Annotated in this window: 51 protein-coding genes, 4 tRNA genes and 1 rRNA gene (1 of these 56 running past the window's edge); 18 read left to right on the forward strand and 38 right to left on the reverse strand. The window is 72.7% G+C overall.

All coding sequences use genetic code 11. The features are described 5' to 3' along the window. The 7 genes from ACIPN7_RS00005 to ACIPN7_RS00035 all read right to left on the reverse strand — a co-directional run. Positions 1–255: ribosomal RNA gene (locus tag ACIPN7_RS00005) — 16S ribosomal RNA — on the reverse strand; the annotation flags it as partial. Between the two features lie 941 nt (positions 256–1,196). Further along, positions 1,197–1,877 (reverse strand): 3-oxoacid CoA-transferase subunit B, encoded by a 681-nt coding sequence (locus ACIPN7_RS00010; RefSeq protein ID WP_400536714.1) that lies wholly within the window; start codon positions 1,875–1,877, stop codon positions 1,197–1,199. After that, the gene (locus tag ACIPN7_RS00015) at positions 1,874–2,587 is read right to left on the reverse strand and encodes a 3-oxoacid CoA-transferase subunit A (RefSeq protein WP_400536716.1); all 714 of its coding nucleotides are present in this window, start codon (positions 2,585–2,587) and stop codon (positions 1,874–1,876) included. The genes ACIPN7_RS00010 and ACIPN7_RS00015 overlap by 4 nt, the downstream gene beginning before the upstream one ends. After that, positions 2,584–3,777, reverse strand: coding sequence for a thiolase family protein (locus ACIPN7_RS00020; protein WP_400536718.1), 1,194 nt, complete (start codon positions 3,775–3,777; stop codon positions 2,584–2,586). The genes ACIPN7_RS00015 and ACIPN7_RS00020 overlap by 4 nt, the downstream gene beginning before the upstream one ends. Positions 3,778–3,847: 70 nt before the next feature. Further along, positions 3,848–4,642 (reverse strand): IclR family transcriptional regulator C-terminal domain-containing protein, encoded by a 795-nt coding sequence (locus ACIPN7_RS00025; RefSeq protein ID WP_400536720.1) that lies wholly within the window; start codon positions 4,640–4,642, stop codon positions 3,848–3,850. Between the two features lie 331 nt (positions 4,643–4,973). Then, a tRNA-Arg gene (locus ACIPN7_RS00030) sits at positions 4,974–5,046 on the reverse strand. Between the two features lie 186 nt (positions 5,047–5,232). Continuing rightward, positions 5,233–5,324 (reverse strand) — tRNA-Ser (locus ACIPN7_RS00035). 239 nt (positions 5,325–5,563) lie between these two features. On the opposite strand from ACIPN7_RS00035, the gene ACIPN7_RS00040 reads away from it, so the two are divergent. Then, on the forward strand, positions 5,564–7,285 hold the full coding sequence (locus ACIPN7_RS00040) for a GMC oxidoreductase (protein WP_400536722.1): 1,722 nt from the start codon (positions 5,564–5,566) through the stop codon (positions 7,283–7,285). A gap of 67 nt (positions 7,286–7,352) precedes the next feature. On the opposite strand, the gene ACIPN7_RS00045 is transcribed toward ACIPN7_RS00040, so the two are convergent. From ACIPN7_RS00045 to ACIPN7_RS00065, 5 genes are all read right to left on the reverse strand, one after another. Beyond that, positions 7,353–7,437: transfer RNA gene (locus ACIPN7_RS00045), tRNA-Ser, on the reverse strand. Positions 7,438–7,555: 118 nt separating this feature from the next. Beyond that, positions 7,556–8,275, reverse strand: coding sequence for a GTP-binding protein (locus ACIPN7_RS00050; protein WP_400539122.1), 720 nt, complete (start codon positions 8,273–8,275; stop codon positions 7,556–7,558). A gap of 91 nt (positions 8,276–8,366) precedes the next feature. After that, positions 8,367–8,777, reverse strand: a complete 411-nt coding sequence (locus ACIPN7_RS00055) for a DUF742 domain-containing protein (protein ID WP_020017526.1) — start codon at positions 8,775–8,777, stop codon at positions 8,367–8,369. Positions 8,778–8,787: 10 nt separating this feature from the next. Further along, the gene (locus ACIPN7_RS00060; RefSeq protein WP_020017525.1) at positions 8,788–9,237 is read right to left on the reverse strand and encodes a roadblock/LC7 domain-containing protein; all 450 of its coding nucleotides are present in this window, start codon (positions 9,235–9,237) and stop codon (positions 8,788–8,790) included. A 36-nt stretch (positions 9,238–9,273) separates the two neighbouring features. Next, the gene (locus ACIPN7_RS00065; protein ID WP_400536725.1) at positions 9,274–13,425 is read right to left on the reverse strand and encodes an ATP-binding protein; all 4,152 of its coding nucleotides are present in this window, start codon (positions 13,423–13,425) and stop codon (positions 9,274–9,276) included. Between the two features lie 142 nt (positions 13,426–13,567). Between ACIPN7_RS00065 and ACIPN7_RS00070 the strand changes: the two genes are divergently transcribed. Next, a complete protein-coding gene (locus ACIPN7_RS00070) occupies positions 13,568–14,545 on the forward strand; it encodes an NAD(P)H-quinone oxidoreductase (RefSeq protein WP_400536727.1) in 978 nt (325 codons plus the stop codon). A 94-nt stretch (positions 14,546–14,639) separates the two neighbouring features. After that, entirely contained in the window at positions 14,640–15,272 is a 633-nt protein-coding gene (locus tag ACIPN7_RS00075) for a bacterial proteasome activator family protein (RefSeq protein WP_400536729.1), read from the forward strand. A 63-nt stretch (positions 15,273–15,335) separates the two neighbouring features. Here the strand turns inward: ACIPN7_RS00075 and ACIPN7_RS00080 are convergent, their stop codons facing one another. The 3 genes from ACIPN7_RS00080 to ACIPN7_RS00090 form a co-directional block, all read right to left on the reverse strand. Then, positions 15,336–16,457, reverse strand: a complete 1,122-nt coding sequence (locus tag ACIPN7_RS00080) for a hypothetical protein (protein ID WP_400536731.1) — start codon at positions 16,455–16,457, stop codon at positions 15,336–15,338. A 120-nt stretch (positions 16,458–16,577) separates the two neighbouring features. Then, positions 16,578–17,153 carry a dCTP deaminase gene (gene dcd, locus ACIPN7_RS00085; protein ID WP_400536733.1) on the reverse strand — a complete coding sequence of 192 codons (576 nt, stop codon included), beginning with the start codon at positions 17,151–17,153 and terminating at the stop codon, positions 16,578–16,580. A gap of 96 nt (positions 17,154–17,249) precedes the next feature. Further along, positions 17,250–17,699: a TM2 domain-containing protein gene (locus ACIPN7_RS00090; protein ID WP_400536735.1), complete on the reverse strand. Its 450-nt coding sequence runs from the start codon at positions 17,697–17,699 to the stop codon at positions 17,250–17,252. Between the two features lie 154 nt (positions 17,700–17,853). Here ACIPN7_RS00090 and ACIPN7_RS00095 point away from each other — a divergent pair. Continuing rightward, positions 17,854–17,927, forward strand: a tRNA-Gly gene (locus ACIPN7_RS00095). Positions 17,928–18,026: 99 nt separating this feature from the next. Here the strand turns inward: ACIPN7_RS00095 and ACIPN7_RS00100 are convergent. The 5 genes from ACIPN7_RS00100 to ACIPN7_RS00120 form a co-directional block, all read right to left on the reverse strand. Further along, positions 18,027–18,206 carry a hypothetical protein gene (locus ACIPN7_RS00100; protein ID WP_400536737.1) on the reverse strand — a complete coding sequence of 60 codons (180 nt, stop codon included), beginning with the start codon at positions 18,204–18,206 and terminating at the stop codon, positions 18,027–18,029. 84 nt (positions 18,207–18,290) lie between these two features. Then, entirely contained in the window at positions 18,291–19,103 is an 813-nt protein-coding gene (locus tag ACIPN7_RS00105; protein ID WP_400536739.1) for a DUF1206 domain-containing protein, read from the reverse strand. 73 nt (positions 19,104–19,176) lie between these two features. Next, entirely contained in the window at positions 19,177–19,698 is a 522-nt protein-coding gene (locus ACIPN7_RS00110; protein WP_400536741.1) for a hypothetical protein, read from the reverse strand. Positions 19,699–19,801: 103 nt separating this feature from the next. Continuing rightward, a complete protein-coding gene (locus ACIPN7_RS00115) occupies positions 19,802–20,176 on the reverse strand; it encodes a hypothetical protein (protein WP_400536743.1) in 375 nt (124 codons plus the stop codon). After that, entirely contained in the window at positions 20,173–20,472 is a 300-nt protein-coding gene (locus tag ACIPN7_RS00120; protein ID WP_400536745.1) for a hypothetical protein, read from the reverse strand. The genes ACIPN7_RS00115 and ACIPN7_RS00120 overlap by 4 nt, the downstream gene beginning before the upstream one ends. A gap of 140 nt (positions 20,473–20,612) precedes the next feature. Here ACIPN7_RS00120 and ACIPN7_RS00125 point away from each other — a divergent pair, with 140 nt between their 5' ends. After that, positions 20,613–21,332, forward strand: a complete 720-nt coding sequence (locus tag ACIPN7_RS00125; RefSeq protein ID WP_400536747.1) for a GntR family transcriptional regulator — start codon at positions 20,613–20,615, stop codon at positions 21,330–21,332. Here the strand turns inward: ACIPN7_RS00125 and ACIPN7_RS00130 are convergent. Both ACIPN7_RS00130 and ACIPN7_RS00135 read right to left on the reverse strand, forming a co-directional pair. Then, positions 21,329–22,243 (reverse strand): hypothetical protein, encoded by a 915-nt coding sequence (locus tag ACIPN7_RS00130; RefSeq protein WP_400536749.1) that lies wholly within the window; start codon positions 22,241–22,243, stop codon positions 21,329–21,331. The two genes, ACIPN7_RS00125 and ACIPN7_RS00130, sit on opposite strands and share 4 nt — an antisense overlap. Before the next feature lies 1 nt (position 22,244). After that, positions 22,245–23,300, reverse strand: coding sequence for an SPFH domain-containing protein (locus tag ACIPN7_RS00135; protein WP_400536751.1), 1,056 nt, complete (start codon positions 23,298–23,300; stop codon positions 22,245–22,247). Between the two features lie 90 nt (positions 23,301–23,390). Between ACIPN7_RS00135 and ACIPN7_RS00140 the strand changes: the two genes are divergently transcribed. Further along, entirely contained in the window at positions 23,391–24,179 is a 789-nt protein-coding gene (locus tag ACIPN7_RS00140; RefSeq protein WP_400536753.1) for an NUDIX hydrolase, read from the forward strand. Here the strand turns inward: ACIPN7_RS00140 and ACIPN7_RS00145 are convergent. Next, entirely contained in the window at positions 24,148–25,188 is a 1,041-nt protein-coding gene (locus tag ACIPN7_RS00145) for a pirin family protein (RefSeq protein ID WP_400536755.1), read from the reverse strand. The two genes, ACIPN7_RS00140 and ACIPN7_RS00145, sit on opposite strands and share 32 nt — an antisense overlap. Positions 25,189–25,696: 508 nt before the next feature. Next, positions 25,697–26,629, reverse strand: a complete 933-nt coding sequence (locus ACIPN7_RS00150; protein ID WP_400536757.1) for a hypothetical protein — start codon at positions 26,627–26,629, stop codon at positions 25,697–25,699. 388 nt (positions 26,630–27,017) lie between these two features. Between ACIPN7_RS00150 and ACIPN7_RS00155 the strand changes: the two genes are divergently transcribed. Then, positions 27,018–27,629 (forward strand): TetR/AcrR family transcriptional regulator, encoded by a 612-nt coding sequence (locus ACIPN7_RS00155; protein ID WP_285106540.1) that lies wholly within the window; start codon positions 27,018–27,020, stop codon positions 27,627–27,629. A 226-nt stretch (positions 27,630–27,855) separates the two neighbouring features. Continuing rightward, positions 27,856–29,190 (forward strand): MFS transporter, encoded by a 1,335-nt coding sequence (locus ACIPN7_RS00160; protein WP_400536759.1) that lies wholly within the window; start codon positions 27,856–27,858, stop codon positions 29,188–29,190. A 58-nt stretch (positions 29,191–29,248) separates the two neighbouring features. Here the strand turns inward: ACIPN7_RS00160 and ACIPN7_RS00165 are convergent, their stop codons facing one another. The 3 genes from ACIPN7_RS00165 to ptsP all read right to left on the reverse strand — a co-directional run bounded on the left by ACIPN7_RS00165 (position 29,249) and on the right by ptsP (position 33,285). Next, a complete protein-coding gene (locus ACIPN7_RS00165; RefSeq protein ID WP_400536761.1) occupies positions 29,249–30,382 on the reverse strand; it encodes a magnesium and cobalt transport protein CorA in 1,134 nt (377 codons plus the stop codon). Between the two features lie 316 nt (positions 30,383–30,698). Continuing rightward, positions 30,699–31,577, reverse strand: a complete 879-nt coding sequence (locus ACIPN7_RS00170; RefSeq protein ID WP_400536763.1) for a sugar phosphate isomerase/epimerase family protein — start codon at positions 31,575–31,577, stop codon at positions 30,699–30,701. Positions 31,578–31,635: 58 nt separating this feature from the next. Continuing rightward, complete coding sequence (ptsP, locus tag ACIPN7_RS00175) at positions 31,636–33,285, reverse strand: phosphoenolpyruvate--protein phosphotransferase (RefSeq protein WP_400536765.1); 1,650 nt, start codon at positions 33,283–33,285, stop codon at positions 31,636–31,638. A gap of 108 nt (positions 33,286–33,393) precedes the next feature. Between ptsP and ACIPN7_RS00180 the strand changes: the two genes are divergently transcribed. Next, entirely contained in the window at positions 33,394–33,879 is a 486-nt protein-coding gene (locus ACIPN7_RS00180; protein ID WP_400536767.1) for a PTS glucose transporter subunit IIA, read from the forward strand. A gap of 39 nt (positions 33,880–33,918) precedes the next feature. Then, positions 33,919–34,563, forward strand: a complete 645-nt coding sequence (locus ACIPN7_RS00185) for an HAD family hydrolase (RefSeq protein ID WP_400536769.1) — start codon at positions 33,919–33,921, stop codon at positions 34,561–34,563. Between the two features lie 7 nt (positions 34,564–34,570). Here the strand turns inward: ACIPN7_RS00185 and ACIPN7_RS00190 are convergent, their stop codons facing one another. Further along, positions 34,571–36,505 (reverse strand): NHL domain-containing thioredoxin family protein, encoded by a 1,935-nt coding sequence (locus ACIPN7_RS00190; protein WP_400536771.1) that lies wholly within the window; start codon positions 36,503–36,505, stop codon positions 34,571–34,573. A gap of 10 nt (positions 36,506–36,515) precedes the next feature. Beyond that, a complete protein-coding gene (locus tag ACIPN7_RS00195; RefSeq protein ID WP_400536773.1) occupies positions 36,516–36,731 on the reverse strand; it encodes a hypothetical protein in 216 nt (71 codons plus the stop codon). Positions 36,732–36,989: 258 nt separating this feature from the next. Here ACIPN7_RS00195 and ACIPN7_RS00200 point away from each other — a divergent pair, with 258 nt between their 5' ends. Then, the gene (locus ACIPN7_RS00200) at positions 36,990–38,042 is read left to right on the forward strand and encodes a hypothetical protein (protein ID WP_400536775.1); all 1,053 of its coding nucleotides are present in this window, start codon (positions 36,990–36,992) and stop codon (positions 38,040–38,042) included. A 313-nt stretch (positions 38,043–38,355) separates the two neighbouring features. Continuing rightward, positions 38,356–38,646, forward strand: a complete 291-nt coding sequence (locus ACIPN7_RS00205) for a hypothetical protein (RefSeq protein WP_400536777.1) — start codon at positions 38,356–38,358, stop codon at positions 38,644–38,646. A 55-nt stretch (positions 38,647–38,701) separates the two neighbouring features. Here the strand turns inward: ACIPN7_RS00205 and ACIPN7_RS00210 are convergent, their stop codons facing one another. Next, the gene (locus ACIPN7_RS00210) at positions 38,702–40,879 is read right to left on the reverse strand and encodes a prolyl oligopeptidase family serine peptidase (protein WP_400536779.1); all 2,178 of its coding nucleotides are present in this window, start codon (positions 40,877–40,879) and stop codon (positions 38,702–38,704) included. Positions 40,880–41,093: 214 nt separating this feature from the next. Between ACIPN7_RS00210 and ACIPN7_RS00215 the strand changes: the two genes are divergently transcribed. Continuing rightward, positions 41,094–41,639 carry a hypothetical protein gene (locus tag ACIPN7_RS00215; protein WP_400536781.1) on the forward strand — a complete coding sequence of 182 codons (546 nt, stop codon included), beginning with the start codon at positions 41,094–41,096 and terminating at the stop codon, positions 41,637–41,639. A 139-nt stretch (positions 41,640–41,778) separates the two neighbouring features. On the opposite strand, the gene ACIPN7_RS00220 is transcribed toward ACIPN7_RS00215, so the two are convergent. After that, positions 41,779–43,824, reverse strand: a complete 2,046-nt coding sequence (locus ACIPN7_RS00220) for a cytochrome c oxidase assembly protein (protein WP_400536783.1) — start codon at positions 43,822–43,824, stop codon at positions 41,779–41,781. A gap of 167 nt (positions 43,825–43,991) precedes the next feature. On the opposite strand from ACIPN7_RS00220, the gene ACIPN7_RS00225 reads away from it, so the two are divergent. Beyond that, on the forward strand, positions 43,992–44,264 hold the full coding sequence (locus ACIPN7_RS00225; protein ID WP_182620063.1) for a WhiB family transcriptional regulator: 273 nt from the start codon (positions 43,992–43,994) through the stop codon (positions 44,262–44,264). A gap of 231 nt (positions 44,265–44,495) precedes the next feature. Here the strand turns inward: ACIPN7_RS00225 and ACIPN7_RS00230 are convergent, their stop codons facing one another. Genes ACIPN7_RS00230 through pdhA form a run of 3 tightly spaced genes read right to left on the reverse strand, consistent with a single transcriptional unit; the run spans position 44,496 to position 48,205 of the window. Then, positions 44,496–45,974, reverse strand: coding sequence for a dihydrolipoamide acetyltransferase family protein (locus ACIPN7_RS00230; RefSeq protein WP_400536785.1), 1,479 nt, complete (start codon positions 45,972–45,974; stop codon positions 44,496–44,498). Between the two features lie 24 nt (positions 45,975–45,998). Next, on the reverse strand, positions 45,999–47,030 hold the full coding sequence (locus tag ACIPN7_RS00235; protein WP_400536787.1) for an alpha-ketoacid dehydrogenase subunit beta: 1,032 nt from the start codon (positions 47,028–47,030) through the stop codon (positions 45,999–46,001). A gap of 5 nt (positions 47,031–47,035) precedes the next feature. Then, entirely contained in the window at positions 47,036–48,205 is a 1,170-nt protein-coding gene (gene pdhA / locus ACIPN7_RS00240) for a pyruvate dehydrogenase (acetyl-transferring) E1 component subunit alpha (RefSeq protein ID WP_400536789.1), read from the reverse strand. 304 nt (positions 48,206–48,509) lie between these two features. Between pdhA and ACIPN7_RS00245 the strand changes: the two genes are divergently transcribed. Continuing rightward, positions 48,510–49,520, forward strand: coding sequence for an acetylxylan esterase (locus tag ACIPN7_RS00245; protein WP_400536791.1), 1,011 nt, complete (start codon positions 48,510–48,512; stop codon positions 49,518–49,520). 42 nt (positions 49,521–49,562) lie between these two features. On the opposite strand, the gene ACIPN7_RS00250 is transcribed toward ACIPN7_RS00245, so the two are convergent. Beyond that, positions 49,563–51,080 carry an MFS transporter gene (locus ACIPN7_RS00250; protein ID WP_400536793.1) on the reverse strand — a complete coding sequence of 506 codons (1,518 nt, stop codon included), beginning with the start codon at positions 51,078–51,080 and terminating at the stop codon, positions 49,563–49,565. Between the two features lie 102 nt (positions 51,081–51,182). On the opposite strand from ACIPN7_RS00250, the gene ACIPN7_RS00255 reads away from it, so the two are divergent. Then, complete coding sequence (locus ACIPN7_RS00255; protein ID WP_400536795.1) at positions 51,183–52,082, forward strand: helix-turn-helix transcriptional regulator; 900 nt, start codon at positions 51,183–51,185, stop codon at positions 52,080–52,082. A 28-nt stretch (positions 52,083–52,110) separates the two neighbouring features. Here ACIPN7_RS00255 and hisC read toward each other — a convergent pair whose 3' ends face one another. Then, a complete protein-coding gene (gene hisC, locus ACIPN7_RS00260; RefSeq protein ID WP_400536797.1) occupies positions 52,111–53,199 on the reverse strand; it encodes a histidinol-phosphate transaminase in 1,089 nt (362 codons plus the stop codon). 14 nt (positions 53,200–53,213) lie between these two features. Between hisC and ACIPN7_RS00265 the strand changes: the two genes are divergently transcribed. After that, the gene (locus ACIPN7_RS00265; RefSeq protein WP_400536799.1) at positions 53,214–53,621 is read left to right on the forward strand and encodes a phage holin family protein; all 408 of its coding nucleotides are present in this window, start codon (positions 53,214–53,216) and stop codon (positions 53,619–53,621) included. 32 nt (positions 53,622–53,653) lie between these two features. Here the strand turns inward: ACIPN7_RS00265 and ACIPN7_RS00270 are convergent, their stop codons facing one another. Continuing rightward, positions 53,654–55,249, reverse strand: a complete 1,596-nt coding sequence (locus tag ACIPN7_RS00270) for a hypothetical protein (RefSeq protein ID WP_400536802.1) — start codon at positions 55,247–55,249, stop codon at positions 53,654–53,656. Then, positions 55,246–55,491: a hypothetical protein gene (locus ACIPN7_RS00275; RefSeq protein WP_400536804.1), complete on the reverse strand. Its 246-nt coding sequence runs from the start codon at positions 55,489–55,491 to the stop codon at positions 55,246–55,248. The genes ACIPN7_RS00270 and ACIPN7_RS00275 overlap by 4 nt, the downstream gene beginning before the upstream one ends. A 271-nt stretch (positions 55,492–55,762) precedes the next feature. Here ACIPN7_RS00275 and purB point away from each other — a divergent pair, with 271 nt between their 5' ends. Next, positions 55,763–55,859, forward strand: the beginning of a protein-coding gene (purB, locus tag ACIPN7_RS00280) for an adenylosuccinate lyase (protein WP_400536805.1). 1,400 nt of this gene lie beyond the right edge of the window; only the first 97 of its 1,497 coding nucleotides appear in the window; it begins with the start codon at positions 55,763–55,765; its stop codon lies beyond the right edge, outside the window.

A 55,859-nucleotide genomic window follows, 5' to 3' on the forward strand; every position in this document is an offset into this window, starting at 1 on the left:
CCCCACCAACAAGCTGATAGGCCGCGAGCCCATCCCCCACCGAAAAACTTTCCAACACCCACCATGCGGTAAGTGCTCATATCCGGTATTAGACCTCGTTTCCAAGGCTTATCCCGAAGTGAGGGGCAGGTTGCTCACGTGTTACTCACCCGTTCGCCACTGATCCACCCAGCAAGCTGGGCATCACCGTTCGACTTGCATGTGTTAAGCACGCCACCAGCGTTCGTCCTGAGCCAGGATCAAACTCTCCGTAAAAGAGAAACATCCACACCCACCAGAAGCAGGTGCGAACAATGATACTGGCCAGACCAAAACCAAACTGGTTAATTGATCCGATCCAAAAAAGACCCCCATCGATCCCGTCCACACCACCATGCTGGCGATGCGACCTGAAACGTGAGAGTCAAATAATTGGCATTGACTATCAAGCACACTGTTGAGTTCTCAAACAACCGACGCACACCGTCAGAGTCGCGATCTTTTCGTTCGCTTCCCTGTCCGGGGCAGTGACTTCAACTTACCAGGCCCTTTCGGACTTTTCCAAATCCCCGCCGGCCGACTGGCCGGGAGAATTCTTCGAGTACCCGAAGGAATTCTGACCCCATTTTTCGCCGACCATTCAAAGCATGAAACCTTGATGATCTGCAGAGGAAGGGGAACCACCCGCCGTGGATCGCGACGCTAGCCGCGTCATCCCCGTTCGGAGGCAACCTCTGTAACTTACCCTACCACGCTCCCCAGCGCAAGCATCCTGTTCAGGATCCATGCATCGGGGCGCCTGTCCGGCAAGCCCACCCCCGTTCCAGAGCGCACGAGGCCCCCTGAGATCTTGAGGTGGTTTCCGCCCCGGGACCGGCCAGTCACGCTCTACGCGCTTCCTGTCCGTACCTCCCTGCCGGGCGAACAACGAGAACATTACGTCAGCCCGCAGGACCCGTCAAAGCCAGGGCGCGTGATGGCCGACACAGAAGCGCTGTTCACCGCGTGTTTTTCCAAGAGGGCATCTGGTCCGCACGCGCCGGAGCCATGTCAGACCGGCTTATCGGCCCCGACCGCGGCCCCTAGCCCGGGCGTAGACCAAGAACTCTCCCGGTCGGCCATGTCTGCGTAATCTTTGGTTCAGATTTCGCCATCCGCCCTGAAGGGGGTGCACGGCCGCGCCACGCCACGCGACAGGAGAACTGCGGGTACCGGCCCTAGCCCAGGCGCAGCCCGAGCAGCTCCTCGAGCTCACCGTGCGTGACCCCGTACGTCTCGACGACGCGTGCGCCGCCGCCACCCGGGACTCCCGGCCCGACGTCGATCACCGCGATGTCGCTGTAGATCCGGGACACGCAGCCCACCCCGGTGAGCGGCAGCGTGCACTCCTCCACCAGCTTGGGCTGACCGTCCTTGGTCAGCAGGGTCATCATGACGACGCTCCGCCGGGCGCCCACCGCGAGGTCCATCGCCCCGCCCACCGCGGGCACTGCCCCCGGCCGGCCCGTGGACCAGTTCGCGAGGTCCCCCGACGTCGACACCTGGAACGCCCCCAGCACGCAGACGTCGATGTGGCCGCCGCGCATCATGGCGAACGAGTCGGCCTGGTGGAAGTACGAGGCGCCGGGAAGCTCGGTCACGGGGACCTTGCCCGCGTTGATGAGCTCGGGGTCCGCGGCGTCCGGTTCCGGCGCCGGGCCCATCCCGAGCAAACCGTTCTCCGTGTGCAGCGTGATGCCCGACCCGGCGGGGAGGTGGTCGGCCACGAGCGTCGGCAGGCCGATGCCCAGGTTCACGTAGGAGCCCGGCGCGATGTCGGCGGCCACACGCGCCGCCAGCTGCGCCCTGGACAGAGGAGACCCGCTCCGCGAGCCCGCCGCGACCGTCTCGGCACTCATGAGGCCGAACCCTGTGCTCCGGCCTGCGCACCCGCCAGCGTCGTCACGCTGTCGATCGCCACGACGGCGTCGACGTAGATGCCGGGCGTCACCACGGTCTCGGGGTCGATCGACCCGACCGGCACCACCTCCCGCACCTGCGCCACGGTCCGCCGGGCGGCCGTGGCCATGACGGGCCCGAAGTTCCGGGCCGTCCTGCGGTAGACGAGGTTGCCGACGCCGTCGGCCCGGAAGGCCTTGACCAGCGCGACGTCGGCGGGGAGCGGCGACTCGAGGACCATCGGGACGCCGTCGACCACGCGCGTCTCCTTGCCCTCGGCGAGGGGTGTGCCGAAGCCGGTGGGCGTGAAGAAGCCGCCCAGGCCGGCGCCGGCCGCGCGGATCCGCTCGGCCAGGTTGCCCTGCGGCACCAGCTCCAGCTCGATCTCGCCCGCACGGTACGCGGCGTCGAAGTGCCACGAGTCCACCTGGCGCGGGAACGAGCACACGATCTTGCGCACCCGGCGCTCCAGGATCAGCCGGGCCAGCGCGTCCTCGCCGTTGCCCGCGTTGTTGGAGACGACGACGAGGTCGGCGGCGCCCTGCTCCAGGAGCGCCTCGATCAGCTCCACCGGCTGCCCCGCCGGTCCGAAGCCGCCGATCATCACGGTCGAGCCGTCGGCGACGTCGCCCACCGCCGCCAGGGCGGTCGGTGCGACCTGGACGATCATGCGGCAGCCCGCGCGTTCTCGAGGACCACGGCCACACCCTGGCCGACGCCGATGCAGATCGCGGCCACTCCCCAGCGCTGCCGCTCGACGATCAGCCGGCGGGCGAGCGTGCCGAGGATCCGGGTACCCGAGGCGCCGAGCGGGTGCCCGAGCGCCGTCGCGCCGCCCCACGCGTTCACGATCTCCGGGTCGACGCCCCACGCGTCGACACAGACGAGCGACTGCGCGGCGAACGCCTCGTTGAGCTCGACGGCGCCGACGTCGGCCCAGCCGATGCCGCTCTTCGCGAGCGCGCGCTCGGCGGCCGCCACGGGGGCGTAGCCGAAGTACTGCGGCTCGTTCGCGACCGCGGCGCGGCCCGCGATCCGGGCCAGCGGTTCCAGACCGGTCAGGCCCGCCGCTGCCTCGGAGCCGATCAGGGCGGCGCTCGCGCCGTCCGTCAGCGGGGAGGCGTTGCCCGCCGTGATGGTGCCACCGTCCGACCGGAAGGAGGGCTTGAGGGCAGCCAGCTTCTCCAGGGTGCCGTCCGGGCGGACGGGCTCGTCGCGGTGCAGGTCCGTCCCGGGCACGGCGGTGACCAGGTCGTCGTAGCGGCCGGCCTCCCAGGCCTCGTGCGCCAGGCGGTGGCTGCGCAGGGCGAACTCGTCCTGCCGCTCCCGCGTGACGCCGTACTTCTCGCGCAGCCGCTCGGTCGCCTCCCCGAGGGAGACCGTCCAGTCCGGCTGCATCCTCGCGTTGACCAGGCGCCAGCCCAGCGTGGTCGACACCAGCTCGGCACCCCCCGCGGGGTAGGCCCGCTCCGGCTTGGGCAGCACCCACGGCGCGCGGCTCATGGACTCGACCCCGCCGGCCACGACGACGTCGGCGTCGCCCGTCTCGACTGCGCGGGCAGCCTGCACGGCGGCGTCGAGCGACGAGCCGCACAGCCGGTTGACCGTCACCCCGGGCACCGACAGCGGCAGCCCGGCCAGCAGCACCGCCATCCGCGCCACGTCCCGGTTCTCCTCGCCGGCGCCGTTCGCGTTGCCGAGGACCACGTCGTCGATCCTTGCCGGGTCCAGCCCGGGCGCCCGGCGCACCTGCTCGCCGACGACGAAGGCCGCCAGGTCGTCCGGTCGCACTCCCGCGAGCGCTCCGCCGTAGCGGCCGAACGGCGTACGCACGGCGTCGTAGACGAATGCCTGCCTCATCGATTCGCACCTCTGCTGTTCGCAGTGCGCACACAAGTTCCGTATGCGTACGACCACCGTAACAGCCGGCTCAGGCGCGGGTACGGGCCAGATCCGCCTCGATCTCGCCGGCCGCCCGCAGCAGCGCCGGCAGGAACTCGGCCACCAGCTCGTCGACCGCGCCACGGCGCACGGGGGCAGACACGTTCACCGCGCCCACCACCCGGCCGGCCCGGTCCCGCAGGGGTGCGGCCAGCGACCGGAGCCCCTCCTCCAGCTCCTGGTCGACGAGCGCCCAGCCCTGCCCCCGCACCCGGTCCAGCTCCGCGCGCAACAGCTCCGGATCGACGATCGTGTGCGGGGTGAGCGGCTCCAGGGCGACGGCGCCCAGGAAGTCGTCGCGGTCCCCGTGGGGCAGGTGGGCGAGGACCGCACGGCCCATCGAGGTGGCGGACGCCGGGAACCGCGTGCCCACCTGGATCGCCGCCGACATGATCCGGTGCGTGGCGACCCGGGCCACGTAGACGATCTCCGCGCCGTCGAGCACCGCGACCGACGACGACTCCCCGACATCCTCCGCGAGACGCTCCAGGTGCGGCTGGGCCACCTCCGGCAGGGTCAGGCTCGACAGGTAGGCGTACCCGAGCTCGAGCACCTGGGGACGCAGGGCGAACACGCGCCCGTCCGTGACGACGTAGCCGAGCTCCACCAGGGTGTGCAGGAAGCGTCGTGCCGACGCGCGGCTGAGGGCGGCCTCGCGGGCCACCTCGCTCAGGGTCATCCGCGCCCGGTCCGCGCCGAACGCGCGGATCACGGCCAGTCCGCGCTCCAGGGACTGCACGAACTCACCCGACCGGGTTCCGGCGTCCTGCACGGTCTCGCTCATCTCGGGTTCCTCCATGCCGTCAGCGCGTCCGCTTCGCATCCTGGCTGAGCATCCGGCACTTCGCACCAGGTCGCCCGCGGGCGACCAGGAGCCGCGCCTTTGGCAGCACGCCCGCCCGGGCCTCCCCTGGTCCGACGACGGAACGCACCGTTGAGCTCCGACGCCCGCGACCCTGGTCGTTCTCCGAACGGGTGTGCCGCAGGTGAAGGTAGCGATCAGCCGGAGGCCGGGTCAATGGTTCGGCGGCCCCGGTCGCAACCGTGACCGGATCGCGACGTGGGCATGAGAAGAGCCCCCCACCGGCTGGTGCCGGCGAGGGGCTCTGTCACTGTGCGCCCGAAGGGATTCGAACCCCCAACCTTCTGATCCGTAGTCAGATGCTCTATCCGTTGAGCTACGGGCGCTGGTCGTACAACTTGCTGTCTGCCTGCCGTTCACACGGCCGACCGACGAGAACATTACCGCCTGTTCGGCGCGGGCCCAAACTCAAATCCGCGCTTCCCGAGGAGAACTCCGTCACAGCCCTGAACCTGCGTGCCGAAGCCTCTCACAGAAAAGGCCCCGGGCGTCACGCGCGGCCGGGACCTTCCTGGCGGAGACGGAGGGATTTGAACCCTCGAACGGGTTGCCCCGTTACCACCTTAGCAGGGTGGCGCACTAGACCTGACTATGCGACGTCTCCTCGCGACAGCCTCTACCCAGGCAGGGCGGTGCCGCGCGGCCCAGGCTACCTGCCGCACGGCGACCTGAGCAAAGCGGGACGGTCGGCGGCACGCGCGACGGTGCGACATCCGCGAGATCCTGCCGATTTTCCGTCCGAGCCGAGGTGGTCCGCGACGCGCGCGGGACGCCCCCGCACGGAGCCGGACGGCGTCCGGCAGCGTATTTCATACAGCGTCAATAACGGGTACATTCGCGGTCATGGACTACGACGTCTTGGTGATCGGCTCGGGTTTCGGTGGCAGTGTGGCTGCCCTCCGCCTCACGGAGAAGGGCTACAGGGTGGGCGTGCTCGAGGCGGGACGCCGGTTCGAGGACGGCGAGTTCGCCAAGAACTCCTGGCACCTCAAGCAGTTCCTGTGGGCGCCCGCCCTGGGGTGCTACGGGATCCAGCGGGTGCGCCTGCTGCGCAACGTGCTGTGCCTGACGGGCGCGGGCGTGGGCGGCGGGTCGCTGGTGTACGCCAACACCCTCTACCGCCCGCTGGACCCGTTCTACGCCGACCCCGCCTGGTCCCACATCGCCGACTGGAAGTCCGAGCTCGCGCCGTACTACGACCAGGCGGAGCGCATGCTCGGCGTCGTCCGGTACCACGGCCGCTCCCCTGCGGACGACGTCATCCGGTCCGTCGCGGACGACATGGGCGTGGGCGAGACGTTCCGACCCACCCGGGTGGGCGTGTACTTCGGGCCGGGCGGCGCGGAGGCGCCGTCGCCGGGCCGCCGGGCCGCCGACCCGTTCTTCGGCGGGGCGGGGCCGGAGCGGACGGGCTGCATCGAGTGCGGCGAGTGCATGACCGGCTGCCGGCACGGCGCCAAGAACACCCTGGTCAAGAACTACCTCTACCTCGCGGAGCGCGCGGGCGCCGTGGTGCACCCGCTCACCACCGCCGACGTCGTCCGGCCGCGACCCGAGGCGGAAGGCGGCGGCTACGAGATCCGCACGCACCGCACCGGCCGGAGGTGGGCCGGGCGGCGCACGCTCACGGCGAAGCAGGTCGTGTTCGCCGCCGGCACGCTCGGCACGCAACGCCTGCTGCATGCCATGAAGGACGCCGGCACGCTGCCGGGCCTGTCGAATCGGCTCGGGCACCTCACCCGCACCAACTCCGAGGCACTGCTGGGCGCGATGACGCACAAGGTCGGCTCGACGGACTACTCGCGCGGCCTCGCGATCACCTCGTCGTTCTACCCGAACGAGAGCACCCACATCGAGCCCGTGCGCTACGGCCACGGCTCCAACGTCATGGCCGCGCTGCAGCACATCCTGGTCGACGGCGGGCCGCACCGGTTCTTCCGCTGGTTCGGCGAGATGGGCAAGAACCTCAGGTGGCTGCCGGTGCTGATGGACTGGCGCCGATGGTCCGAGCGGACGGTCATCGCCCTGGTCATGCAGGCCCACGACAACTCGCTGACCACGCTGACCCGGCGGTCGCCGTTCGGCCGGTACATGACCTCCCGGCAGGGCACCGGCGCGCCCAACCCGAGCTGGATCCCGGAGGGCCACGAGGCGGTGCGGCGCATGGCGGACACGATGGGCGACGACGGCGTCGAGGGCATCGCGGGCGGCACGATCGGCGACCCCTTCAACATCCCGCTGACCGCGCACATCCTCGGCGGCTGCGCCATCGGCTCCGACGCCGCGGACGGCGTCGTCGACCCGTACCTGCGGATGTTCGGGCACGAGGGCCTGCACGTCATGGACGGCTCGGCCGTGACAGCGAACCTCGGGGTGAACCCGTCGCTCACCATCACGGCGCAGGCCGAGCGGGCGTGCGCGCTGTGGCCCAACGCGGGCGACCAGGACGGCCGGCCCGTCCTCGGGTCGGCCTACCGGCCGGTCGACCCGGTCCGTCCGACCGCCCCGGTGGTGCCCGAGGCCGCTCCCGCGGCGCTGCGCCTGCCCATCGTGGGGATCAGCTGAGCCCGGAGAACACGTGAGAAGGACGACGGCCGGGATCCCAGGATCCCGGCCGTCGTCCTGTGCCCTGCGGAGGGCGAGGGATTCGAACCCCCGGTGCGTTGCCGCACAACGGTTTTCAAGACCGTCACATTAGGCCGCTCTGTCAGCCCTCCTCGCGCCGTTCACCCCTGCAGGGGGGCCGGCGCGGCCCCACAGTCTATCGTCCGGCGGGACAGCGACGGCGGGCCGCCCCCAGGGTGGCCCGCCGTCCGCGAAGTGCTGGAGAGCGACTCAGCCCTGCGCCTGCGCGCCGGAGCGGAGCTGGCGCATCGCGAGCTGGACCAGCGCGATCAGCGTCTGCTTGGTCGCCGCACGCGAACGCGCGTCCGTGTAGAGCATCGGCACGTGCGAGGGGATCTGCAGCGCCTCGCGCACGTCCTCGAGCCGGTGCTTGGCCACGCCGTCGAAGCAGTTCACGCCCACGACGAACGGGATGTTGCACGACTCGAAGTAGTCGATGGCCGGGAAGCACTGCTCCAGGCGGTCCGTGTCGACCAGGACGACGGCACCGATCGCACCGCGCACCAGGTCGTCCCACATGAAGAGGAAGCGGTCCTGGCCCGGGGTACCGAACAGGTACAGCCACAGGTTGCCCGGCAGCTCCACGCGGCCGAAGTCCATGGCCACCGTGGTGGTGGTCTTGCGGTCGGTCACGCCACCGGCGTCGTCCACGCCGACCGAGTGCTCCGTCATGGCAGCCTCGGTGTTCAGCGGCTCCACGTCGGAGATCGAGCCGATGAACGTGGTCTTGCCCACCGCGAAGCCACCGGCGACGACGATCTTGACGACGGTCGGCGCGGTGCGCTCGGCCGCGGGCTGCGCACCGGGAGCGGCCTGCGCGCCGGCGTTGGCCGCCGGTGCCTGCTGCATCACCGGCGGCGCGGGCTGAGCCTGCGCCGGACGGGACGCCTGCGCGGTCGGCGCCGAGGCGCCACCGCCGCCACCCAGCACACTCTGGCGCGCGGGCGCGTTCGAAGAAGCGGTCGCGGTGCCGGCGTTACCCGACACCGGGGCCCAGTTGGGACCGCTACGGGCCCCGCCGTCAGAGGGCGGAAATGCCATTAAGAACACTCTCCAAGACGCTCAGCGACAGGCCCGAGTTCGAGCTGCCGTGGCCTGTGTGGACGTTAACCGGTGTCGAGGTGTGCACGGTGACGTGCCCTTCCTCCTGCATGTCCGCCACAAGGATCCGGACGACACCCAGGGGCAGCCGCAGAAGGGCCGAGAGCTCGGCGATCGACACGTACGTGTGCGCGGCGTGCTGGAGGATCGCGCGCTTCTCGGGAGGCAGTCCGAAACTGCTGACTGCCCCGGGAAGAACCTCCACGAGGGCCTCGAGCGGCAGGTCGGACAGCTCCGACCGCACCCGGCCTCCGGTGACCGCATAGGGGCGCACGGTGGACGTCTCACGGACGTCCCCCTGCCCCTGGGAACCGAAAGGTGCGTACGTCATGGTCGAGTCCTCATCCCACGCTGGCGGCTCGGGTCTGCCCATCGACCGGGAGGCTGCCACGCATCTCCGAGATGAGCTGCGGCGTGAGGGTGGCCTCGGTGCGCGACACCAGGAGAGCCATCTCGTAGCCGATGAGGCCGATGTCGCACGTGGCCTCCGCGACGACGCCGAGCACGGACCCGTTCGAGACGTTCATCAGGAAGAGGAAGCCGTTGTCCATCTCGATGATCGCCTGACGGACGTTACCGCCGTTGAGCTGCCGAGAAGCTCCACGCGTGAGGCTTGACATACCGGAGACGATCGCCGCGAGCTGGTCGCCGCTGGTGCGGTCGAGCTGGTCGGACATCGCCATGAGCAGGCCGTCTGCCGACACGACGAGCGTGTGCCGACTGCCGGGAACGGTACGCACGAAGTTGTCGAGCAGCCAACCGAAATTGGTTGCTTCGGTGCTGAGGGTCACTCTGTTCCTCCTAGTCAGAATCCACAGACGCGCTTGTCACCGCGACTGCGGCGCTGAGTCAGGGACATGATTCACGGTCGAGGGTGCCCACGTCGAGTCCCCACCGCCGTTCTTGCCGTTCTCGTGCTCCGACTTGCCCTCGTCCACGGACTCCGACCGGCCACGCGCGGTGGCCGACTGGAACGCCGAGAGACGTGAGCGAAGCTGCTCGGGATCACGGTCGATGCGAGCAGAGAGCCGCTCGACAGCTGGGTCCGCACCGGTGCCGGAGGCACCGCGGGTACGGCGGGTCAGCCCACCGCTGGCAACCTCGGTATTGACGGCTGCCGGACGGTACGAGTCGTTCTCTTTCACATCATCTTCCTGATAAGCCCCTCGACGGAGAAGGCTCGTCATCTCCTCGTAGAGCACTGCCGAGGCGGTCCATTCCGACCGTGCCTCCACCGAGTCACGCACGTACTCGGGGTCTAGGGGGTCCTTCCCGTCGCCGTCGGTCCCGGCGGCTCGCTTGGCGAGCGGGGCCGACGAACCGTACGACGGGTCGTACACGGCGCCCGTCGGGTACGGCTCGCTGAACTCGCGGGCGGGAGGCTCGAAGGCCTGCTGCTCGAAGGCCTGCTGCACGTCCGCCACGGGCACGGCCTGGGTGGCCGGTGCCGACGCGAACGAGGTGGGCACGCGCTCGGGGGCGGGAGCCGCCGGGGCCGGAGCCGGCGGGGCCGGAGCCAGCGGTGCGGCGGCCGCGCGGGGCGCCGCGTCCACGAACGGGTTGGTGCCGGGGGCGGGGGCCGGGGCCTGCGCCTGTGCGGCGGGCAGGGGGACGGTGCCACCGGCGGGAGGGGCCGGCAGCGCCGGCAGCGCCGACGTCAGCGACTCCTGGACCGCCTTCTGGTAGCCCTCCTGGTAACCCCGCTGGTATGTCGGGTCCGCGACGGGAACCTCCGGTGCCTGCGCCGGGAAGGCGCCGGTCAGCGGAGCGGGGCTGCCCTGGGGCGGACCGCTCGGTGCCTGGAAGTTCTGCGCCGGGAGGTTCTGGGTCGGGAAGTTCTGCGTGGCGAAGCCCGACGTCTGGATGCCCTGCGTCGGGAAGCCCTGCGTCTCGACGTTCGGGGCGGGCACGACCGGGGCGCCGAAGGTCGGCGGGCCGGCCACGGGGCTCGCGACGGTCTGGATCGGACGCGATGCCGGACGCTGCTCCTGGGGCTGGTAGGCCCGGAGCTCGCCGGTGGCGGGCTGGCCCGGGCGGCGGCCGAAGAGGCCCCGCTTCTGGGCCGGCTTGCCCTGCTGGGCACCCGAGGCCGTCGAGCGACGGCTCGGGAGGTCCGCCATGAGCTCCTCGAACGCGGGCAGCGCCTCGAACGACGAGTCGGGGCCCTCCGGGGCCTCCGCCCCGAAGCCCTGGGACTGCAACTCGTCGCCCTGGAACCGGCCGAACCGCTCGGGCTGCACCCCGAAGCTCTGCGCCGGAGCAGGAGCCGCAGGAGGCCTGCCACCGCCCGCCGCCGGGAACCGCATCACGTCGGTGTCGGACATGCCGGGCAGTGCCGCCGGGTCCTGCGTGATCGGGTCGAGCTGCAGCGACTGCGTGCTGCCCTCGACGGGATCGATCGTGTTCAGCGAGCGGAAGCTCGAGAAGAGCGCGCTGCGCTGGTCCACGTCGACCGCGGCCGGCGTGGTGTCCTCGAACACCGGGGCCACCGGCTCGACCGGCTGCGGTGCGCGCTGGCGGCTCGGGAGCGAGCTGCCCTCGGACACGTTCGACGGCGGGGCCCAGGCGTTGTCGTCGGCCTGGTACCCCTGCGGGAGCGACGGGGTCTGGATCTCCGGCAGCACGATCGAGCCGGTCGGCGTCGTCTCCGCCACCGGGAGGGCCGCCGTCGAGCTACGACGCCGGGCCAGGCCGAGCGCCGTCGTGCCGTCGGTGAGGGCGTTGAGGTCGACCGGCTGCGCGACCGGGGCCGGCTGGGCCGCGAACGCGGCCGCTGCGATCTGAGACGTACCGGTCGGGACCGGCATGCCGCCCTGCTGCGGCACGGACGTGGTGGCCGGGGACGCCGCCGTCACGGCCGGCGAGCCGAATCCGCTGGTGGGTGCGCCCGCGCCCCGCATCGCGCCGGTGCCCGGACCGGTGGCCACGCCGCCGTTGAACTGCGAGGCGGCCGCCTGCGTGTTGGCCTCCAGCGGGTCGGTCGGCATCGGCAGCGGCATCGCGTTGTCCGGCATGAACAGCACCGCCGGGAAGCGGACCGTCACCTCGGTACCCGTGCCGCCCTCGCCCGGACCGAACGCCACCTGGGCGCCGAGGCGGTCCGAGAGGCGGCCGACCACGTAGAGGCCGAGGCGCTGGGCGCCGACGGCGTCCGACGCGGCGTGGCTGGCGACCTTGCGGTTCGCCTCCGCGACCTCCTGGGGGTTCATCCCGAGGCCGTGGTCGCGGACCACGACGGTGACGAACTGCTCGTCACGGGCCGTGGTGACCTCGACCGGCGTGTGCGGCTCGGAGAACATCGTCGCGTTCTCCAGGAGCTCGGCCAGCAGGTGCGCCGCGTTCAGCGCGTTGTGGCCCAGCATCATCGGGTCGACGACGAGGTTCAGGCGGACCCGGTCGTACAGCTCGATCTCGGACGACGCGGTACGGATGACGTCGGAGACCGGCATCGGCTGGCGCACGCGACGACCGGAGTCGATGCCCGCGAGGACGAGCAGGGACTCCGCGTTGCGTCGCATACGGGTCGCGAGGTGGTCGAGGCGGAACAGGTTCGACAGCGTCGAGGGGTCCTCCTCGGACCGCTCGAGGTCGTCGAGGAACGCGAGCTGCCGGTTCAGGAGCACCTGGTCACGGCGGGCCACGTTGACGAACATCTCGGCGATCGACCCACGCAGGGCGGCCTGTTCGCGGGCGACGTCGATGGTCGTCCTGTTGACGTCGTTGAACGCCGCGGCGAGCTGGCCGATCTCGTCCGAGGACTCGACGGTGATCGGGTCGAGGTCGATGCTCGGCCCCTGGCCCGGCACCGACACCTGCTCCACCAGCGTCGGGAGGCGGTCACGGACCACACCGGCCGCCTGGGTCAGGCGGCGCAGCGGGGAGACCAGACGGCGGGCGATGACCAGCGCCATGATGACCGAGAAGCCGAGGGCCGCGATCGCGACGCCACCGGTGAGGTACGCGCGGTTCGCGGCGACGTCGGCGCGCTCCTGGGCGAAGCCCGCGGTGTCCTGGCGGACGGCGTCACGGACGATGCGGCCCTCCTCGACCCACTTCGCGGACTCGCCCTGGAACGCGGCGGCCTGGGCCGGCTGGATGGACGTGAGGTCACCGCGTGCGACGTAGCCGCGCACGGTGCCGTAGACGCCGTCCATGCCCGGCACCTGGTACTCGCCGGGGATGCGGTCGAAGAGGTCCTGCGTGCTGTCCCACTCGCGGTCACCCAGGTTCACCAGGTCGGCGGCGCGGAGCGCCAAGGACCTGGCGGCGGCCTCGTGCTGCGGGTGGTTCGCCACGACGCCGAGCGTCAGGCCGACGATCGGGCGCTCGTAGGTGTTGGTCAGCATGAGCTGGTCGATCGAGTAGTACGCCTCGAGGCGGGTACCCAGGTCGCGGTCCTCGGAGGTGTCCGCGATCGCGTCCATCACCTCGAGGGCGCCGTCGATGTACGTCCCGTAGGCCTTGGTCGCGACCTGCTCGGTGAGCCGGCCCTCCGCGACCTTCTTCTGCACATCGGTGATGGCCGCGCGGTCCTCGATGGTCTGCGTGACGGCGTCCTTGACGCGCTGGTCCAGCATCGAGATGTCGATGTCCAGCAGCTCGTCGTCACGGGCGTCGAGGGCAGTGATCGTCTGCGCCTGCGCTGCCTTGGCGGCCCACTTCGGGTTGCCGTCCTTGTCCATGACCTGCTTGCCGTCTTCCCCGATCTCCGGGGTTCCCCGCAGCAGGGCGACGCGGGCCTGGTCACCCGTCGCGCCGCTGTCGATCATCGCGACGATGTTGTACGCCCGCTCCTGCGCGAACGCCGTGCCTGCCTGGTCCTGGTACTCGAGCGCTGCGACGAGATCAGCGGTCTGCTGCGCGCGCATCGCGTCGGCCACAGAGAGACCGATGATGTACGCCGCAGCGATGACCAGGACGACGGCAGGCGTGACCAGTGTCGCAAGAACTTTCCCGCGCACTCCCAACCTGCGGAACATGCGTACCTCTCTCCATCACTGATCCGGAAGGGGTGGCGTGCGTGGTGCCCGCCGAACACCCCTCGGTGCTGCGTACAAGTTACCGGCACCCGGTTTCCGCTGGCGACCTTCGTGAGGCCACACGGAAGTAGGCTTCATCGATGTGCGAGCCGTCACGATATCCGGACCGGGGCCATCAGGGAAACTCTCCATTTCATCCCTGAACCACCCGAATGCTGGCCAAAGCGACGTGGTGATCACCGTCGCCGCCGCCGGAGTGAACCGTGCTGACCTGCTACAACGGGCCGGATACTACCCCCCTCCGGCGAATGCCCCGGACTGGCCAGGTCTTGAGATATCCGGAACTGTGAAGCGTGTCGGACACGGCGTGTCGCGCTGGCGCGCCGGGGACCGGGTCGTCGCGCTGCTGGAGGGCGGCGGTTACGCGGAGGAGGTCGCGGTCCGGGAGACCCAGGTGCTGCCGGTGCCGGACGGCATGGACCTGGTCGACGCCGCGGCCCTGCCCGAGGCCGCGTGCACGGTCTGGAACAACCTCGTCGACGTCGGCGGGCTGCGCCCCGGCGAGTGGGTGCTGGTCCACGGCGGGTCCGGCGGCATCGGCAGCATCGCGATCCAGGTGGCCAAGGCGCTCGGCGCCCACGTCGCCACGACGGCGGGCGGCCCGGAGCGCGCGGCGCGGTGCGCCGAGCTCGGCGCCGACGTCGTCGTCGACCACCGGCAGGAGGACTTCGTCGAGGTGGTCCAGGCCGCCACGGACGGCCGCGGGGCCGACGTCGTGCTCGACCTGCTCGGCGGGGGCGCCCTGGGCGACAACGTCCGCGTCCTTGCCCGCGGGGGTCGCCTGGTGGTCATCGGGATGCAGCAGGGGCGACGCGGCGAGCTCGACCTCAGCGCGCTCCTCGCCCGGCGCGGCACCATCTCCGGGACGCTGCTCCGGTCCCGGCCACCGGAGGAGAAGGCGCGCATCGTCGCCGATACCGAACAACACCTCTGGCCACTGTTCGCCACAGGCCGTGTTCGACCGGTGATTCACGCTCGGATCCCGTTCGCGGAAGCGCAGTCGGCACACGATCTGCTGGAGTCGGGAGAAGCCTTCGGCAAAGTGCTCCTGGTCCCCTGATCAACGCATGCCTATATATAGGCATGGCCGACAATTTCGTTCCCCACCCGGGAATGCAATGCAGACGACCGGTGATTCGGGCAAGACTGGACCCATGAACGACGAGCGAGCCACCCCCCAGTCCGCCGAGCGACCCGACGACCACCGTGACCAGAAGCATGCCGCGCACCCCCAGGTGGTGACGCCCGACGGCGCGGCCGTGCCGCCGGAGCGTGCGCCCGAGAGCGCCGGCGACGAGCGCGAGGTCGACGAGGCCGAGGCCGTCGTGGGCCAGGTCGAGGAGCCGGCCAAGGTCATGCGCATAGGCGGCATGATCAAGCGGCTGCTCGACGAGGTGCGGGACGCCCCGCTCGACGAGGCCGCACGGACCCGCCTGGCCGAGATCCACGAGCGCTCGATCCACGAGCTCGAGGACGGACTCTCCCCCGACCTGGTCGACGAGCTGCACCGCATCACGCTGCCGTTCTCGGACGACTCCGCGCCGTCCGACGCGGAGCTGCGCGTGGCGCAGGCGCAGCTCGTGGGCTGGCTCGAGGGCCTGTTCCACGGCATCCAGACGGCGCTCGTCGCGCAGCAGATGGCGGCGCAGGCGCAGCTGTCGCAGATGCGACGCGCGCTGCCGCCCGGGACTGGCGCCTTCGGCCCGGCCGGCCCCGGCGGGCCCACCCTGCCCGGCGCCTCCGACGACGAGTCGGGCGAGCGCCGGACCCCCGGCCAGTACCTCTGACCCCCCGCCGCTGCCTCCGGGGTGCGACCCCGGAGGCGGCGCGGCGGGTAAAGGCCGGGGCGCCTATAGGTCGGCCGGGTCCACCAGGAAGCCGTCCTCGTCGGCGACCTCGCCGCCGGCGGCGTCGTGGATCGCGCCCGCGAGCCGGGCCACCAGCTCCGCGGCGCGCTTGCGCGCGATCCGCAGCTCCATGTTGGGGACCTCCCGCTGCGACTCCACGAGGTCCTGCGGCTCCCAGTGCACCCAGTAGCAGACCGCCCCCTGCTCGGCCCACGGCAGGCCGCGCAGCAGGCGCGGCAGCTTCTCCTCGCCGCTGATCTCGACCGAGACGATGCCGTCGACGCCGAGCTCCACCACCAGGCCGTAGCCGTCCAGCACGCGCGGGCCGGTGAGCGCCTTGATGTCGTACTCGTCGGCGGCCGCGTGCAGCTTCTTGCGCAGCTCCGGGTCCATGGTCTCGCCGCGGTAGAGCGGCTTGTCCGCGATGCCGTCCGGCGGCCCGCCCCACTCCTTGCCGTCCATGTGCAGCCGGGCGCGCGGGTGCACCTTCTGCAGGATGGCGTGCGCGGCCTGCGGGTCGAGCCAGACGTCGGAGTAGACGGTCATGTCGATCGCGGCCCCGGCGTCGGGGGTCAGCACGACGCCGGCGCCCGGACGCGTCGTCGGACCGTCCGGGGCGGTGTCCCAGAGGCCGCCCACGTCCAGGCGGAGGGATCCGCCGAGGCGCCGCGCGACGGCGACGAGCCACTCGATCAGGCGACGCTCCTCGCGCTCGGGCATGGCAGCGGCGAACGCTCGCCCGACGCCGTCGCGGTCGCCCGCGGGGAACGGCGGCTCGCCGCGCTCCCGGTGGCAGACGATGTCGAAGGCCATCTCGGCGCCCGGCGGCACGCCGAGGTCGAAGCCGTCGCCCACAGGCTGGTACGGCCCGTTCATCACCGCGTGCCGCGAGACCCGCAGCACGCCCGGCTCCCGGCCCTGCGCGCGGCGGCCCTGCGGGGCGCCGGCCACGTTGCCCGGGAGGATCCCGGCCGGGACCACGTCCCAGCGGGTGGCGGAGAACCGGGAGAGCGCGAGGACCTCGATCTCGTCCAGCTCCACGTCACCGGGCACGGTCAGCACGTGCCGGGCCTGGTGCGCCTGCGCAACCGTGCGCGGCAGGAGAGGAAGCTGGGGAGCGGCCATCGGGGTCCCTTCTCGGTCCGGGTGCCCGGTCCGCGCCGGGCACCCGGAGCCTACCTCCCGGCGAACGCCCGTCGGGGCGCTCGGTGGGACCGCTCGCGGGCCCTGGCCGTCAGGCCCGGGTCACACCGTGGTGCGGTGGAAGTTCTGCGAGGAGCGGGACGCCGTCGGGCCGCGCTGGCCCTGGTAGCGGGACCCGTACAGGTCCGAACCGTACGGGTGCTCGGAGGCCGACGAGAGCCGGAAGAAGCAGAGCTGGCCGATCTTCATGCCCGGCCACAGCTTGATCGGCAGCGTCGCGACGTTGCTCAGCTCCAGCGTGACGTGCCCGCTGAATCCCGGGTCGATGAAACCGGCCGTCGAGTGCGTCAGCAGGCCGAGGCGGCCGAGGGAGGACTTGCCCTCCAGGCGGGCCGCGACGTCGTCGGGCAGCGTGACCGCCTCGAAGGTGCTGCCCAGGACGAACTCCCCCGGGTGCAGGACGAAGGCCTCGCCCTTGTCCGCCTCCACGAGGCGCGTCAGCTCGGGCTGGTCCTCCGCCGGGTCGATGAACGGGTACTTGTGGTTGTCGAACAGCCGGAAGAACTTGTCGAGGCGCACGTCGATGCTCGACGGCTGCAGCATCGACGCGTCGTACGGGTCGAGGACGACACGGTCGGCCTCGAGCTCGGCACGGATATCGCGGTCGGAGAGGAGCACCCGGACACGGTACTGGGCGGCGCGCGGAGGCGCCGCCCCGTCCGGGGGGCGACGCCGTCCGCACCGGGGCGACGTCGCCGCGTCAGCGGGCGGCCGTCACCACTGCAGCGGACGGTGCTTCGCGTCCACCGACCAGTAGCCCTTGCGCATCACGAGGTAGAGGATGCCCTCGATCGCGCCCCAGATCGCCGGCACGAACCACGCCTGCCCCAGGGAGACCGCCGTGATGAGGAGCATGATCCAGCCCAGGCCCTTGTAGCCCAGGTAGAACCGGTGCGCCCCGACGACGCCGAGCAGGATCCCGAGCAGGCCCGCGGTGATGCGCGACTTGCGGCCCGGCACGTGCTCCGGCGGCGGGGTGGGGCGGTCGTAGTCGTACTGCTGCTGGTAGTTCGCGGGGCCGGCCTTGGCCGGGGACCCGGACTTCGGCTTCTGCAGCGCGCGCGTCTCCTGCGGGGGTTGCGGCGGTTGCGGCGGCCGCGGGGGCAGGGGCTTCGTCTCCTGGTAGATCGGCTCGGTCGGCTTCTCGCTGGGGTGCTCGCTCACTGCTGCTCCGGCTGCTCGGCGACACTCGCACGGATCTGGTTCGGGCATCCGGGCGAGTTTGGGTATGATCGGGTCGCGCGCCAGGTTCACGGGCGCTGTTGCGGAACCCTAGCGGGATTCCGGAACGGCAGAAAACCGGTCAGAACCGGACGTTGCGGGTGTAGTTCAATGGTAGAACTTCAGCTTCCCAAGCTGATAGCGCGGGTTCGATTCCCGTCACCCGCTCCAGCACGAAGCCCCAGGTCAGAATCTTCCGACCTGGGGCTTCGTCGTTTCCCGGCGGAGTGTCTCGCGCCGCTCGCGGACCCCGACGGGCGCTGATCCCCGTCAGTGGCAGTCGATGGTGTGGTCGGCCGGCATGACGGGATCGGACGGGGTGCCGCGCACCGTCAGGGTCCCGCCGTCCGGCCCGAGGGCCAGGTCGTAGGTGCCGGCGCTCACCGGGCGGTAGCCGTCGGCGGCGGTCCAGCTCCCCGTGCGCTGCCCGACGCCGAGGCCCTGCACCACGTAGACGTCCCCGCTACCGACCGTCAGGAAGGATCCAGGGCGCGACGGCCGCGAGCGCCGCGCTGCCGAGCCCGACGAACCGCATCAGAGCCGTGCGAACCGGGCGCGGGCGAAGGAGTACAGGCCGAACGCGGCGATCCCCAGCCCGACGACGAGGAGCAGCACCGTGCCGTACGGCTGGTCGCGCATCGTGTGCAGCGCCTCGTCGAGTCCGCCCGCCTGCTCGGGGTCCGTGGTCACCGCGGCGGCGACCACGAGCCCGCCGACGACGCCGAGCGCGATCCCCTTGGCCACGTAGCCCGCCTGTCCCAGCCGCACCACCACCGGCCGGACGGCACTGCCGCCCGTCCCCGCGAGGTCCTCCAGGAACTTCTTCCGGACTCCCTTGACCACGTGGTAGACGCCGACGCCGACGATCACCAGGCCGGCGGCACCCACCAGCCAGGCGCCCCCGGGCATCGCGAGGGCACGCGCCGTCAGGCTCTCCTCGCTACCGCTACCGCCACCGGATCCCTGCGCGTACCGGACGCCGGTGACCGCGAGCGCCCCGTAGAGCACGGCCTTGGCCACGCTCTTTGCGCGCGCGGCCCCCTGGTTCTCCGCGTTCGGCACGCCGACGACGGCGGTGGCGAGCTGCCAGAACGCGAGCGCGGTGAAGCCCACGGCGACCAGCCAGAGGAGCACGTCACCACCCGGCATCTGGGCGACGGCGCGGAACGCGCCGGACTGGTCCGCCTGGCCTTCTGACTCGCCCAGCGCGAGCTGGACGGCGAGCCAGCCGATCAGCAGGTGCAGCACACCCGAGGCGACGTAGCCGCCCCGGGCCAGGCCGCGGACGGCGCGGCTGTTCTTGGCTCGCCGGACGGCGTCACCGGCAGCACTGGAGTTCTTGGACACGGGACACCTCCGTCAGGTCGCGCGGGTCGCGACCGCCCAACATTCGCGCATTTCACCGTAATCTGCACGCGGGTCAGGCGTCGTCGGCCACCTCGTCGGGCAGCGTCGTCAGGACGGTCAGGGGCACGTGCGTCTCGCCCGGCCCGGGTTCGAGGCCGACCAGGACGAGAGCGTCCCGACCGTCAGGGCTGGTCCAGCCCTCGGTCCAGGCCCCGTCCACGGCCGGCAGCTCCGGCATGACGGTCCAGCCCCGCCCCACCAGCTCGTCGGCATAGGTGTCCCGCACCGCCGCCACATCGGCGTCGACGTCCAGGACGAGGGGCAGGTTGCGCAGCCGCTCCTCGTCGACCTCCTCGGTGAGCGCGTCGTAGACGGGGCTCGAGGCGCGCAGGTCGCGGGACGCCACGTCGTCCCCGAACGCGTACTCCTCGGGGGCCCGCACCCCGGGCGGCATCCCAGGAAGAGCGCCCGACGGCGGGGGCGACCCACAGCTGGTCAGCAGCCCGACGCCCAGTGCCGCGCCGGCGAGCCAGATGGCGCCGTGGGCTACCTGGCGCGGACGGGTCGGGACCGGACCGGGCAGCGGAGGCGTCATCGGCGCAGTCTGCCCGTCCGGTATGAACACGAGGTGACGCAGGAACGCCGCGGGCCGGACCCACCGTCCGGCCCGCGGCGTTCGTTCATGGGGGGAGCCGCACTCATCCCCGGACGGGCGCCGTGACGTGCAGCGACACCGGGAGGCCCTCCCCTGCGGCGGGAACCCAGCCGCTCCAGCACCGCCACACCGTGCGCCCGTGTGCCTGGGCGTCGTGATGCCCCCGCCGCTCGGTGAGGTGGAGCATCCTGGCGAGCCGTGCGGCGTCGGGCTCGCGCGCGGCGACCACGTCCACGGTCAGCACGCCCACGACGTCGTCCTCGAGGTCGAGGTGGTCCACGCCTGCCCGCACGTCCAGGGTGTGGATGTCGAAGATGTGGGCGATGAGCGCGGTCACCTCCACGAGCTCCGCGAGGTGCGCGCCCGGCGTCGGGCAGCCCTCCGGGCCGAGGCCCGCGTTGCACGATCCTGCTGTCATGTGGGCCACGCCCGGACCTCGCGGACGCTGCCCCGCAGGTCGCCGTAGACATACAGGTCCAGGTCGTTCCAGCACCCGGTCCACATCGTGAAGCCCGGCCTGGTCGCCGGGTAGTCCGTCGCCACCGTGATCCCCAGCTGCGCCGCGATCGCCGCACCCTCCGAACGCCGCGTCGGATGCACCACCAGATGATCGCGGAACACCTCGACCCATTTGACCCGCGCATCCCCGATCTCCGCCAGCAGCATCGTCACACCCGTCGCGGAATCCGCCAGGTTGCCCGCAATCGTTGCCATTTCTCCCACCTCTCTGCACCTACCTCTAGGCGCATAGACAGCCTGTTGCGGGTTAACTGGGGGTTGCAACCGCTACGCGGAAAAGTTGCGTATACGCACTGGCTGCGGGTTAGGTGGGTTCCGTGTCTAGAGAGGGACGTGTGACTGCCGCAAGCATCGCCAAGGATCTTCGTGCCGCGATCCGCTCCGGGACCTACAAACCGGGCGATCGTCTTCCGAGCGAAGCAGCGCTCATGTCGAACTACGGCGTGGCCCGCATGACCGCGCGCCACGGCCTGTCGATGCTCAAGGACGAGGGCCTGACGGTGACCCGGCACGGCTCCGGCGTGTTCGTGCGCGCCTTCGAGCCGATCGTCCGCGACAGCACGGGCGGTCGGCCCGACGAGTCCACGGTGACGGCCGAGATCGACGAGACGGGCGCCGGCCTCACGGTCCGCACGCTTGCCGTCACGGCGGAGGCCGAGCCCTCGGAGAAGATCCGCGCCACCCTCGGCCTCGCCGAGGGCGACAAGGTGACCGTGCGCGAGCGTCTGCACCTGCGGGAGCGCAAGCCCGTCCTGTTCGCGACGTCCTACCTGCCCGCGTCGATCGCGGCCGGGACGCCGATCGCGGACCAGGAGGTCGGGCCGGGCGGCACGCACGCACGCCTGACCGAGGCCGGGCACGCGCCGGTGCGGTTCCGCGAGGACGTGGTGGGCCGCATGCCGACGATCGAGGAGATCGAGGAGCTGCGCATCGAGCCCGGCACACCGGTGCTCGCGGTCACGCGCACCGCGTTCACCAAGGACGGGTCGGCCGTCGAGGTGAGTCACGTGGTGCTGGACGCGGGCGAGTTCATGCTCCGCTACGACATCCCCTAGACGAGCCGGAGCCTTCGCTCGGCCACACCGATCCGGACCTCCTGGCCCCAGGAGACCTCGAGCCGGTCGGCCTCCATGCCGTCGCCGAACACGACGAGCCGGTCGGACTGGACCGTCACCACGAGCTCGCCGCCGCCCCCGAGCACGCCCTCCGTCATCGTGACGCCGGTGACCGGCGACGGCCAGGCCTCCCGGACGAACCAGGCCAGCGCCGGGTCCGTGGGACCGGGCAGCCGGCGGCCGCCCCGGTCGTGCGCGATCGACGCGCACCAGCCGGTGGCGCCGGTACCGGTGCTGACGATCAGGCCCGACGACGACTGCCGCTCCGTACCGCCGTCGACCCCCAGCAGGTAGCGCGCCGACTGGTGGCTCGGATGGCCCAGGAACAGCTCGTTGACGGCGTGGAGCTCCTGGCCGTCGTCGAGCCGCGCGTGGACCATCGTGAGCTCGTCGTGAAGCAGCGACGCGAACGGCGCCTCGTTCGCGCCGCCCCGCGGCGCGGCCAGGCTACCGATGATTCCCGCGACGTCACTGACGTCGTGCCGCACGAGCACCCCGAGGTTGGTGCCCGGTTCGGGGTCGACGCCGATCACGAGCTGCCGGTCCAGGTACTTGGCCACGTTCGCGACCAGCCCGTCCTGCCCCACCACGAGGACGACGTCCTCGGGCGCGAAGAGGAACCGGTCCAGGTCCGCGCGCTCCACCTCCGCGAGCGCCCAGTCGGACGGCACGCTCGCCGCGACCACCTTGCGGGCGGTCGCGGCGGCGTCGTGGCGGGCCTCGACGTCGGCGAGCGTGCGGCCCCGGGTGCGGAGGAAGAACTCCGCCTGGCCGCGGGTCGCGTGCCGGTCGAGCAGCTCGTCCAGCTCCGTCCGCCGGTGCACGAGGACGGCGCGGGTGCGCAAGGCCATGTCAGCGCTCCGCGGCCGGCGCGCCGTTCGCCACGGCGGCGCCGTTCGACGTCGGCTCGCCCGCCCGGGCGGTCAGCGCACCCAGGAGCCCGCTCACCAGGTCGGGCGTGACGGTCAGCGAACCCACGTTCGGCAGGTGCGGGGCGGCGTCGCGCAGGGCGAGCGCCATGAGCACGTCGCGTCCCACGTTCGCGTAGACCGCCATGAGCGCGGCCTCCTTGGCCGCCTCGGCCTCACCGAGCCGGCGCAGCGACGCCGCCTGGGCGGTCGCCGCGATCTCGCGCCGCTCGGCGTCGGACTTCGCGGACACGAGGGCGGCGGCCGCGGCCTCCTCCGCCTCGCGACGCTTGTTCGCACCCTCCTGGGCGACGAGCTGCTCGCGGCGGGTGGCGAGCTCGATCTGGCTCGCGAGCTCGTTCTCCGCGATCTTGCGCTCCCGCTCGACGGCCACGGCGCGGCGCTCGTAGGTCGCGCGGTCCGCCTCGGCCTGCAGCCGCTCGCGCACGGGCGTGCGCAGGGCCTTCTCGACGTCGCCCTCGGGCCGGACGGCGAGCACCCGCACACCGAGGATCTCGATGCCGGTCGCGGCCAGGCGCGCGTCGTCGCCGAGCGCCCCGAGCGCCGTCCGGATGCGCCCGACGCCGGACTCCAGCGCCTCGGCCAGGTCGAGCGTGGCGATCAGGTCGACCGTGAGGCTCTGCGCGAGCTGCCCGACGATGGCCCCGACCTGCTGCCGGCCGCTCGCCTCCTGCCCCTTGCCCGCGACGGGGAAGATGCCGAAGTCGAGGCGCTGGGACGCGAGCACCGGGTCGCCGAAGCGGTAGGTCACGTTCGCCTGCACGGTCACGTCCTGCTGGTCGCGCGTGACGGCGTGGAACAGGACGGGCAGCTCCTGGTCGGTCGCGGGCACCTCGCTGAGCACCGAGGAGTCGGGGCGGAACCAGAACGCCTGGCCCACCCCCTGGTGCCGCACGCCGCCCTTGCTGAGGTGCACCACGTAGTCGCTCGCGGAGCCCAGGAACTGCCGGAATCCGGGGTAGCGCTTGATCGTCGCCATCGTCGGCCTCTCGTTCGTTGTTGTCGTCAGATTGACGATATCTACTCGTTCCGCTTTTCGTCAAGGTGACGAGAATGTACGGTCGATGGCATGGCCCGCACCACACCCGCCCCGTCCGCCGTACCCGACTCCGCCGGCGCGTTCCCCGTCACCGTCGACGTCGTGGCCCTCACGGTGCGCGACGGCGCTCTGCAGGCGCTCGTCGTCGACCGCCTCCTGGAGCCGTACCGCGGGCAGGCGGCGCTGCCGGGCGGGTTCGTGCTGCCGGGCGAGACCCTGGAGCAGGCGGCGGGGCGGGAGCTGGAGGAGGAGACCCGGCTGACCGTGCCCGCGGGCGCGACCGGCACCGGGCCGTGGCACCTGGAACAGCTCCGCACGTACGGCCCGCTCGGGCGCGACCCGCGCGGCCCCGTGCTCTCGGTCGCCTACCTCCTGCTCGCGCCGGCGTTCGGGTTGCCCGCGGCAGGCGGCGACGCGGCCGAGGCCCGCTGGGTGCCGGTCGGCGAGCTCCGGGGCGAGCGGAGCGCCGGCCTCGCCTTCGACCACGACGGCATCCTGGCCGACGGCGTGGAGCGGGCCCGCGCCAAGATCGAGTACTCGCCGCTGGCGGCCGCGTTCTGCCCGCCCGAGTTCACGGTCGCGGAGCTGCGCGGCGTCTACGAGGCGGTGTGGGGCACGCAGCTCGACGCGCGCAACTTCCACCGCAAGGCCACGGGCACCCCGGGCTTCCTGGAGCCGACGGGGCGCCTGGGCGGCGGAGGACCCGGCCGCCCGGCCGAGCTGTTCCGGCTCGCACCCGGTGTCGACCCGACCGCGACCGTGCTGCACCCGCCGCTGCTGCGGCCGGTCAGCCCTGGCCCGGGCGCGCCCTCGGCTTGAGCCGCAGGTCCGGCAGCACGGGCGCGCGCAGCGGCCCGCTCGGGTAGCCCCGCACCTGGCCGAACAGCCGCTCCTCCGCGCCGGCCGCGTACCCGGTCGCGCCGCCGTCGAGCTCGGCGATCTGCGCCATCCAGCCGTCGCGCGCCCGCACGATGTCCTCGTGGGTGCGGCCCATGAAGTTCCACCACATGATGACGTCCTCCTCGAACGGCAGGCCGCCGATCAGGACCGCCCGTGCCGGCACCCCCGCCCGGGCGCGCACCACGAGCGTGGACCGGCCCGGCGCCACGTGGCCAAGGTTCGACGGCGGCACGGCGCGGCCCTCGAACGTCACGTCACCGGCGTCGACGAGCAGGGCGTGCTCGTGCTCCGCGTCGACGTCGATCCGCACCTCTGCCCCCGGCTCGAGGTCGATCTGCGCCCCCACGAGCGGCGTGTAGGTCGTCGCGGCCGAGGCCAGCTCCTCCCCCGCCACGGTGAGCCGCCCCATGAACACCCGCACGACGGCGCCGTCGGCGCGCGCGACCGGGAGGTCCCCGTGGTGCTCGAAGTGCGGGTCGGCACCGAGCGCGGAGCCGGGCAGCGCCGTCCACAGCTGCACGCCGTGCAGCCGGGGCGGACGCACCCCGGCGGGCGACTCCTCCGAGTGCGAGATGCCCATGCCCGCCGTCATGAGGTTGAGCTCGCCGGGCCGGACCGTCTGCAGCGAGCCCACGGAGTCACGGTGCAGGATCTCGCCCTCGAATAGCCAGCTCACGGTCTGCAGCCCGGTGTGCGGGTGGGGCGGGACCTGCATGCCCTCGCTGTCGGAGACGTCGTCGGGGCCGTAGTGGTCGCTGAAGCACCACGCCCCCACGAGCGACCGGGCGCGCTGCGGGATGGTGCGCCGGACGTTCATCGCCCGCGGCCCGCCGAGCGGCACGTCGCGCGGGGTGAGGAGCTCGATGCCGTCGCCTTGCTCACCAGCGACGCAGACCTGCTCGGTCGGCCGGGTCTCGAGGTTGCTCATGGGCCGAGCCTAGATCGCGCGGGGGAACCCCGGGGAGGGGCCAGGGCCCCCGGGGCAGGCCGGGGGCCCTGGCGAACCGCATACCCGTGGCCCACGCTCGGCGCGTACCAGGGGCGCCGTGTCGACGTCACGACTCCGATGCGCTCGTCAGACCCGGATCGCCAGGCCTGTTCTGCACGAACACCTCGAACGCGGGCGGTCTTCCGGCCCCGTACAGGCACCTGTGGCGTCATCCACAGCCCGCACCGCGGTACGGGACGTCCTGTCGTTCTCCGGTCGACCATGTGTCCGATGCCCGGGCCGGTCGGTACTGCTGCAGCGCACCGCATCTGCACCCGGATCGTCGAACCACTGCCAACGTTTCTATCCGCGTGCCGCATCAGCGGCAACCGCTCCACCGTTGTAATTTTCACCCTGCGGTATTACACAGTTCTATCCACAGGAAGAACCCTGAATTTCCCACACAACACACAGGGCTGTGGATCAAATCTGTGGATAACTAATTCCGTCAGACCCAGGCGCGAGATCCCGGAGCGCCGCCCGTGGCCGAGTCGTTGCGCCCGTCCAGCTCCTCCGGGGTGGCGATGAAGCCGCCGTCGTCCACGAGGATGCCGGCGATGCGGCCGTGGAGGGAGACGCCGAGGCGGGCGAGCGAGACACGCATGCGTGCCCGGGCGATGACGTGCAGGCCCGACCCGTGCTCGAGCTCCAGCTCGTAGGGGTCGGCCGGCATCCAGGTGAGGCGGTAGGCGAACGGCCCGTAGCTGCGCCAGTCCAGCGCCCCGAGGGCGCGCGGCACCCGGTCGACACGCTCGACGTCGACCACGATCGAGCCGTCGTACGCGGTGCTGCCCGCGAGCGTGTAGCGCGGGGACCCGTCCGGCGTGACCTGCTCGGCGGACACGTCGGCGGTGGCGATGAACGACCGGAGCATGGGCAGCACGTCCGTGGGCTGCAGCGCGTGCGCCGAGTAGAGCGCCAGGTTGACGGACCCCGCGGGGTCCGGGAGCAGCGGCTGCCGGCCGTCGGCGAGCACGCCGCCGGCGGTCTTGCGCGCCGCCGCGACCATCCACTGCACGATGCGCAGCTCCTCGCCCTGCGGGAGCGCGTGCGGAAAGGCACGGGCGATGCCGTCCCGGTCGTCGTACGACGTCGGGGCGGCGCCGCGCACGTCGCGCAGGCCGTCACTCCGCGCGATGGAATACGCCTCCGCCTTGGTGGCGGGGATCGACAGCTCGGCGAGGTGCGCCTCGCCCACCTCGAAGGGGCCGGTCGCGACGTGCGCCTCCCCCAGACGCATGACACCAGGAACGAGCGAGTCGGGCTGTGCCATGCCCCGGAACCGGGATCCGGCCATGCGCCGCGAGCCGGAGGTGCGGGACGGTTCTCGGAGCCACGCGACCTCCGAGAACCACGCGGCAGCGAGCTCGCTGACCGCCACGGGGCCGTTCGTACTGGGCAGGATCAGAAGGTGACCCGAGGCGTGTTCCGCTGGAATCACGCCCGCCAGAAATGTCATGCGGGCACTTTACTGCCGGGCACTTTCGCCCATGATGCGGGCATGTTACAGAGAGGAAACACACTCGTGACGAGGGGCTCACGTCATTACGCGCACGGGACGGCATATTTCAACCCCGTCGTCACGGGCGTCTCTTCGCCATTTCTGGGCGACGGAGTCTCAGTGCAAATGCATGAAGATGCCTTCATCGCAACATACAAACGGGATCTATCCGAACTTAACGCTATCTGTCCGATGAAAGTGCATGTGACCTCCGCACCCCGCCGATCCCGCGTTCCAGTTACTGACGACGCAGGCATATGATGTCAGCATGCCCAAGATCATCGGCAAGAGCCTGCACGAGCACCGCCAGATGACGAGGCACAAGCTGTTCACCGCTCTGTCCACCCTCATGGCGGAGCGCGGGTTCGACACCATCACCCTGGCCGACATCGCCGCAGCGGCGAACGTCGGCCGGACCGCTGTCTACAACCACTTCCACGACAAGGAAGCACTGCTCCTCGGGTTCATCACGCACGAGACGGAGCAGTACGCCCACACCCTGGAGCGCGCGCTGGACGGCGTGAGCGATCCCGTGGAACAGCTGCGTACCTACATCCGTCAGCAGGCTCAGCTCACCCGCGTCTTCCACCTCGCCCCCGGCCCGGACCTGCGGACGGTCCTGTCCCGCGCCACGCAGCAGCGCCTGCGGGAGCACGCCGACATCGTGGAGGCGATCCTGCGCCGGATCCTCACCGCCGGGATCGAGGCGGGGACGTTCCCGCCCCAGGACATCGAGCCCACGGTGCACCTGGTCAACGCGTGCCTGTCGGGGCGCCTCATCCCGGACGAGCCCGTGGCCCGCGAGCGCACGATCCGCGCCGCCGAGTCGTTCGTGCTGCGCGCCGTCGGGGCGCGGGTGCCGGAGCGCGTCCCCGCCTGAGCCAGAGGTGCAGCGCAGGGTGCGGGCCGAGGAACGAGGCACGCGCCCGAAGCGGAACCGCAGGCTCAGGCGGTACAGACAGAGCCTGAGCCGGAGGTGCAGCGCAGGGTGCGGGCCGAGGAACGAGGCACGCGCCCGAAGCGGAACCGCAGGCTCAGGCGGAACGAGAAGAGCCTGAGCCTGAGCGGGTGAAAACGCCTGCCACCGAGGCGGTAGCCTCTGGCGCGTGCCCTCCACCGCCGTGAACTCCGAGCCCGCGCCCGTGATGCGGCCGGCGCCGCTCGGCGGCGCGTTCACCCGGGTCGTCGCCGCCAACCTCAGCTCGAGCCTGGGCGACGGCATCGCGCGCGTCGCCGCGCCGCTGCTGGCCGCGCAGCTGACGAACGACCCGCTGCTCGTGTCCCTCGTGGCGGTCGCCGCCCTGCTGCCCTGGCTCCTGTTCGCCATCCCGGCCGGCGTGCTCGTGGACCGGATCGACCGCCGGCTCGCCCTCGCCCTGGCGGGCGGGGTCCGCGCCCTCGTGGCCGGCGGCCTCCTCGCCCTGCACCTCGCGGGCGCGCTCACCATCTGGTGGCTGCTGCTCGTGGTGCTCCTGTACGGCGTGCTGGAGACGGTGTACGACGGCGCCATCCGTGCCGTGGTCCCGTCGCTCGTGGGCCGCGGCGACCTGCCCCGCGCGAACTCGCGCATCGAGGCCACCGAGATCGTGGTGCAGCAGTTCGTCTCCCAGCCGCTCACGTCCTGGTTGCTGGCGTTCTCCGCGGCCTGGGCGCTCGGGCTGAACGCCGCCGTGTACGTGGTGGCCGGCGGGCTGGCGCTGGCGCTGCCCGCCGTCGCGTCGGGGATCGCCGCGCGTAGGCGCCGCGCGGAGCCGGTCGCTGCTTCGGACGCGGCCGGGCCGACGGTCGCCGAACCGGGCCAGGACGGCGAGCCCGCACCCGCCGCGGGCTGGCGGGCCGAGCTCGTCGCGGGTTTCCGGTTCATCTGGGCCAGCTCCATGCTGCGGCCGCTGTGGATCGTGAGCGTGCTCATCGGCATCTGTCACGCCGCCATCACGTCCACGCTGGTGCTGTTCGTCCTGGACCGGCTCGACGTGCCCGAGGCCTGGTACGGCACCTTCATGCTGGCCGGTGCGCTGGGCGCCCTGACCGCCGCGGCCGTCACGGGCCGGCTCAAGGCGCGCTTCCGGACGGGACCCGTGATGGCGGTCGCGAACGCCGTCGGGCTCGGGGCCTGGTTCCTGGCCGGCGCGTTCCCGCTGGTCTGGGTGGGCGCGGTCGCCATCTTCGTCTCGTTCGGCTGCACGACGACGTGGAACGTGCTGGTCATGTCCCTGCGTCAAGCGGCCGTGCCGAACCACCTGCTCGGCCGGGTGCACGGCACCTGGCGCACCGCGCTGTGGGGCGCGATGCCGCTCGGCTCGCTCATCGGCGGCCTGCTGGCCCGTTCGGGTGACAGCACCCCGTTGCTCGTCGGGGCGGCGGCCGGCCTGGTCGTCGCCGTCGTCGGGCACCGGTACATCGCCGGGCTGCCCGACCCGGAGACCCTCGACCCCGCCTGAGCCGGAGCCGGGCGACCGGCCGCGGCCGGGCCGGCAGGCCCGGCCCTCCTGCGGCGGGTCAGATCCAGCGCTTCCAGCGGAAGACGCCGAACAGGCCCACGCTCACGGCGAGCATCGCGACCAGCGCCGCCGGGTACCCCCACGCCCAGCCCAGCTCCGGCATGGTGTCGAAGTTCATGCCGTAGACCGTGCCCACGAGGGTCGGGGCGAACAGAATGGCGGCCCAGCCGGAGATCTTCTTGACCTCCTCGCCCTGGCGGATGCTGACCTCCGAGAGGTGCTTCATCTCCTCGTTCTGCCGCTGCGCGACGAGCGTCGCGGCCACGGTGAGGATGTCGCGCAGCGCGGCGCGGAAGACCTCGATCCGGTCGGCGGCCTCGGTGAGGTGGTCCGCGACGTCGCGCAGGTAGGCCTGCAGCTCCGGGTCCACGCCGTACTTGTCGGCACCCTTGGCGAGCGAGGCGCACAGCGCCTGCTCCGGCCGCACCGCCCGCTGGAAGTCGAGCACCTCGCGGGACAGCTCGTAGACGCGCCGCGACACGTCGGGGGCACCGCCCCAGACGTCCGACTCGATCTCGTCGATGTCATGGTCCAGCCCGGCGACGACCGGCGCGTACCCGTCCACGACGCTGTCGAGGATGGCGTACAGCACCGCCTCGGGGCCGCAGGCGAGCATCTCGGGGTCCGCCTCCAGGCGCGCGCGCACCGCGGCGAGGTCGGGCGAGGCGCCGTGCCGCACGGTCACCACGAAGTCGGGGCCCACGAACACGTGCAGCTCGCCGAACTCGACCTCCTCGGCGTCGTCCAGGTAGCGGGCGGCGCGCAGCACGACGAACAGGGTGTCGCCGTAGCGCTCGATCTTGGGGCGCTGGTGCGCCTGGATGGCGTCCTCGATGGCGAGCGGGTGCAGGTCGAACTCGCGCGCGAGCGACGTCAGCTCGGTCTCCTCGGGGCGCTCCAGCCCGATCCAGGCCATGCCGCCGGGGCGGGACCGGAGCGCGCTGAAGGTCTCGGCGAGGTTGTCGTAGCCGGCGGTGCGGACGCCGTCGTCGTAGATCGCGGCGGCGACCACCGCCGAGCGCGGCTCGGGGGCCACGGGACGCGGGGCGGCGTCGGGCACGCCGACGGTGCGGCGCTGGCGCAGCGCGCCGAGCAGCGGGCGGGCAGGACGGGAGGGCAGGAACGTGGCCATGGGGAAACTCCTGGGGTCGAGCGCAGGAAAAAGGACTGCGAACGCACACCGCAGCAGCGGACGGCCGGGCGACCGGTGGACCTCACGCCCCGACAGGGGGCGGAGCGCACCGGTGCGCGAGAACCCGCGGACACGCGGGCAGGGGAACCGTCAGCTCAGCTGCGGTCCGGACTACTCGGAGGCTCGCTACGGGTCATGCGCGCCACCTCCTTCGTCCTGCGGCGGTCCGCCGCACCAACACGTTCTCGACGGGGGCCAGTCTAGCCCCGACGCCCCTGGGGATCGAAACAGTTCGAGAGCAAGGTCACAGAACGGGTCACCAGGCGTCGTGGGGCCGGTGGTGCGCCCCCGGCGGGGTGTGGAACTCGTGCGGGGTGCGCGACAGGTAGGCCCGCGCGAACTGCAGCGAGGCGGCCAGGTCGTCGTGCCGCTCGGCGGCCGTGCGCGCCGCCCGGGTCGAGATCTCCACGCAGACGTCGCCGCTCCAGCGGCGCGCCACCAGCTCCTGCAGCACCTTCTCGGCGTGCATGCTGCCGCGGCCGGGGACCAGGTGCTCGTCCCGCGCGCCATGGTTGCCGTCGGCGAGGTGCACGTGCCGCAGCCGGTCGCCGAAGGTGTGCAGCAGGGTGAGCGCGTCCTGCTGGGCCACGCTCGCGTGCGACAGGTCGAGGGTCACGGCGTCGTAGTCGTGCTCGGCGGGGTCCCAGCCGGGCAGGTAGGCCTGGAACTCGCGCTTTCCCCCGCGCCAGGGGTACATGTTCTCGACGGCGATCGTGACGCCGGTCGACTCGCTCAGCTCGCGGACCTGGTCCTGGAACTGCCGCGCGTACTTGTACTGCCAGCGGAACGGCGGGTGCACCACCACCGTGCCGGCGCCGAGCTCCAGCGCCATCTCCGTGGTCCGCTCCAGCTTCGCGTCCGGGGACCGGCCCCAGACCCGCTGGCTGACGAGGAGCGTCGGCGCGTGCACCGAGCGCACCGGCATGCCGTTGTCGGCGGAGAGCTTCGCGAGCGAGCGCGGGTTCTGGGTGACCTCCTCGGACCAGATCATCACCTCGATGCCGTCGTAGCCGAGCTCGGCCGCGGCCTCGAAGGCCAGCGGCACACGGCGAGGGAAGACCGACGCCGTCGAGAGCGTGACCTGCACATCGGGTGCGGCGGGCTCCTGCGGATCGGTCCGGATCGGTTCGGGCATGCGGGCCACCTTAAAACGCCTACGTGACTGTGATGTGACCTGGAGGTTCAGATGAGGTTCAGGTGAGGAGACGTTCTCGCGCCAGGTCGCGCGCGGCGTCGGCGGTCGAGCACTCGAGCACGGCCCGGGCCAGGTCCACACACTCGTCGCGGGACACGCCTGCGAGGGTACCCGCGACGTCCGCCAGAGCACGAGGTGTCATGGACAACGACGTTACGCCCAGACCCACCAGGACGGGCGCCAGCAGGGGGTCGGCCGCAGCCTCCCCGCACACCCCCACCGGAGCACCATGCAACGCCCCACCCTCGCTCGCCACCCGGACGAGCTCGAGGACAGCGGGCTGCCACGGCGTCGACAGGACGGCCACCCCGGCCAGGTCCCGGTCGGCCGCCATCGTGTACTGCGTGAGGTCATTGGTGCCCAGGCTCGCGAACGACACCTCCGCCAGCAGGTGCCGCGCCTGCAGGGCGGCGGCCGGCGTCTCGATCATGATTCCCGACTGCTCCAGGCCGTGCGCCGCGCACGCCGCCGCGAAGTCGCGGGCCTCGTCCACGGTCGCGACCATCGGCGCCATCACCCAGACCTCGGCGGTCTCGGCGGCGGCGGCCCGGGCGATCGCGTCGAGCTGCCGGTCCAGCACGTCCGGGTGCGCGACGGCGGTGCGCAGCCCGCGCACGCCGAGCGCCGGGTTGTCCTCGTGGTCGGGCGTGAGGAACCGCAGGGGCTTGTCGGCCCCGGCGTCGAGCGTCCGGACCACCACCCGACGGCCCGGGAAGTGGGACAGGACCGCCCGGTAGGCGGACACCTGCTCCTCGACGCTGGGCTCCTCGCCCCGACCCAGGAAGCAGAACTCGGTGCGGAACAGGCCGACGCCGCGCGCGCCCGCCGCCGCCGCGGCCTCGGCCGCCGCCGGGTCGGCGACGTTCGCCACGAGCTCCACCTCGGAACCGTCGCGGGTCACGCCACGGCCGTCGAACGTGGCGGCGGTGACCCGGCGGCGGGCGCCGGCGACGTCGTCGGCGGACGGGGCACGCAGGACCGTGCCGAGCGTGCCGTCGACCACGAGCTCCTCGCCGTCGGCGAGGTCGTTCGCCCCGGGCAGCGCGACGACGGCCGGGATGCCGAGGGCGCGCGCCAGGATGGCCATGTGCGAGGTGGGGCCGCCGCGCGCCGTGACGATCGCGGTGACCACGGCGGGGTCGAGCATCGCGGTGTCGGCGGGGGCGAGGTCGCTCGCGACGAGCACGAACGGGTGCCCCGGGTCGGGCACGCCGGGCGGGGCGGCGCCGGTGAGCGCGGCGACGATGCGGTCGCGCACGTCGCGCACGTCCCGGGCGCGCTCCGACAGGGGCGGACCGAGCGACTCGAGCTGCGTGGCCACCGCCCCGGCGGCGTCCCACACGGCACGTTCCGGCGTGAGGTGGTCGTCGCGGACGCGGCGGGCCGCGGCGGCGGCGAGGGTCGGGTCGGCGGCCATGGCCGCGGTGACCGCGAGGACGTCGGCCGCGGTGCCCGACGCGCGGCCCGCGCGCTCCGCGAGGTCGGCCTCCACCCGGGCGGCGGCGTCCTCGACGGCACGGACGGCGTCGTCCGCGGAACCCGACAGACGACTCGTGCTCGGCTCGGGCACCCGGGCCGGCATCCGGACCACGGTTCCCACCGCCCGGCCCGGGCTCGCCGGGACTCCCGTGAGCCTCTCGCTCGTCATCCGTACGCTCCCTCGGGCTCGTCGTCGAGTGTCCTCGGAACGTTACACGCGACGGACGGGCCGAGCGAGACCCGGTCGCCCGGTGCGGTGTTCTGACAAGATGACCGCATGGCCGAGGCCCTGAACGTCGGATCTCCCGTCGCCGGACGGGTGGTCGCGATGCGCGACGTGCCGGATCCCGTCTTCGCGGAGAGCATCGTCGGCCCGGGACTCGCGGTCGAGCCCGACGCCGAGACCGGCGGGCGCGTCGTGGCGCCGTGCGCCGGCGTCGTGGTCAAGCTGCACCCGCACGCCTTCGTGCTGCTGGCGCCGTCCGCGGACGCCGGGCCCAACGGGGGCCGGGGCGTCCTCGTGCACCTCGGCATCGACACGGTCCAGCTGGGGGGCGAGGGCTTCACGCTGCTCGTCGAGGAGGGCGACACCGTCGCGGCGGGCCAGGAGCTCGTCGTCTGGTCCCCCACCGCGGTGGCGGACGGCGGCCGGTCGCCCCTGGTGCCCGTCGTCGCCCTGGACCTGGGTACCGGGGCGCTCGACGAGCTGGTCCGGCCGGGCGCCGTCGTCCGGGCGGGCGACCCGCTGTTCCGCCTGCCGTGACCTGTCAGACCTCCCCGGACGTGACCTAGGGTCGGGGCCATGGTGCGCACCGTGGTGTTCGACGTCGGCGAGACCCTGATCGACGAGTCCCGGATCTGGCTCCGGTGGGCCGAGCGGCTCGGGGTCCCGCCGCTGACGTTCCTCGGCGTGCTCGGCGGCTGCGCCGCCCTCGACCTCTCGCACCGGGAGGCGTTCGAGCTGCTGCGGCCCGGGCTGGACTTCCAGGCCGAGGCCGCCGCCTGGGCGCTGGACGACCCGGACGGGCTGCGCACCAGGTTCGACGCCGACGACCTCTACCCCGACGTCCGCCCCGCGCTGGCGGCCCTGCGCTCGGCCGGCTTCGACGTGGTCATCGCGGGGAACCAGCCGCCCGAGGCGCGCGCCGCGCTGGAGGCGATGGACCTGCCGGCGAGCGCGATCCGCACGTCCGACGAGTGGGGCGTGCAAAAGCCGGAGCCCGATTTCTTCGCCCGGGTCGCGGAGCTGTCCGGCGTCGCGCCGGAGGAGATCGCCTACGTGGGCGACCGGCTGGACAACGATGTGCTCCCCGCCGCCGACGCGGGGATGCGGCCGATCCTGCTCCGCCGCGGGCCGTGGGGATACCTGCACGCGCTGCGCCCGGAGGCGGAGCGCGCGACCGTGATCGACTCGCTGACGGAGCTGCCGGCGGTGCTCGCGGTCTGACAGGTCGTCAGCCGCGGAGCGGGAGCGTGAGGGCCGCGTCGCCGTCGGGCGCCACGCGGACCGGGACGCCCCAGTCCTGCTGGGCCAGGTGGCAGGCCGGGAAGACGTCGGGATCCGGCTCGCCGTTCGGCAGCAGCGACACCTGGTCGCACGACGCCGCCTTCGCGGTCACGTGCAGCACGCCCTCGGCCACGTCGGGGTTGATCACCAGGTCGCGGAACAGGTCCGTCCCGGTCCCCGCCCCCGACAGCAGCAGTTCCGGCGGCGTGGCGCTGACCTCGAGCGACGTCGACGGACCCCAGCGGTCGTCGAGCTTCTGGCCCGGGGCGGGCACGAACGGCACGTCGAGCTGGAGCGCGCCGGCGGCCACGTCGGTGGCGGGCCGGGCGACCTTGTGCGCGCCGGCGTCGAGCACCTCGCCCGCGAGGCCCGCCGGGAGCGCCACCCGCGTGAGCCGGTGCGCGGCCGACTCCACGACGAGCAGGTGCACGGCGCCGTCCGCGACCTCGACCAGCACGTCCGACGGCTCCGCCAGGTCCTTCGCCAGGGTCGTCACCTCGCCGGAGGCCGGGTCGTACCGGCGCACGGCGCCGTTGTACGTGTCCGCGACGACGACGCTGCCGTCCGGCAGCACCGCCACGCCGAGCGGGTGCTGCAGCAGGGCCTGGCCGGCGGCGCCGTCGCGGTGCCCGAAGTCGAACAGCCCCTGGCCGACGGCGGTCTCGAGGGTCACCTCGGTCTCGCTCACCGGAACCACGCGGCGCAGTGCGGAGGTCTCGGCGTCGGCGAGCCACAGCGCGCCGTCGGGCGCCGCCGCGAGGCCCGAGGGCTGCGCGAACCAGGCGCCCTCGCCGGGGCCGTCCTCCAGGCCCTCGTTCATGGTTCCCGCGAGCAGCGAGACCTGGTCGAGGCGCGGGCCTGGGTGGAAGTCCCACAGGGTGTGGTTGCCGGCCATCGCGACGACGAACACACCGCGCTCCGCGGACCACTCCACGTCCCAGGGCGAGGAGAGCCGGACGCTCAGGGCGTCGTACGCGTCCTCGGTGTCGAACGCGCCGACGGTGCCGGCCACGTTCTCCTGGCCGCCCACCATGAACTGCCGGCCCGTGCCGGCGACGGTGCGCACGGCGCCGTCCGACAGCCGCACACCGCGCAGGGCGTGGTTGACCGTGTCGGCGACCAGGACGTCGTACCCGAGGCTCGTCGTCAGGTCGGCGGGCACCAGGCACAGCCCGTTCGGCTCCGAGAACCGCGCCTCGTCCGCTCCGCCGTCCACCAGGCCGCGCTCGCCCGAGCCGATGCGCCGCACCAGCGTCTCGCCGTCGGGCGCGAGCTCCGCGAGGGAGTGGTGCCCGGCGTCCGCGACCAGGAGGTTGCCGTTCGGCAGGGCGAGCGCCTTGGCGGGGAACCGCAGCGTGCCCGACGCCGGGGCGGGCGGCACGTACGGACCCGAGCCGCGGTGCAGGGTGCCCTTCAGCGCGTGCTCGGCGACCAGGTCGTCCACCAGCGCCGCGATGGCGGAGCCGTGCCCCTCCCCCGCCATCTGCGCCACGATGTAGCCCTCGGGGTCGATGACCACGAGCGTGGGCCACGCCCGCGCGGTGTACGCGCCCCAGGTGACCAGCTCCGGGTCGTCGAGCACGGGGTGGCGCACCTCGTACCGTTCGACGGCGGCCGCGAGCGCGTCGGGGTCGGCCTCGTGCTCGAACTTGGGCGAGTGCACCCCGATGATCACGAGCTCGTCGCGGTGCCGCTCCTCGACCTCGCGCAGCTCGTCCAGGACGTGCAGGCAGTTGATGCAGCAGAAGGTCCAGAAGTCGAGGACGACGACCTTGCCGCGCAGCTCGGCGAGCGTGACGGTGCGCCCGCCGGTGTTCAGCCAGCCGCGCCCGACGAGCTCGGACGCACGGACCCGGGGAAAGTTCTGGACGGTGGTGCTCACCCGCCCATTGTCACTCCCGGGGAGACCCGTCCTTTCCGCTGTCCGTCCTGCGGGCACGCCATGTCTCCACCAGCGTCTTGTCGGCGCGGCGGCGGGTGAGGTCGCTCTTGTTGGAGTGCACGGCAGCACGGTGCGCGAGCAGGGCAGCGCGGTCCCGCTCGAGGGCCCACATGAGCGCCGCTCGCACGTCGGCGCGGGTCACCCGCGCGCTCCGCGTCTCGTCCATCGTCCCGATCATTCTCGCCGTTTCGTGTCCTTCGGCGTCCGATGCGGGCGCCGCCAACGTTTCAAGAGGCTGCCGAGGATCTTTTGTGACACCTCGGGGCTTCCTGGCTTTCACCCGGCCATGGTTGGGTGTAGCAGAGGAACGTACCGCGCAAACCTGGCAGCGCGATATCCATCTATCGGATGACTTTCCCGGGCAGATCGGCGTGTCGCCATCCTGCTGCCGTGTCGTGTTGGTGGGTGAGGAGAGGATCAGCGCATGGACCGCGACGAGGCCAGGAAGATGAAGGAGCAGCTCACGGCCTTCGCCCGAGAGCTCGCCGAGAGGCACGGCGCCGCGGGGGCACCGTCGCCGGGCGAGCAGACGCAGGCCGACGCCGCGGACGTCGTACGGGCGCCCACCCTGGCGCTGGGTCTGGTGCCGCAGGCGGACGGCGAGTTCGGCATCGCGGTCCGCTACCGGCTCGGGATCCCCCGGGCCCGCTCGATCGTGCGCAAGGTCTCGGCGGAGATCGGGCCCAGGGCCGACGTCCGCCGCACCGGGCGCATCCGCCCGGTGAGCGAGCTCGGCCCGCGTCCGCCCGCGCCGACGTCGCAGGCGGACGGCGACACCGACCGGCGTCGTCCGCTGCGACCCGGCATCTCCATCGGCCACGTCGGCGTCACGGCGGGCACGCTGGGCGCCTTCGTGACCCGCGCCGTCCCCGACGGCGGCCACCTGTACGCGCTCTCGAACTACCACGTGCTGGCCGGGTCACAGGAAGCGCGGCCCGGCGACGTCGTGCTGCAGCCGGGGCCGGCCGACGGCGGGCTGGCGCCCGGCGACCGGATCGGTGAGCTGACGAAGGTGGTGGACCTGGACTCGACCGAGACGTCCTTCACCGACGCCGCCATCGCGCGCCTCGACCGGGTACCGGTCAGCTTCGACTACCCCGTGGGCCGCGTGGTCAGGACCGCCCGCGCCCTGGGCGGTGAGATCGTCGGCAAGGTGGGCCGCACGACGGCGATCACGCGCGGGCGCGTGACGGCCATCGAGCTCGACGACGTCGTCGTCGGCTACGAGGACCTCGGCGCCCTCAACTTCGACGACCAGATCGAGATCGAGAGCCTCGACGACGGTCCGTTCTCGCGCGGCGGCGACTCGGGTGCGCTGGTCTACCGGGACGACGGCGTGGCCATCGGCCTGCTGTTCGCGGGGTCGGAGTCGGGTGGCCGCAGCGGGAAGGGGCTCACGTACGCCAACCCGATCGACCAGGTCCTTGAGATACTGGGTGTGGAGCTGGCGAGGGAGCAGGCCCATCCGTTCGCATGAGGTCCGCGACGGCCCGCATCCACCCGGGGGCGGACCGGGTGGCGTCGGGTGATGTTCGGCATGCGCACCAGCGTTTCCCCCGCCGGGCGTGTCGCGATCGGCGACCGGCTCGATGGGCGTGTCCGCGCGGCGCGTCGCGGCCTACAACCCGGCTGACCTGCGGCGCTGTCCGAGGTGCCGATGCGGGTTCCGCGGCCCCTTCCAGCCCCGGTGGAAGGGGGTAGACACGGGGGTCACAATGGATGACCAGGAGGTGATCGGGATGGCAACACTCGACGAGGCCAGGTCCGCAAAAGCCGCATTAAGGCAAAAGGTGACCGGGCTCGACGGTGTGATCGGGGTTGGCGTCGCCCCTGAGTTCACGGCGTCGATCGGGCAGCCACTGCGCGACTACTCCGCACGGCAGCAGGCGAAGTCCCCGGCCGGCAGGTCCCCTGTCGAGGTCCTCTCCGAGGACGAGCTGGTCGAGCAGGTGGCAGGGCCCGGCGGGAGCTGGGTGCTGCAGGTCAACGTGACCGACGCACGCCTCGTGGACAAGATCCCCGAGGAGATCGACGACGTCGCGGTGCGCGTGCGTGTCGTCGGGGCGGTCCGGGCGGGCTGACCCCCGGCGCCGGAGCAGAGCGGGTATCGCCCCGCTCCACCCCGGCACCCACGGATCAGCCGAGCGTCGTCGGCAGCTCGGGCTTCTCGCCGAGCACCTGCTCGGCGAGGAACGCCGAGACCACCTGGTACCAGACCTTGGCGTTCTGCGGGGTCAGGATCCAGTGGTTCTCGTCCGGGTAGTACAGGAACCGGTGCACGGTCTCGCCGTCGTCGGACGCCGGCAGGCCGGACTTGGTCAGCAGCTCGAACCACAGCCGCAGGCCCTCGCCCACCGGGACGCGGTAGTCCTTGTCCCCGTGGATCACGAGCATGGGCGTGCGGATCTCGCCCACCGCCAGGTGCGGGCTGTTCTCCGGCGCCATCTCCGGCGTCATCTCGCGGGCCCAGTAGTACCCGGCGTCCGTGGTGGGGCCGAACTGGTCCAGCGCCCACAGGCTCGCGTGCGTCACCACAGCCTGGAACCGGTCGGTGTGGCCGGCCACCCAGTTGGCCATGTAGCCGCCGAACGAGCCGCCCATCGCGGCCGTGCGGGTCTCGTCGATCTCGGGCAGCGCCTCCGCGGCGTCCGTGATCGCCATCAGGTCCGTGAACGGCGCACCGCCCCAGGCGCCCCAGCCGCGCTGCACGAACTCCTGGCCGTACCCGGTCGACAGCGCGGGGTCCGGCAGCAGCACCGCGTAGCCCTGGGCCACCATCAGCCACGGGTTCCAGCGCCAGCTCCACGCGTTCCAGGAGCCCAGTGGTCCGCCGTGGATCCACAGCAGGAGCGGGGCCCTGTCCTCCGGGCCGACGTCGGCGGGCAACGCGAGCCAGGCGCGCACGCGCGCGCCGTCCTCGGCGGTGGTCTCGACCTCGGTCAGCGTGCCCGGCAGCGCGGGGGCCGGCACCGGCGAGCGCAGGAGGGCCGCCGCCACCGGCGTCCGCTCCCCCGCCGCGCCTGACGCGACGAACGCCGCCAGGTCCACGCGGACCGGCTCGGCGGGCGCCGCGTAGGAGCTGCGCAGCGCGAAGAGGGTGCCGCCGTCGAGGGTGACGTTCAGGTCGGAGAAGACGGCGTCGTCGGAGGTCACCTTCTCGACGACCACATCGGCGCCGGGCAGCGCCCCCGCGAACGTGAGCAGGAAGACCGGCCCGCGGCCGTCGTCGTCGGCCTGGACCAGCAGGCCGCTACCGTCCGGGAGCCAGGTAGGGCGGCCGGGCCAGCGGTCCCAGTCGTCGGCGAGGACCACCGGCTCCGCGGAGCCGTCGGTCGGCACCAGGGCGAGCCGGATCACCGGGGCCTCGTCCGGCGTCGAGATGGACTCGGTCGTGTAGGCCACCCAGGCACCGTCGGGCGAGATGCGCGGCGCCTCGGCGTCGCCGTCCGGGTCGTCCACGAGGACGCGCCGCTCGCCCGTCGCCGTGTCGATCACCACCAGGGTGCTGCGGAGAGCCGCCCCCGCGTCGCTCACGGACCAGGTCGTGACGAGCGTGGTGCCGTCCGCGGACAGGTCCGCGGTGTGGTTCGCCAGGTTCCGGCCGGCGCCGGTCAGGTCGCGCAGGTCGAGATGCCTGCCCGACGTCGGATCCTCCTCGCCCGGCGTCGCGCCCTCGGTGGCCGGGGTGCCCGGCAGCGGCGCCGCCGGCTCGTCCGCGAGCGCCGCGAGGTCGCCGGCGAAGCGGCGCTCCTGGTCAGGACCGAGGTCGTGGTCCCAGTACCGGACCGGGTAGCCGGTGTGCAGGATCGCCGAGACCTTCTGGTCCTTGCGGGCCTTGCGGAGCTCGGCGTCCTGCGCGAGGTCCTTCGCGGAAGGCAGGAGGCTCGCGCCGACGCTCACCGTGTCGGCGTCACGTGCCGCGAGCGGGCCGGAGACGCCGCTCTGCGGGGACGCGATCACGCGGGCCTCGCCGCCGCCCGCCGGCAGGAGCCAGAGGGCCGACCGGGGCTCGGCGGCGTCCTTGCCGTCGGGGTCGGGCCGGGCCGACGTGAACAGGAGGTCGCCGGACCGCGTGAAGACGGCGGACGACTCGCCCTTCGCGGACCGGGTCAGCCGCCGTGCCGGGGCCTCGCCCGCCGGGTCAACCTCCCAGAGGGCGGTGCGGTAGGCCGTGCGCTCGCCGTCGAGCGTCTGCAGGGTGGCGACGAGGCGGGTGCCGTCCGGACTGGCGGTGAGGCCGGTGAGGCGCGGGATCGCCACGTACCGGTCGAGGTCGTGGAACGGGGTCTGCGGGGTCTGCGGAGATTCGCTCACGCGGCCGTCCTATCACGCCGGGGCGCCGGGCGACATGAGTTTTCAGACGGCGGCGAACTGACGGCTGGCCTGACTGCCGTTTTCTAGCTGTTGCGTATATGCAATGGCATTTGGGCGTGCACGACCATCGTTCAGATGTGAATATCACGCGATGGGAAAGAGGGCCGGGGACCCGCCGGCGGGTTTCACGTTGCACGCATGGGTGGACGAGTCGATGAAACAGCAGAGCGGTCAGATGGAGGGGATGTACCTGCTCGCAGCGGTGGTCGGGGACCCCGCGACGTGTGAACCGGCACGCGACGCGCTGCGAGAGCTGGTGCGCAAGCAGGGCGGCCGCCTGCACTGGAGGCAGGAGGAGGCCCCTCGCCGCGCCAAGATCGCGGCGGCGATCGGGACGCAGGACCTCGCGTGCATCGTCGTCGTCGGCGTTCCTATCGCACCGCGACGCCAGGAGCGGGCGCGCCGGAAGTGCATGGAGCGGCTGCTCTTCGAGCTGGAGCGGATCGGCGTCTCGCACGTGTGGCTGGAGGCGAGATCGACCCTGCTCAACCGCCGTGACGTAGAGCTCGTGGACGCCCTGCGCGCCAACGGGGCGCTCGTGACCCGCACCCGGGTCGAGCACTCACTGCCGGACGACGAACCGATGCTGTGGGCGGCCGACGCCGTCGCCGGGGCTGTTGCCCGTGCCCGGCAGGGCCTTGACCTCGATATCCGGACGGCGCTCGGCGAGGTGGACGAGATCGACATCGAGCTGTCCTAGAAAACGCGAGAGCCGGGGTCCTGACCTACATCAGGAGTTCCCGGCCTCACTTCCGTTCCCTCAGCGGGGGAAGGCTGGCTCCCAGGATAGGCCACGCCCGTCGGATCCGTCACCCGGACGCGCGTCACCCGGGTGACGCTCAGCCCTCGCCGCGTTTCGCGGCCTGCTCCGCCTTCTTCGCGAGCATCTCGTTGTACGCCTCGAGCTCGGCGTCGCCGTCTCGCTCTGCCTTGCGGTCGGTGCGCCGGGCCTCGCGGGCGTCGGACTTAGTCCAGGAGATCGCGACGCCGACGGCGAGCAGCAGGGTCGGCAGCTCGCCGATGCCCCAGGCGACCGCGCCGCCCTTCTGCTGGTCCACGATGGCGCTCGGGCCCCACGGGCGGCCCATGAGCCCGAACCAGTCGGGGACGAGCAGCGCGGTGCCGGAGGTGAGCGTCACGCCGAAGAACGCGTGGAACGCCATGGTGGCGAACAGCAGCACGAGCCGCATCGGGTAGCCCGGCCGGGTGGGGCCGGGGTCGACGCCGATCAGCGCGTTCGCAAAGAGGTACCCGACGAGCGTGAAGTGCGCGATCATCCACAGGTGGCCCGCGTACGTGGTCAGCGCCAGCTCGAACAGGGGCGTGAAGTAGAAGACGATCATGCCGCCCGCGAACAGGACCGCGGCCACGATCGGGTTGGCCAGGAACCGGCCGAACGCGGAGTGCACCAGCAGCAGCACCCACTCGCGCGGGCCGCGGGAGTCGTCCTTGCGCGCGGGGACCGCCCGCAGCAGCAGGGTGACCGGCGCGGCCAGCACGAGGAACAGCGGCACCACCATCGCCAGGATCATGTGCTGCACCATGTGCGCGCTGAACAGCACGTGGCCGTAGACGGCGGCACCGCCGTTCGTGGCCCAGAAGAGCACCACGATGCCGAGGCACCACGAGACGGTGCGGCCGACGGGCCACGCGTCCCCGCGGGCACGCAGCCGGAGCGCCCAGCGCACGTACACGATCAGGGCGGCCGCGCACGCGAACGCCACGATGACGTCCCACTGGAACTCGGTGAGCCACCGCAGCACGGTCGGCTCGGGCGGCAGCGGGTGGCCGGTGACGATCTCGGCCGGGGTCGGGTCGGTGATCGCGTCGTCGGGCACGGGAGGCGCCGTGGAGCCGAGGGCGACCGCCACGCCGGACACCGCGCCCATCACCCCGACCTCCACCGCTGCGAGGCGCCAGAACAGGCCGACCGCCGCGTTCCGCGTGGTGCCGGCGGACAGCCGCGCGACGACCGTGCTGCGGTGCAGCCAGCCCAGGCCGCCCAGCACGATCAGCAGCACGGCCTTGACCACGATCAGGATGCCGTAGTCGGTGCCGAGCTGGTCGAGCGAACCGATCCGGATCCACGCGCTGACCAGGCCGGAGACGGCGACGGCGGCGAAGCACCAGATCGCGATCGCGGAGTACCGCCGGATCACGTCGGCGGTCGCGGCGTACCGCAGCCCGACGAGGACGATCGCGGCCAGCCCGCCGATCCAGAGGGCGGCGCCGCCCAGGTGCAGGAACAGGGCCGAGATCGCGAGGTCGTGGCTGGCCGCGCCGGCGGCGTGGCCCGTGGAGGACTGCATGCCGAGGGCGACCAGCGGCAGCGCCATCGTGCACAGGGCACCGACCGGGCCCCGCACGAGGAGCGCGAGGGCGGCGGTGAGCGCGGCGACGATCACGATGCCCAGGTACGTGCGGCCCACCGGGATGGTCGAGACGTACTCCATCAGGGCGGGGCCGAACGTCGGCGAGTCCAAGGGCAGGTACGTGGACCACGAGAACCGCAGCACGAGCTGCACCAGCGCCGCGACGGTCCACACGCCGGCGGCGACGCCCGCGACCCCGATCGCGCGGTCCACCAGCGGCCCGCGCGGCAGCACCCAGGCCGCCAGCGCGAGCGTGCCGACGGTCACGGCCACGGCCAGCTCGGTGGTCACGGTCGCGACGGGCACGCCCCAGCGCACGAGGACGCCCGGGTCGGCGAAGTTGGCGAACGCGGTGAACGCCCCGGAGAACGCGCCGGCAGCGAAGAGGGCGGCCAGCGCCACGAGCCCCGCCACGGGCAGGGCCACACCGAGCCACGAGGGGCTGGTCGGGCCGCTCTCGGTGCTCTTCCGCGCGGTTCTGCTGGTCCCGTTGCGGGCGTCGGTGGGTGTCACGCCGTCCAGCCTAGGCGCGCCGGACAGCGGTTCTGACCGCCCGCGGGCATCCCGTTGACCACACCGGGGGCATACCGCCACCGGGACTTTCGAAGAAATTCAGGAAAAGTTGGGAGGGATTATGCACCAAACCCAACCCTTTAGCCCTCTTCTGCGTTGTGACCAGTGTGGACCTCGCGAACATCATCACCGAGACCGACGACTCCGTGCCGTGCTCGGAACAGCCCGAGCTCTGGTTCGCGGAGCATCCGGCGGACCTCGAGGAGGCGAAGCGCGCCTGCGCCGCCTGCCCGCTCAAGGCGCAGTGCCTGGCGGGCGCGCTCGCACGCCGCGAGCCGTGGGGCGTGTGGGGCGGAGAGATCGTCGTGGACGGCACCGTACGCAGCCGCAAGCGGCGTCGTGGACGCCCGCGCTCGATCGGTGGCATGCGCGTGGCGTGACGGCCGCGTGAGCACCAGACGTCGCCCGGGGCACGGCGGCCGAGTCCGGCCGCCGTGAATGTCGGAGCAGTGCGCCCGTCCGTACCGCGGATCGCCCAGACCGATCCGGGGCAGGCGCACTGCTCCGGCCGCGCCAGGTCTTGGATCGTTCCAGGGCTTGGGTCCGCAGACGTGTCAGACCCCCAGGTCACCCGGGTGACCTGGGGGTCTGACACGTTCAGGTGGTGCGGATCAGCTCCAGACGAGGCCGCGCGAGGGGTCCTCGAGCACCCGCGCGACGTCGGACAGGAACCGGGCGCCCAGCTCGCCGTCGGCCAGCCGGTGGTCGAAGCTGAAGCTCAGCGTGGTCACCCAGCGCGGCTTCACCTTGCCCTTGTGCACCCACGGCTGCTTGCGGATCGCGCCGAAGGCGAGGATGCCCGACTCCCCCGGGTTGAGGATCGGCGTACCCGTGTCGATCCCGAAGACACCCAGGTTGGTGATGGTGATGGTGCCGTCGGACATGTCCGTGACCGAGGTGCGCCCGGCCCGCGCGGTCGCCGTCAGCCCCGCGAGCGCCTTGGCGATGCCGAGCAGGTCGAGCGTGTGCGCGTCCTTGATGTTCGGCACCACGAGACCCCGCGGCGTCGCCGCGGCGATGCCCAGGTTCACGTAGTGCTTGTAGACGATCTCCTGGGCGGCGTCGTCCCACGAGGCATTGATCTGCGGGTGTCGCTTCACGGCCAGCAGCACCGCCTTGGCCGCCACCAGCAGGGGCGTCACCTTGACGTCCGTGAAGTCGCGGTCCTCCTTGAGCGCGGCCACGAGCTTCATCGTCCTGGAGACGTCGACGGTGTGCAGCACCGTCACGTGCGGCGCGGTGAAGGCGCTGGCCACCATGGCCTCGGCCGTGCGCTTGCGCACGGACCGCACCGGGACGCGCGTCTGGCGCCCGTCCGACGAGACGACGCCCTGGGCGAGCCACGGTTCGTCGTCCGGGTAGCTGGTCAGCTTCTGCACCGAGGAGCGCTCGGCGTGGGCGACCACGTCCTCGCGCGTCACGATGCCGCCGGGACCCGACGCGTGCACGCCCGCCAGGTCCACGCCCAGGTCCTTGGCGAGCTTGCGGACGGGCGGCTTGGCGAGCACGCGGGCGCGTGCGGCCGTCGTCGTCCCGGTGTCCGACGGCGGGGCCGCCACGGGGGCGGGCGCCGGAGCCGGCGGGGCCGCCACCGGGGCGGGTGCGGGTGTCGGGGCGGGTGCCGGAGCCGGCCGGGCCGCCGTCGGCGCCGAGGCGGCTGCCGCCACCTGGTGCCGGCGACGACGTCCGCTCGCCTTGGCCTCGGCGGTGCCGTAGCCGACGAGCACCGACCCGGAGGTCTCGTCCGCGGCCTCGGCGGCAGGTCCGCTGCCGTAGTAGGTGCTCTCTGCGCCCGTGGCCGCTTCCGAGACGGTGCCGTTCGACGACGGGGCGGGCGCGCCGGCGCCGTCGGACACCGTGATCTCGATGATCGGGGTGCCGACGTCGACGGTGGTGCCCGACTCGACGAGGAGTGCGGAGACGGTCCCGTTCCAGGGCGACGGCAGGTCGACGAGCGACTTCGCCGTCTCGATCTCGACGATCGTCTGGTTGACCTCGACGGTGTCGCCCACGGCGACCTGCCACTCGACGATCTCGGCCTCGGTGAGCCCCTCACCGACGTCGGGGAGCGGGAACCTCTGGATGTTCAAGCTCACTCTCGGTTCACTCCTGGATCAGTGCGCGAAGGCACGGTCGACGGCGTCGAGCACCCGGTCCACGCTGGGCAGGTACTCGTGCTCGTGCTTGGCCACGGGGTACGGGGTATGGAAGCCGCCCACGCGGAGCACGGGCGCCTCCAGCGCGTAGAAGCACTCCTCCGTGACCCGGGCCGCGATCTCGGCGCCGGCGCCGAAGAACACGGGGGCCTCGTGGATCACGACGCAGCGCCCCGTCTTGCGCACGCTCGCCACCACGGCCGCGGTGTCGATCGGCGAGATGGCGCGCAGGTCGATCACCTCGGCGGACCGGCCCTCCTCCGCGAGCGCGTCGGCGGTCTTGAGCGCGGTCGCGACGGACGGCCCGTAGGCGACGAGCGTGACGTCGGTGCCCTGGCGGACGACCTGCGCGGCGTTGAGCGTGTCGGTGCCGAGCGGGGTGTCGAGGTCGACCGCGCCCTTGCCCCAGTAGCGGCTCTTCGGCTCGAAGTACAGCACGGGGTCCGGGGAGGCGATGGCCTCCTGGATCATCGTGTACGCGTCCTGCGGGGTGCTCGGCGAGACCACGCGCAGTCCGGCGGTGTGCGCGAACAGCGCCTCCGGGCTCTCGCCGTGGTGCTCGACGCCGCCGATGCCGCCGCCGTACGGGATGCGGATGACGACTGGCATCTGCACCGCGCCGCGCGTCCGGTTGTGGATCTTGGAGAGCTGCGTGGTGATCTGGTTGAACGCCGGGAAGACGAACCCGTCGAACTGGATCTCGCAGACGGGCCGGTAGCCGCGCATGGCCAGGCCGATGGCGGTGCCGATGATGCCGGACTCCGCCAGCGGGGTGTCCACGACCCGCTGCTCGCCGAACTCCGCCTGCAGGCCGTCGGTCACGCGGAAGACGCCGCCCAGCGGGCCGATGTCCTCGCCCATGAGCATGACCTTGTCGTCGCGCCGCATCGCGGCGCGCAGGCCTTCGTTGATCGCCTTGCTGAACGTGAGGGTCGTGGTGCCCGACGCCGGCTCCTGGGCGCCGGATGTGGTGTGCGTTCGTTCCGCCATGGTTGTCATCGTGCGCCTCCCTGCGCTGAGTCCGCGATCGCATACTGCGGGGCCGGCGGGTCACCGGCGTCGTAGGCCTCGTACCAGGCCCGCTCGGCGGCGATGGTGCCGTGGGGGGTGGCGTACACGTCGTCGAACATGCTCGCGACGACGGGCCCGCCGTCGAGGGCGCGGACGCCGGTGCGCAGCTTCGCGCCCAGCTCGTCCCCCGTGGCCTTGATCTCGGCCTCGAAGTCGTCGTCGAGCCCGCCCTCGGCGCGCAGCAGGGCGCCGAGGCGGTCGATCGGGTCGCGACGCCGCCACTGCTCCTCCTGCTCCGAGGTGCGGTACCGGGTCGGGTCGTCGGACGTCGTGTGCGCGCCCATGCGGTAGGTGAACGCCTCGATGAAGCTCGGGCCCTCGCCCAGGCGGGCGCGCTCGAGCGCCTCCTGCGTCGCCGCGTACACGGCGAGCACGTCGTTGCCGTCGACGCGCAGGCTCGGCATGCCGAACGCCTCGCCGCGCTTGTAGAGCGGACCCTTGGTCTGCCGGGTCGTCGGCTCGGAGATCGCCCACTGGTTGTTCTGCAGGAAGAAGACGACCGGGGCGTTGTTCACGGCCGCGTAGACCATGGCCTCGTTGACGTCGCCCTGCGAGGTGGCGCCGTCGCCGAAGTACGTGATCACCGCGGTGCCGTCGTTCTTGTCGTGCGGGGTGTCGTCCCGCTGGACGCCCATCGCGTAGCCGGCGGCGTGCAGCGTGTGCGCGCCGATCACGATGGTGTAGACGGCCGTGTTGTGCTCGGTGGGGTTCCACCCACCGTGGTCCGAACCGCGGAAGAACCGCAGCCGGTCGACAGGGTCCAGCCCACGGACGTGCAGCACACCGTGCTCCCGGTAGGACGGGAAGACGTAGTCCTGCGGCCGCAGTGCGTAGGCGCTGCCGACCTGCGCGGCCTCCTGGCCACGAGCAGGTGCGAACAGGGCGAGCTCGCCCTGCCGCTGGAGCGAGGTCGCCTCGTCGTCGAAACGACGAGTCAGGACCATGTCGCGGTACATGCCACGGAGGTCTTCCGTGGTCAGGGTCGCGGCGCGGTCGCGATAGCCCTTGGTCCCGCGCGTCGTGACGCGGTTCCCTTGGGGATCGAGTAGCTGCAACGTCGGGATCGCCTCGTTGGAGCCGTTGGTGGTAGTCACACTTTCCTCCTTCACCTGCGGACGCGAGCGCCCGCACATGCGGAGACGCCCGGCCCGTTCCGGGGACCTTTCCATCCTGGCACGGGTCCAGCCGGAAATTTGGCCGATCCGCAACCTACGCTCTCGTAGCCTACGCAAGCGTAGGCTACGGCTCCGTAGGTAGGTCTGCCGCGATCTCCCCCAATCTCTTCCGGGACCGTTTGTCGGAACCCACCAAGGCTGCGACCGGGTCTCGGCGACCAGGGCCGCTGCGCGCTCCGCGCGGCGTCCGCGTCTCGGCAGGCCCCGCGCCGATACTGGTCCGATGCCGCTGCCCGAGCCGTACGACGCCTGGTTTCCCGACGCCCCGATCGACGGCACCTACGGCTACGACCTGGACGCGCTGCTCGCCGTCGAGCCGGTTCCCGCGCCCGCCGGCTTCGCCGAGCTGTGGCACGGCTGGTTCACGGCCTCGCGCGCGGTACGCCCCGAGCCGCGGTTGACGTCGCTCGGCCGGCAGGGCGCGCACGACCTCTACGAGCTGGAGCACACGGGCGCGGGCGGGCTGCGGCTGCGTGGCTGGCTCGCTCTCCCGTCCGACGGCGCGGCCCGGGTCGGCGTGGTGCACGGCCACGGGTACGGCGGCCGGGACGCGCCGGACCTCGCCCGCGTGCCCGAAGACGCCGCCGTCGTCTTCCCCGTGGCACGCGGTCTCGGGGCCCTCAACGTCGGTGTGGGCGCCCCGGACGACGCGGCCGAGCACGTGGTGCACGGCATCGGCTCGGTGGAGACCTACGCGCTGGGCCGCTGCGCCGTCGACCTGTGGCACGCGGCCGACGCCCTCGTCGAGATCGCCGGGGACCTGCCGCTCTACTACGTGGGAGCGAGCTTCGGCGGGATCGGGGCCCTGGCCGTGCCCTGGGACCGCCGGTTCGTGGGCGCGACCTTCGTGGTGCCGAGCTTCGGGCAGTACGACGTGCGGCTCGGCCTGGAGTGCACCGGCAGCGGCGAGGCCGTGCGCCGGTACGTCGCAGAACACCCCGAGGCGCGGGACGTGCTGCGCTACTTCGACACGTCGACGGCGGCCGGGTACCTCCGCGTCCCCGTGCGCTGCGAGTGCGCCCTGTGGGACGCGGCGGTGCCGCCGCCCGGGCAGTTCGCGGTGGCGAACGCCGTGGCGGCGTCCGCCACGTCCCGGGCCGGCGGATCGGCGTGCCCCACGCTGGAGCTGGAGGCCCTGCCGGCGGGGCACGCCGACTACCCCGGCGACCAGGACGTCGACGCCCGGGCGGCCACGGCGACCCGCGCCCACATCGCCCGCTGCCTGGCGGGCTGACCCGGGCGCCGAACCGGGGCCTCGGCCGGGCCCCGCACCGGGTCAGCCCGCGGCGCTGTGCCGCGCGACCCGGTGCGCCAGGAGCGCGAACACGACGGCGCACCCGGCCTGGACGGCCAGGGCGGCGACCAGGCCGACGGTCAGGCCCGACCCCGTCCCGGTCGCGGCCGCAACCGCCGTCCCGCCGGCGACTCCGCCCGCCAGGCCGGCCACCGCGTGGAAGAGCCCGCCCAGCAGCGCCACGCCCAGCCCGATCCCGAGCTGTTGCAGCGTGGTCAGCAGCCCGCCCGCGACACCGGCCGCCCAGACGGGGGTCCGCGAGAGCACCGTCTGCAGCGCGGGCCCGTACATGAACGCCTGCGCGGCGCCCAGACCGACGAGCAGCGGCTGCAGCACCAGCGGGGCGCTCCGGCCGTCGTCGAGCCCGATCACCAGTGCGATGGCGACCAGGGCCACCGCCTGACCTGAGGCGGCGTAGACCATGACCCGCGGGCCCACCCGGCGCAGGACGCCCGGCAGCAGCAGCGCGGCGACGAAGAATCCGCCGCCGAAGCCGAGTGTCAGCATCGCGACGTCCCAGCCGTCGGCGCCCCAGGCGGTCTGCGAGTACTCCGAGACCTCGTAGAGGAACGCGCCGTAGGAGACGAAGAACAGCAGTGTCATGGTCAGGCCGATCCGCACCACCGGGACCCGCAGCACGCTCGGCGGCGCCACGGGCAGCCCGCCGCGTCGTTCCGTGGCGCGCTGGGCGAGGCCGAAGGCCGTCAGGGTGACCGCTGCGACGGCCAGCAGGCCGATCGACCAGGCCGGCCACCCCGCCGTCGGACCAAGGGTCAGCGGTACGACCAGCGCCACCAGCCCACTCCCGAGCAGCGCCGCGCCCCGCAGGTCGAGCCCGAGCGGCGCCGGCGAGCGGGACTCCGGGACGGCGCGCAGGCCGGGCAGCGCCAGCAGGGCGATGAGACCGGTGATCACCTGGACAGCTCGCCAGGCCAGGTGCTCCGGCAGCGCGACGGTGGTCGCACCCGCCACGACCTGGCCGGCGATCGAGGCGATCGCGCCGGCCGCCGTGAACAGGATGATCCCGCGGGTGCGGAGCCGGTCGGGCGCCGTGGCCTGGATGCTCGTCAGCACCTGAGGCGTGAACAGCCCGGCGGCCAGGCCCAGGGCCGCACGCAGGGCCACGAGGGAAACCACGTCCTGGGCGAGCCCGGTCAGGACGGCCAGCGCCCCGAAGGCGATCAGCCCGATCCTGAGCAGCCGCCGCCGGCCGTAACGGTCACCCAGCCGTCCGGAGACCACCAGCCCGGCGGCGAAGGTGGTGGTGTAGGCCGACAGCACGAGCGCACCACCGGACGGGCCGGCGCCCAGGTCCGCCGCGATCGCGGGAACCAGCAGGTTCACCGCGCCGAACGTGAAGTTCACGGGCAGGAAGGCGAGCAGCAGCACGGCGAGGCCGCCCGCGGTCAGCGCCGGCGCCGTGACGGGGAGCGGTCGCGTCGAAGCTCCCGGGCGATCCAGGTGCGCACCGTGCTTGACCGCGCTGAGGGATGTCGTCATGCCCCCGACCGTGCGCCGTTCGACATCCTGGTACCAGGAGCCTGTTCATACGGGTACTGACACCACCTGGTTGCCCGCGCCGTGCGGGGTGACACTGGTCCGGTGACGAGTACCGCACCGGACCACAAGGCGCTCGGGGCCTTCCTGCGGGAGCGCCGCGGCCGCGTGACCCCGGCCGACGTCGGGCTGCCGCAGGCCGGCCGGCGCCGGACCCCTGGACTGCGCCGCGAGGAGGTGGCGCAGCTCGCCGGGGTAGGCGTCACCTGGTACACGTGGCTCGAGCAGGGGCGGGCGCCCAACCCGTCGGACCAGGTGCTCGACGCCGTCGCGCGGACGCTGCGCCTGCGTCCCGAGGAGCGGCGGCACCTCATGATCCTGGCCGGCCGGGCAGCCGACACCGGGGCCGACGCGCCGAGCCCGCTCATGGTCGTGCGCCCCGAGCACATCGCGCTCCTGGAGCGGCTGCTGCCCTTTCCCGCCGCGATCCAGACCGCGACGTACGACCTGGTCGCGGCCAACCGCAGCTACCGGTTCCTGTTCGGCGACCTCGACTCGGTCGATCCCGCCGACCGGAACTGCGCCTGGCTCCTGTTCATGAACGACGAGTGGCGCGACAGCCTCGTGGAGCCCGAGGTGGTGCTCCGCGACCTCGCCGGCCGGCTGCGCGCCCGGGAGGCCGAGTTCCGGCAGCACCCCAGGTGGAGCGGCCTGCTGGGCGGCCTGCGCGAGCACTCGCCCGAGTTCGTGCGGTACTGGGACGAGCACGAGGTGCGGGGCGACCGGGCCGGACAGCTGCGCCGCTACCTGTCCTCCCGGGTGGGCAGGCTCGACACGGTCTTCCAGAGCCTGTGGCTCGACCGCGACCGTGGCGAGCGCATGGTCGTGCTCACTCCCGCCGACGCCGACTCGGCCCGCCGGCTGGAGCGGCTCGACTCCCTGGTGGGTGCCGCGCCCGCCTGGACCGCCCGGGACGGCGTGCTGGCGGACGCGCTGATCGGCTGAGCCGGCCGCGGTCCGTCAGCGACGTCCGTCAGCGCCAGGCCGCGGCGACCCGCAGGAACGCGTCGTTCGCCTCGGGGTCGCCGATGCTGACCCGGATGCCGTCGCCCGCGAACGGACGCACCAGCACTCCGGCGGCCTTCGCCTCGGCGGCCAGCTCCGACGTCCGCTCGCCCAGGTCGAACCACACGAAGTTCGCGTGCGTCTCCGGCAGGTCCCAGCCCTGGTCACGAAGGGCCTCGACCACGCGGGTGCGCTCGCCGACCAGCGTCTCGACACGTTCCATGAGCTGGCTCTGCGCGGCCGGGTCCAGTGACGCCAGTGCGGCGGCCTGCGCAACATGCGAGACGCCGAACGGTGTGGACACGGCACGGATGCCGGCGGCGAGGCGCGGCTCGGCGATGGCGTAGCCGACGCGGAGCCCGGCCAGCCCGTGCGCCTTGGACAGGGTGCGCAGCACGACCACGTTCGGGTGACGCGTGAACACGTCGATCCCGTCGGGCGACTGCGGGTCGCGCACGAACTCGAGGTACGCCTCGTCGAGCACGACCAGCACGTCCTTCGGCACCGCCGCGAGGAACGTCTCCAGCTCGTCCGCGTGCACGACGGGACCGGTCGGGTTGTTGGGCGTGCAGACCAGCACCACTCGCGTGCGCGGCGTGACCGCGGCGGCCATCGCGGGCAGGTCGAGCCGGGCCGTGCCTGCCTCGAGCGGCACCGTCACGATCGTGCCGCCGGAGACCGCGGCCGCGATCGGGTACGCCTCGAACGAGCGCCACGGGAAGACGATCTCGTCCCCGTGCTCGACGACGGCGTTGAGGATGTGCGCGAGCACGGCGACCGAGCCGTTGCCGACCACGACGTTCTCGGCCGACACGCCGCTGTGTGTCGCGAGCGCCTCGACGAGCTCGCTGGCATACATGTCGGGATACCGGTTCACCTCGGCCGCAGCCCGGGTGATGGCGTCCAGGACGAACGGCAGCGGCGCGTACGGGTTCTCGTTCGACGACAGCTTCCAGGCCGGGTCGCTCGCCCCGGCGCGGGCGCCGGGAACGTAGGCAGGGAGTGCCGACACGGCCGCGCGGAGCGGTACGAATGCGTCTTCCACGAGGGCCAGCATGCCACGATGACCGGATGAAGCTCGTGGTTCGCATCCTCATCACCGCACTCGCGATCGGGCTGTCGGCCCTGATCCTCGGCTCCCACATGGACGTCGTGAGCAACGGCACCACGCTCGGCACGACCCTCGCCGTGCTGGTGGTGGCCGTCGTCTACGGCCTGGTCAACATGGTCGTGAAGCCGATCGTCCAGCTCATCTCGCTCCCGCTCTACATCCTGACGCTCGGCCTGGTGGGGCTGCTGATCAATGCGCTGATGCTGTGGATCACCACCCTCATCACGAACCAGACCTGGTTCTCCGACACCCCCAACTGGGGCCTGGAGGTGAACGGTGGCTTCTGGTGGTACCTGCTCGCAGCGCTCGTGATCTCGCTGGTGCAGACCATCCTGCTCGCGCTGCTGCCCCAGCGGGTCTCGGACTGAGCCTCCTTCGGACCCGACCCGGGCGCCCCGGGTCACGAGCCGGTTCGTTCGGCGCGGTAGAACACGGTGCTCGCGGCGGTCCCGGCCAGTCGTGAACGGATCCGGCCGGTCACCTCGGTCACCCTCGGGTCGCCCGACGCCAGGGCGAGGTCCAGGGTCCGGACGTGCGTGCCGACCGCATGCGCCTGCGGCAGGCTGCCCGACGCCGCCCGGTCGCCGGCGGCGGCCGAGTCCCGCAGCGACCGCACCACCGTGACGCGGTCCCGCGTGCGGAGGTTCTCCGCGGCGGACCGGCCGTCGGTCTGTGAGACCAGCTCCTCCGGGGTCTCCAGGTGCAGCACCGGGACGCCGGGCGGCGTGGCCAGCAGGCCGGTCGGAGCACCGGCGGTGACCAGCCCGCCCACCCGGTAGCGCTCGGCGAGACCCGCCCGCGACACCAGTGCGGTGGCCGCGATGCCGCCGAGGCTGTGGCCCACGAGGGTGACGGGCTCGTCGGGTCCGACGCCGGAGTCCTGCAGTGCCTCCTCGATCGCAGCGGTGGCTCCGTCGAGCTCGCCCGCGACGAGCTCCAGGTCGGTCCGCCCGTCCCAGGGATGGTCCGCGGGCAGCGCGGACTGGGTACCGGGCACCAGCACCGTCCAGGACACCGCGCCGTCCGTCGCTGTCACGCGCTGGACCGCGATCGTGGCCGAGGGTGCGCCGCCCGGGCCCGGGTAGAGGTCGTCGATCCTGGCCAGGGCCTCCTGCACCGACCACGCCCCGCTCGTCGACCACGCCGGGACGGCGCCGTGCGCGAAGTCCTCGGGTCCGAGCCGGGTGAGCCGCAGCCCGGCGTCGTCGTTGCCGAGCACCGGCACCTCGCGTGCCACGTGCGCGAGCACGCCCGCCCCACCGGCGACGCCCGGACGGTCTGCGGCGAGCCCTGGTCTGGTCAGCGCGACGCCGCTGCCCAGGCCCGCGAACGCCTCGTCCGACCAGGACGCCAGACCACGGGTCATGCCCGCCCCGGCCCACCCCGTGATCGCGGTGGTGAGGCCCCGGGTGGCCGTCCCGCCGGCCAGGCGCACCGCTACCTCCGCCCCGCCCGCGGCGCCGACCCCCACGAGGGCCGCCCAGCCCAGGCTGCCGAAGGCCGCCCCGGTGCCGAACGCGCCCGCCGTGACCAGCGCACCGACCAGGCGGTGCGCGGTCGACTCCGCCTCCTCGTACAGGCCCGCGGCACGCAGCAGCCGCCAGCCCAACAGGTCGCACCGGTCGGCCCGCTCCCCGAGGCAGCGGGCGGCGTCCCGTGCCGCCTCGTCCAGCGCCAGCGCTGCGGGCGCGAGGGTGCCGGGCACCCCGCCGGCCGCGGCAGGCCAGGCTCCGGCGGTCCCGCCGGCGGCGCCGGCCCATGCCGCGTCGGGCCGTACGGTTTCGCCCAGGACCGATCCCGGCGCGAGGTCGCTGCTCACCCCCAGGCAGCACCGGGCGGCCGCGCGCAGGTCGTCCGCGGCGCGGGCCAGCAGTGCCGCGGCCCGCCGCACGGACTCCGTCCCGACGACCGACGTGCCCCCGCCGCCGTACACCGTGACCGTGTCCCCCGGCAGGAGCCGGTTCCCGCCCCGGGGCGGCCGCGGGTCGCCGCTCACCGGGCCCACCCGCCGTACGCCAGCCGCACCGCCCCGTCCAGCAGCGCGCGGTCCCGGGCCAGGGCGCGCGCCGCGTCGGCGACCGCCGCCCGGTACAGCTCGGCCGCGCGCGCCCGCCACTCGACCTCACCGGCCGCGCGGATCCCGGCAGCCGCCCCGTCCACGAGGTCCACGGCCCGCGCGAGCGCCAGCAGCACGTCCTCCCCCGCCGGCGCGGCGCACGACGGGTCACTGCCGATCATGGACGGGCTCTGTTCATCGGCGCTCGCACTCCCCTGGGTCGGCCGGTCACGTCTCCCGACGACGTTAGACCGAGCCCGTGGGACGAGGTCGGTGGAGAGGAGTGCCTGTGCACGGACGGCCCGAACGGCCCCCTGTGGTCGGGCTCGCGCCCGCCGAACACCGTCGGGAGGGCCGGTCGCGCGGCCTCGCACCGGAGATGCGCGCCCGCAGCGCGCCGGTGCCGTGGACGACGAGGCCGCGGGAAGAGCGGCCCGTGGGAGAATGGAGCACGTGCCTGAGACCACCGCCCCTGCTGCCAGCCCTGCCGACTCCGCCGGCCCCGTCGCCCGCGTCACGCTCGCGGAGGTGAGCCCCGCCATCGCGCTGG

The sequence above is a fragment of the Promicromonospora sp. NPDC090134 genome (assembly GCF_044746965.1).
In the GTDB taxonomy this organism is placed as follows: Bacteria; Actinomycetota; Actinomycetes; order Actinomycetales; family Cellulomonadaceae; genus Promicromonospora.

What these genes read in the sequence shown, in the direction of transcription:
- ACIPN7_RS00155 (WP_285106540.1), top strand. Translation starts at nt 27,018, where the DNA reads ATGCCCAAGATCATCGGCAAGAGCCTGCACGAGCACCGCCAGATGACG.
- ACIPN7_RS00275 (WP_400536804.1), bottom strand. Translation starts at nt 55,491, where the DNA reads ATGATCGGCAGTGACCCGTCGTGCGCCGCGCCGGCGGGGGAGGACGTG.
- ACIPN7_RS00165 (WP_400536761.1), bottom strand. Translation starts at nt 30,382, where the DNA reads ATGGCCACGTTCCTGCCCTCCCGTCCTGCCCGCCCGCTGCTCGGCGCG.
- ACIPN7_RS00110 (WP_400536741.1), bottom strand. Translation starts at nt 19,698, where the DNA reads ATGACGCCTCCGCTGCCCGGTCCGGTCCCGACCCGTCCGCGCCAGGTA.
- ACIPN7_RS00245 (WP_400536791.1), top strand. Translation starts at nt 48,510, where the DNA reads ATGCCGCTGCCCGAGCCGTACGACGCCTGGTTTCCCGACGCCCCGATC.
- ptsP (WP_400536765.1), bottom strand. Translation starts at nt 33,285, where the DNA reads ATGACGAGCGAGAGGCTCACGGGAGTCCCGGCGAGCCCGGGCCGGGCG.
- hisC (WP_400536797.1), bottom strand. Translation starts at nt 53,199, where the DNA reads ATGCTGGCCCTCGTGGAAGACGCATTCGTACCGCTCCGCGCGGCCGTG.
- ACIPN7_RS00215 (WP_400536781.1), top strand. Translation starts at nt 41,094, where the DNA reads ATGAAACAGCAGAGCGGTCAGATGGAGGGGATGTACCTGCTCGCAGCG.
- ACIPN7_RS00075 (WP_400536729.1), top strand. Translation starts at nt 14,640, where the DNA reads ATGAACGACGAGCGAGCCACCCCCCAGTCCGCCGAGCGACCCGACGAC.
- ACIPN7_RS00065 (WP_400536725.1), bottom strand. Translation starts at nt 13,425, where the DNA reads ATGTTCCGCAGGTTGGGAGTGCGCGGGAAAGTTCTTGCGACACTGGTC.
- ACIPN7_RS00250 (WP_400536793.1), bottom strand. Translation starts at nt 51,080, where the DNA reads ATGACGACATCCCTCAGCGCGGTCAAGCACGGTGCGCACCTGGATCGC.
- ACIPN7_RS00025 (WP_400536720.1), bottom strand. Translation starts at nt 4,642, where the DNA reads ATGAGCGAGACCGTGCAGGACGCCGGAACCCGGTCGGGTGAGTTCGTG.
- ACIPN7_RS00015 (WP_400536716.1), bottom strand. Translation starts at nt 2,587, where the DNA reads ATGATCGTCCAGGTCGCACCGACCGCCCTGGCGGCGGTGGGCGACGTC.
- ACIPN7_RS00135 (WP_400536751.1), bottom strand. Translation starts at nt 23,300, where the DNA reads ATGGCGACGATCAAGCGCTACCCCGGATTCCGGCAGTTCCTGGGCTCC.
- ACIPN7_RS00140 (WP_400536753.1), top strand. Translation starts at nt 23,391, where the DNA reads ATGGCCCGCACCACACCCGCCCCGTCCGCCGTACCCGACTCCGCCGGC.
- ACIPN7_RS00010 (WP_400536714.1), bottom strand. Translation starts at nt 1,877, where the DNA reads ATGAGTGCCGAGACGGTCGCGGCGGGCTCGCGGAGCGGGTCTCCTCTG.
- ACIPN7_RS00120 (WP_400536745.1), bottom strand. Translation starts at nt 20,472, where the DNA reads ATGGCAACGATTGCGGGCAACCTGGCGGATTCCGCGACGGGTGTGACG.
- ACIPN7_RS00170 (WP_400536763.1), bottom strand. Translation starts at nt 31,577, where the DNA reads ATGCCCGAACCGATCCGGACCGATCCGCAGGAGCCCGCCGCACCCGAT.
- ACIPN7_RS00040 (WP_400536722.1), top strand. Translation starts at nt 5,564, where the DNA reads ATGGACTACGACGTCTTGGTGATCGGCTCGGGTTTCGGTGGCAGTGTG.
- ACIPN7_RS00130 (WP_400536749.1), bottom strand. Translation starts at nt 22,243, where the DNA reads ATGGCCTTGCGCACCCGCGCCGTCCTCGTGCACCGGCGGACGGAGCTG.
- ACIPN7_RS00055 (WP_020017526.1), bottom strand. Translation starts at nt 8,777, where the DNA reads ATGACGTACGCACCTTTCGGTTCCCAGGGGCAGGGGGACGTCCGTGAG.
- ACIPN7_RS00235 (WP_400536787.1), bottom strand. Translation starts at nt 47,030, where the DNA reads ATGGCGGAACGAACGCACACCACATCCGGCGCCCAGGAGCCGGCGTCG.
- ACIPN7_RS00020 (WP_400536718.1), bottom strand. Translation starts at nt 3,777, where the DNA reads ATGAGGCAGGCATTCGTCTACGACGCCGTGCGTACGCCGTTCGGCCGC.
- ACIPN7_RS00115 (WP_400536743.1), bottom strand. Translation starts at nt 20,176, where the DNA reads ATGACAGCAGGATCGTGCAACGCGGGCCTCGGCCCGGAGGGCTGCCCG.
- ACIPN7_RS00180 (WP_400536767.1), top strand. Translation starts at nt 33,394, where the DNA reads ATGGCCGAGGCCCTGAACGTCGGATCTCCCGTCGCCGGACGGGTGGTC.
- ACIPN7_RS00185 (WP_400536769.1), top strand. Translation starts at nt 33,919, where the DNA reads ATGGTGCGCACCGTGGTGTTCGACGTCGGCGAGACCCTGATCGACGAG.
- ACIPN7_RS00080 (WP_400536731.1), bottom strand. Translation starts at nt 16,457, where the DNA reads ATGGCCGCTCCCCAGCTTCCTCTCCTGCCGCGCACGGTTGCGCAGGCG.
- ACIPN7_RS00145 (WP_400536755.1), bottom strand. Translation starts at nt 25,188, where the DNA reads ATGAGCAACCTCGAGACCCGGCCGACCGAGCAGGTCTGCGTCGCTGGT.
- ACIPN7_RS00195 (WP_400536773.1), bottom strand. Translation starts at nt 36,731, where the DNA reads ATGGACGAGACGCGGAGCGCGCGGGTGACCCGCGCCGACGTGCGAGCG.
- ACIPN7_RS00265 (WP_400536799.1), top strand. Translation starts at nt 53,214, where the DNA reads ATGAAGCTCGTGGTTCGCATCCTCATCACCGCACTCGCGATCGGGCTG.
- ACIPN7_RS00200 (WP_400536775.1), top strand. Translation starts at nt 36,990, where the DNA reads ATGGACCGCGACGAGGCCAGGAAGATGAAGGAGCAGCTCACGGCCTTC.